The organism is Methanobacterium formicicum DSM 3637, assembly GCF_000302455.1.
Taxonomy (GTDB): Archaea; Methanobacteriota; Methanobacteria; order Methanobacteriales; family Methanobacteriaceae; genus Methanobacterium; species Methanobacterium formicicum_A.
The window spans coordinates 1-57671 of the sequence record NZ_AMPO01000007.1 but is presented as its reverse complement, the minus strand read 5'-3'; the positions used below and the strand labels follow the sequence as shown (position 1 = coordinate 57671).

The 57671-nt window shown below is 39.4% G+C and carries 53 protein-coding genes (1 of these 53 running past the window's edge); 20 read left to right on the top strand and 33 right to left on the bottom strand.

Annotation, left to right across the window (positions count from 1 at the left end; genetic code table 11):
• Positions 1-308, bottom strand: the beginning of a protein-coding gene (gene pdxS, locus A994_RS08395) for a pyridoxal 5'-phosphate synthase lyase subunit PdxS (RefSeq protein ID WP_004031032.1). It extends 574 nt beyond the left edge of the window; only the first 308 of its 882 coding nucleotides appear in the window; it begins with the start codon at positions 306-308; the stop codon falls past the left edge of the window.
• Positions 309-1420: 1112 nt separating this feature from the next.
• Here pdxS and A994_RS08390 point away from each other — a divergent pair.
• Positions 1421-1906: a tetratricopeptide repeat protein gene (locus A994_RS08390; RefSeq protein ID WP_004031031.1), complete on the top strand. Its 486-nt coding sequence runs from the start codon at positions 1421-1423 to the stop codon at positions 1904-1906.
• A 329-nt stretch (positions 1907-2235) separates the two neighbouring features.
• Here A994_RS08390 and A994_RS08385 read toward each other — a convergent pair whose 3' ends face one another.
• From A994_RS08385 to A994_RS08360, 6 genes are all read right to left on the bottom strand, one after another.
• On the bottom strand, positions 2236-3366 hold the full coding sequence (locus A994_RS08385) for a DUF763 domain-containing protein (protein WP_004031030.1): 1131 nt from the start codon (positions 3364-3366) through the stop codon (positions 2236-2238).
• A gap of 408 nt (positions 3367-3774) precedes the next feature.
• On the bottom strand, positions 3775-5526 hold the full coding sequence (locus A994_RS08380) for an MJ1255/VC2487 family glycosyltransferase (RefSeq protein ID WP_004031029.1): 1752 nt from the start codon (positions 5524-5526) through the stop codon (positions 3775-3777).
• 170 nt (positions 5527-5696) lie between these two features.
• On the bottom strand, positions 5697-6722 hold the full coding sequence (locus A994_RS08375) for a hypothetical protein (RefSeq protein ID WP_004031028.1): 1026 nt from the start codon (positions 6720-6722) through the stop codon (positions 5697-5699).
• 152 nt (positions 6723-6874) lie between these two features.
• Entirely contained in the window at positions 6875-7786 is a 912-nt protein-coding gene (nadA, locus tag A994_RS08370) for a quinolinate synthase NadA (protein ID WP_004031027.1), read from the bottom strand.
• A gap of 307 nt (positions 7787-8093) precedes the next feature.
• Entirely contained in the window at positions 8094-8873 is a 780-nt protein-coding gene (gene mtnP, locus A994_RS08365) for an S-methyl-5'-thioadenosine phosphorylase (protein WP_004031026.1), read from the bottom strand.
• An 86-nt stretch (positions 8874-8959) separates the two neighbouring features.
• On the bottom strand, positions 8960-10408 hold the full coding sequence (locus tag A994_RS08360; protein ID WP_048204173.1) for an RtcB family protein: 1449 nt from the start codon (positions 10406-10408) through the stop codon (positions 8960-8962).
• Between the two features lie 369 nt (positions 10409-10777).
• Between A994_RS08360 and A994_RS08355 the strand changes: the two genes are divergently transcribed.
• The 5 genes from A994_RS08355 (at position 10778) to A994_RS08335 (ending at position 16866) form a co-directional block, all read left to right on the top strand.
• Complete coding sequence (locus A994_RS08355) at positions 10778-11137, top strand: hypothetical protein (protein ID WP_004031024.1); 360 nt, start codon at positions 10778-10780, stop codon at positions 11135-11137.
• 153 nt (positions 11138-11290) lie between these two features.
• Positions 11291-12145, top strand: coding sequence for a decaprenyl-phosphate phosphoribosyltransferase (locus tag A994_RS08350; RefSeq protein WP_004031023.1), 855 nt, complete (start codon positions 11291-11293; stop codon positions 12143-12145).
• 207 nt (positions 12146-12352) lie between these two features.
• Positions 12353-13276 (top strand): lysylphosphatidylglycerol synthase transmembrane domain-containing protein, encoded by a 924-nt coding sequence (locus A994_RS08345; RefSeq protein ID WP_004031022.1) that lies wholly within the window; start codon positions 12353-12355, stop codon positions 13274-13276.
• Between the two features lie 213 nt (positions 13277-13489).
• Positions 13490-14617: a DUF362 domain-containing protein gene (locus A994_RS08340; RefSeq protein ID WP_004031021.1), complete on the top strand. Its 1128-nt coding sequence runs from the start codon at positions 13490-13492 to the stop codon at positions 14615-14617.
• 650 nt (positions 14618-15267) lie between these two features.
• A complete protein-coding gene (locus A994_RS08335; RefSeq protein ID WP_237739723.1) occupies positions 15268-16866 on the top strand; it encodes an ArnT family glycosyltransferase in 1599 nt (532 codons plus the stop codon).
• Positions 16867-17021: 155 nt separating this feature from the next.
• Here A994_RS08335 and A994_RS08330 read toward each other — a convergent pair whose 3' ends face one another.
• The 3 genes from A994_RS08330 to A994_RS08320 form a co-directional block, all read right to left on the bottom strand.
• Entirely contained in the window at positions 17022-18074 is a 1053-nt protein-coding gene (locus A994_RS08330; RefSeq protein ID WP_004031019.1) for a DUF2927 domain-containing protein, read from the bottom strand.
• A gap of 146 nt (positions 18075-18220) precedes the next feature.
• The gene (locus tag A994_RS08325; protein ID WP_004031018.1) at positions 18221-18667 is read right to left on the bottom strand and encodes an archease; all 447 of its coding nucleotides are present in this window, start codon (positions 18665-18667) and stop codon (positions 18221-18223) included.
• Positions 18668-18850: 183 nt separating this feature from the next.
• Complete coding sequence (locus A994_RS08320; RefSeq protein ID WP_004031017.1) at positions 18851-21136, bottom strand: CDC48 family AAA ATPase; 2286 nt, start codon at positions 21134-21136, stop codon at positions 18851-18853.
• Between the two features lie 315 nt (positions 21137-21451).
• On the opposite strand from A994_RS08320, the gene A994_RS08315 reads away from it, so the two are divergent.
• Together A994_RS08315 and A994_RS08310 are read left to right on the top strand one after the other, a co-directional pair.
• A complete protein-coding gene (locus tag A994_RS08315) occupies positions 21452-21640 on the top strand; it encodes a hypothetical protein (RefSeq protein ID WP_004031016.1) in 189 nt (62 codons plus the stop codon).
• Positions 21641-21933: 293 nt separating this feature from the next.
• A complete protein-coding gene (locus A994_RS08310; protein ID WP_004031015.1) occupies positions 21934-22641 on the top strand; it encodes a DUF4012 domain-containing protein in 708 nt (235 codons plus the stop codon).
• Between the two features lie 35 nt (positions 22642-22676).
• On the opposite strand, the gene A994_RS08305 is transcribed toward A994_RS08310, so the two are convergent.
• Positions 22677-23837: an ORC1-type DNA replication protein gene (locus A994_RS08305; RefSeq protein WP_004031014.1), complete on the bottom strand. Its 1161-nt coding sequence runs from the start codon at positions 23835-23837 to the stop codon at positions 22677-22679.
• Between the two features lie 82 nt (positions 23838-23919).
• The gene (locus tag A994_RS08300; RefSeq protein WP_004031013.1) at positions 23920-24672 is read right to left on the bottom strand and encodes a 6-hydroxymethylpterin diphosphokinase MptE-like protein; all 753 of its coding nucleotides are present in this window, start codon (positions 24670-24672) and stop codon (positions 23920-23922) included.
• A gap of 69 nt (positions 24673-24741) precedes the next feature.
• Here A994_RS08300 and A994_RS08295 point away from each other — a divergent pair, with 69 nt between their 5' ends.
• Positions 24742-25890, top strand: a complete 1149-nt coding sequence (locus A994_RS08295) for a pyridoxal-phosphate-dependent aminotransferase family protein (RefSeq protein ID WP_004031012.1) — start codon at positions 24742-24744, stop codon at positions 25888-25890.
• A 335-nt stretch (positions 25891-26225) separates the two neighbouring features.
• Here A994_RS08295 and A994_RS08290 read toward each other — a convergent pair whose 3' ends face one another.
• The 3 genes from A994_RS08290 to A994_RS08280 form a co-directional block, all read right to left on the bottom strand.
• A complete protein-coding gene (locus A994_RS08290; RefSeq protein WP_192812710.1) occupies positions 26226-27581 on the bottom strand; it encodes a B12-binding domain-containing radical SAM protein in 1356 nt (451 codons plus the stop codon).
• A 623-nt stretch (positions 27582-28204) separates the two neighbouring features.
• Positions 28205-29557: a B12-binding domain-containing radical SAM protein gene (locus A994_RS08285; protein WP_004031010.1), complete on the bottom strand. Its 1353-nt coding sequence runs from the start codon at positions 29555-29557 to the stop codon at positions 28205-28207.
• A gap of 36 nt (positions 29558-29593) precedes the next feature.
• The gene (locus tag A994_RS08280; protein ID WP_004031009.1) at positions 29594-31345 is read right to left on the bottom strand and encodes a thiamine pyrophosphate-binding protein; all 1752 of its coding nucleotides are present in this window, start codon (positions 31343-31345) and stop codon (positions 29594-29596) included.
• A gap of 107 nt (positions 31346-31452) precedes the next feature.
• Between A994_RS08280 and acs the strand changes: the two genes are divergently transcribed.
• The gene (gene acs, locus A994_RS08275) at positions 31453-33405 is read left to right on the top strand and encodes an acetate--CoA ligase (protein WP_048204171.1); all 1953 of its coding nucleotides are present in this window, start codon (positions 31453-31455) and stop codon (positions 33403-33405) included.
• 82 nt (positions 33406-33487) lie between these two features.
• Here the strand turns inward: acs and A994_RS08270 are convergent, their stop codons facing one another.
• On the bottom strand, positions 33488-33946 hold the full coding sequence (locus tag A994_RS08270; RefSeq protein ID WP_004031007.1) for a dCTP deaminase: 459 nt from the start codon (positions 33944-33946) through the stop codon (positions 33488-33490).
• A 251-nt stretch (positions 33947-34197) separates the two neighbouring features.
• On the opposite strand from A994_RS08270, the gene A994_RS08265 reads away from it, so the two are divergent.
• Positions 34198-34875, top strand: coding sequence for a class I SAM-dependent methyltransferase (locus tag A994_RS08265; protein ID WP_004031006.1), 678 nt, complete (start codon positions 34198-34200; stop codon positions 34873-34875).
• Between the two features lie 83 nt (positions 34876-34958).
• On the opposite strand, the gene ftsY is transcribed toward A994_RS08265, so the two are convergent.
• The 15 genes from ftsY to A994_RS08190 all read right to left on the bottom strand — a co-directional run bounded on the left by ftsY (position 34959) and on the right by A994_RS08190 (position 45940).
• A complete protein-coding gene (ftsY, locus tag A994_RS08260) occupies positions 34959-36401 on the bottom strand; it encodes a signal recognition particle-docking protein FtsY (protein WP_004031005.1) in 1443 nt (480 codons plus the stop codon).
• 119 nt (positions 36402-36520) lie between these two features.
• Positions 36521-36949 carry a prefoldin subunit alpha gene (pfdA, locus tag A994_RS08255; RefSeq protein ID WP_004031004.1) on the bottom strand — a complete coding sequence of 143 codons (429 nt, stop codon included), beginning with the start codon at positions 36947-36949 and terminating at the stop codon, positions 36521-36523.
• Positions 36950-36954: 5 nt separating this feature from the next.
• Positions 36955-37185, bottom strand: coding sequence for a 50S ribosomal protein L18Ae (rpl18a, locus tag A994_RS08250; RefSeq protein ID WP_004031003.1), 231 nt, complete (start codon positions 37183-37185; stop codon positions 36955-36957).
• A complete protein-coding gene (locus tag A994_RS08245; protein ID WP_004031002.1) occupies positions 37182-37856 on the bottom strand; it encodes a translation initiation factor IF-6 in 675 nt (224 codons plus the stop codon). Before A994_RS08245 ends, rpl18a begins: the two co-directional genes overlap by 4 nt.
• Before the next feature lie 10 nt (positions 37857-37866).
• Positions 37867-38112 carry a 50S ribosomal protein L31e gene (locus A994_RS08240; RefSeq protein ID WP_004031001.1) on the bottom strand — a complete coding sequence of 82 codons (246 nt, stop codon included), beginning with the start codon at positions 38110-38112 and terminating at the stop codon, positions 37867-37869.
• 24 nt (positions 38113-38136) lie between these two features.
• Entirely contained in the window at positions 38137-38292 is a 156-nt protein-coding gene (locus tag A994_RS08235; protein WP_004031000.1) for a 50S ribosomal protein L39e, read from the bottom strand.
• Positions 38279-38881: a DUF7411 family protein gene (locus tag A994_RS08230; protein ID WP_004030999.1), complete on the bottom strand. Its 603-nt coding sequence runs from the start codon at positions 38879-38881 to the stop codon at positions 38279-38281. Before A994_RS08230 ends, A994_RS08235 begins: the two co-directional genes overlap by 14 nt.
• Positions 38878-39225, bottom strand: coding sequence for a DNA-binding protein (locus A994_RS08225; RefSeq protein WP_004030998.1), 348 nt, complete (start codon positions 39223-39225; stop codon positions 38878-38880). The genes A994_RS08230 and A994_RS08225 overlap by 4 nt, the downstream gene beginning before the upstream one ends.
• A 70-nt stretch (positions 39226-39295) precedes the next feature.
• Entirely contained in the window at positions 39296-39733 is a 438-nt protein-coding gene (locus tag A994_RS08220; protein ID WP_004030997.1) for a 30S ribosomal protein S19e, read from the bottom strand.
• A gap of 13 nt (positions 39734-39746) precedes the next feature.
• Positions 39747-39980 (bottom strand): YhbY family RNA-binding protein, encoded by a 234-nt coding sequence (locus A994_RS08215; protein WP_004030996.1) that lies wholly within the window; start codon positions 39978-39980, stop codon positions 39747-39749.
• Positions 39973-40344: a ribonuclease P protein component 4 gene (locus A994_RS08210; protein WP_048204170.1), complete on the bottom strand. Its 372-nt coding sequence runs from the start codon at positions 40342-40344 to the stop codon at positions 39973-39975. Before A994_RS08210 ends, A994_RS08215 begins: the two co-directional genes overlap by 8 nt.
• Positions 40345-40537: 193 nt before the next feature.
• Positions 40538-41308, bottom strand: a complete 771-nt coding sequence (locus tag A994_RS08205; protein WP_004030994.1) for an adenylate kinase family protein — start codon at positions 41306-41308, stop codon at positions 40538-40540.
• A gap of 49 nt (positions 41309-41357) precedes the next feature.
• On the bottom strand, positions 41358-42134 hold the full coding sequence (locus A994_RS08200; protein WP_004030993.1) for a sulfide-dependent adenosine diphosphate thiazole synthase: 777 nt from the start codon (positions 42132-42134) through the stop codon (positions 41358-41360).
• Positions 42135-42273: 139 nt separating this feature from the next.
• Complete coding sequence (locus A994_RS08195; protein ID WP_004030992.1) at positions 42274-43368, bottom strand: OBG GTPase family GTP-binding protein; 1095 nt, start codon at positions 43366-43368, stop codon at positions 42274-42276.
• Between the two features lie 163 nt (positions 43369-43531).
• Positions 43532-45940, bottom strand: a complete 2409-nt coding sequence (locus A994_RS08190) for an STT3 domain-containing protein (protein WP_004030991.1) — start codon at positions 45938-45940, stop codon at positions 43532-43534.
• Positions 45941-46449: 509 nt separating this feature from the next.
• Between A994_RS08190 and A994_RS08185 the strand changes: the two genes are divergently transcribed.
• Together A994_RS08185 and A994_RS08180 are read left to right on the top strand one after the other, a co-directional pair.
• Positions 46450-47019 carry a hypothetical protein gene (locus A994_RS08185; RefSeq protein WP_004030990.1) on the top strand — a complete coding sequence of 190 codons (570 nt, stop codon included), beginning with the start codon at positions 46450-46452 and terminating at the stop codon, positions 47017-47019.
• Positions 47020-47090: 71 nt separating this feature from the next.
• Entirely contained in the window at positions 47091-47315 is a 225-nt protein-coding gene (locus tag A994_RS08180; protein WP_004030989.1) for a helix-turn-helix transcriptional regulator, read from the top strand.
• Positions 47316-47463: 148 nt separating this feature from the next.
• On the opposite strand, the gene topA is transcribed toward A994_RS08180, so the two are convergent.
• Positions 47464-49620: a DNA topoisomerase I gene (topA, locus tag A994_RS08175; protein ID WP_004030988.1), complete on the bottom strand. Its 2157-nt coding sequence runs from the start codon at positions 49618-49620 to the stop codon at positions 47464-47466.
• Between the two features lie 469 nt (positions 49621-50089).
• Between topA and A994_RS08170 the strand changes: the two genes are divergently transcribed.
• Both A994_RS08170 and A994_RS08165 read left to right on the top strand, forming a co-directional pair.
• Positions 50090-50617 (top strand): YfcE family phosphodiesterase, encoded by a 528-nt coding sequence (locus A994_RS08170; RefSeq protein WP_004030987.1) that lies wholly within the window; start codon positions 50090-50092, stop codon positions 50615-50617.
• Positions 50618-51238 carry an RlmE family RNA methyltransferase gene (locus tag A994_RS08165; RefSeq protein WP_004030986.1) on the top strand — a complete coding sequence of 207 codons (621 nt, stop codon included), beginning with the start codon at positions 50618-50620 and terminating at the stop codon, positions 51236-51238.
• Between the two features lie 116 nt (positions 51239-51354).
• Here the strand turns inward: A994_RS08165 and A994_RS08160 are convergent, their stop codons facing one another.
• Positions 51355-51789 (bottom strand): hypothetical protein, encoded by a 435-nt coding sequence (locus A994_RS08160; RefSeq protein ID WP_052309309.1) that lies wholly within the window; start codon positions 51787-51789, stop codon positions 51355-51357.
• A gap of 560 nt (positions 51790-52349) precedes the next feature.
• Here A994_RS08160 and mcm point away from each other — a divergent pair.
• The 5 genes from mcm (at position 52350) to A994_RS08135 (ending at position 57449) form a co-directional block, all read left to right on the top strand.
• Complete coding sequence (gene mcm, locus A994_RS08155; protein WP_004030984.1) at positions 52350-54362, top strand: minichromosome maintenance protein MCM; 2013 nt, start codon at positions 52350-52352, stop codon at positions 54360-54362.
• 88 nt (positions 54363-54450) lie between these two features.
• Entirely contained in the window at positions 54451-54858 is a 408-nt protein-coding gene (locus A994_RS08150) for a translation initiation factor IF-2 subunit beta (protein WP_004030983.1), read from the top strand.
• A gap of 76 nt (positions 54859-54934) precedes the next feature.
• Positions 54935-55987 carry a 60S ribosomal export protein NMD3 gene (locus tag A994_RS08145; RefSeq protein WP_004030982.1) on the top strand — a complete coding sequence of 351 codons (1053 nt, stop codon included), beginning with the start codon at positions 54935-54937 and terminating at the stop codon, positions 55985-55987.
• A 108-nt stretch (positions 55988-56095) separates the two neighbouring features.
• Positions 56096-57058 (top strand): tyrosine--tRNA ligase, encoded by a 963-nt coding sequence (locus tag A994_RS08140; RefSeq protein ID WP_004030981.1) that lies wholly within the window; start codon positions 56096-56098, stop codon positions 57056-57058.
• Positions 57059-57242: 184 nt separating this feature from the next.
• Complete coding sequence (locus tag A994_RS08135) at positions 57243-57449, top strand: hypothetical protein (protein ID WP_004030980.1); 207 nt, start codon at positions 57243-57245, stop codon at positions 57447-57449.
• Positions 57450-57671 lie beyond the last annotated feature (222 nt).

Sequence of the window (57671 nt, the reverse complement as noted above, 5' to 3'; positions counted from 1 at the left end):
CTCTCGTCGATCATGTCCACTCCCAGTGATTCTAGGACCTGGGCTTCCACAAAGTGGCCGATTCGTACCTTGGCCATTACCGGGATACTGACTGCATCCATGATCTCGGTAACTTTACTGGGGTCTGCCATCCTGGCAACTCCTCCTGAAGCCCTTATATCCGCTGGTACCTTCTCTAGAGCCATTACAGATACAGCACCTGCTTCTTCGGCAATAGCAGCCTGTTCAGCATTAACTACATCCATAATAACTCCACCCTTAGTCATCTTGGCAAAACCCTTCTTCAGCAATTCTGTTCCATGCAACATGTTATTTCCTCCATTAAGATTATATGATTAATTGAAAACTTTAAAAATCTATTAAAAACGTAGATTTATCAAATAAACATTTTTAACAGTAGTGGTAGATCATTTCAGGAGATCATTTCAGAATTCATAACCTCTTTAAAAAATCCACTTCAATAACTTACAAAAATTTTAGTATATTTCAATCTTTCCCTGGTGGTTATTAAAATTTTGTACCCATTTAATGATAGATAAAAGCCATTGATCTCATGTAAAATCACATTGCCCTGAACTCGTCATCATTACATTGATTCATGTGATGCAAAATATTGTTAGATTAAGAGAAAATATAATATAAGCTATTAAATACTCTAAAAAATCCCATTGTAATCATAAACTCATTTTTAAAGTAGGATACTGCCTAAAATCCTTTAATAAAAAATAATATTTTACAATATCTAAATTATTGGTTTCCCCATAAAATACTTCATTTTCAGATCAATCCACAACTCACCTATTGTATCAGCAATGTAATTTATTGTAATGACATGTATCTAAATAGCAAGTATAAGCATACATGATAATTTTACATTGGAAATTATTTACAAAAAAATTTCCAGAAGATTTGAAAGGATTCTCTCCTAAAAAGCCGTTCGACATCATAAAAATAGTATAAAAAAATATTTCTTAATGAGGGATGGTTAACTACCATTAGTAATACTTTATACTTATTAATTATGAATGATTAGGAGTACAACAATCACCCTAACATCACAATGGCAAAATATAAGAACCAATTAGAAACAAGCTACAAATAATTAATTTTAAGCCCCTTAGAATTATTTAAATCATTTTATAGTATTTTTACGGTTTATTTATGTTTTAAAAGATTATTGAAGCTGATTCAAATACAATAGTTTAATCCAGACCCAAATAATGATAAATAAGTTTTTTTCTTAATTTTACGAACTTATTTCATTTATTAGATAATTTCATTTAAAATGGCTAGAAAACGCTTAAACGATAACATTTATTATTTAAACGAGATTAACACTTTTTCGTTAAACTAAATTTTATCTTTTAAATCCCTTAAAATTATATAGTCAACAGTTCAAATATAGCCAGGAGTTGATTAAATGGCCATCAAAGAAGCAGAAATGTACTACAAACAAGCTATGTCATTTTTAGAACAGGGAAAAGTAGACAAATCATTAAAGTTTTTTGACAGCGCAATAGCAATTGATAAAGAGTATGTTTCCGCCTGGAACGATAAGGGAGTGGCCTTTATGGAACTTGGAAACTATGATGAGGCACTTAAATGTTTTGAAGAAGTTATCAGACTTGAACCAGGCGATAACATGGCATGGTACAACAGGGGATACGTACTCCTGATCCTAGAAGAGTATCAAGAAGCAGTTAACACATTTGACCTGTTTTTAGGTAGATATTCTAAAAAAGATGACTTTTATAAATACGGTTTATACTTACGGGCTCAAGGGTTTTACAACCTTAAAGAGTATGATCAATCTTTAAAATTAATCAAAGAAGCACTTAAAATAGATAAAAAATTCAAAGAAGCCCGAGATCTCATGGCATTAATTGGAAAAGAATCTGAAAAGTGAAAAATCCACCAAACATTTCCATTTTTTTCTTAGATAATTCACAGTATAAATCCAGTACCAAACCATTCATAAATAACAAATAGTGCCAAAAATGGATAATAAATCCAAATACTTCCCCAAACATGGAAGAATCAAATAAAAACTAGTTCCTGGAGGATGTTTTATGCAGAAATATCAAAGGCAACACACTGACTTTGATCATTTACACTTGAAATTGAGGTCTTCCCTGTGATCTGATCATAAGTACCTAAAAAACTGTGGTAATTTTATTGGTCTGGAGAAGTTAATAATAAAACAATATACTAAAACACGACCTTTCATCTGTAGAATTAATTATCAACACTGATCAAATTATTCAAACGTTTTATAGCTTGATAACGGTCTTTCTTTTCCAATCTGGCTTGTTCGAGTGCATCTTGTAAAGTTTGTATGGAATGGTCGTACACTTCCCGGTCCACAGGATAAGGGAACCCGTCTTTACCACCATGGGTAAAACTGTACTTAACTGGATCATCCCAGCTGGGTTTATCCCCATAGACCAGGTCCGAAATCAGGGCAAGTGCACGTATCTTCTTGGGGCCCATCCCATTTAAAGAAATTAATTCTTCATAGCTTTCTGGTTGCAGTTCCCATGCATTTTGAAGGACTTCAAATTCGCGGGGAGACAGATCTGTGTCAAGTACTGGATGGTGACGGGGTAAAGAAAGTTCCGGGCAGAATATATCCAGGTTGGCCTGGCCTGACCCCACATCTATTTTTTTCTGGAAATATTTCTTCAGATGTTCAGGGTTATCCAGAATAAGATCGAGGCTGGTTTGCCGTGAATCAAAACTCATATCCGAGGTCATGTTCAGGGTTTTATCTTCCTTCAAGTCGCAGCAAATGCCATTGTGGGGTTCATTAATGAAATTTTTCACTGAATCAGATAACCAGTGATAACGACGGGCATATTTAGTTGATTCATTCATTCCCTGCTGTACTACTGCCCAATCACCCTTTTCAGTTAAGAAAAATACATGATGATAAAGCTGATAACCGTCCTGTATACATGAATTATCAATTTTTGCAGAAATTTTACTGGAATAAACCAGATCTTCCAGTTTGGCCGTGGACAATGAAAATGTTTCCCCTGCATCCTGGATCTCCTGGGGCGTTCTCCTGGAAGCTCGGCCCTTACCTCCTGCTACAAGTATACCCTGTTCTTCAGGTTTGATAGCTGTTTTCAGAGCACCACAGGTCGTGGTTGTGGTTCCGGAACTGTGCCAGTCAAAACCCAGGACACATGAAAATGCCTGGAACCAGTGAGGGTCTGAAATTCTGGATAAAAATTCATGAGGACCGTACTCATATATTATTGAATCAGTAACTGCTCCAGCCAGTTTCACCATACGCTGGAAAAGCCATCGGGGTGCGCGACCACCGTGAAGGGGTAAATTGGCAACTCCACTTCTTGAACTCATATGATAACCAATTTATCTGAAGAATAAATAGCCCTTATGGGTAGAGCACATGATAAGTATTCCGGGAAAAATACTCAGGATTTAACCAGAATTAATTTAACTTAAAGCATCCATCCTAGAAGGCGAGTTACATTAAAAATAAAGACATCCCATCATCGAATACGATTATGATTTATCAGTTACACTTGGGAATCTGTGAAGGAGTAAAAATAAAAAATAATACTTAAAGTTGGAATAACTAAAAGTTGGAATAAAAAAGAACTCCAGTGAATATTCTATCTAAATCCAGATTTATCCTTAATCAAACTAATTATCATTCCATCCCACTATTATCCTTAATCAATTATTTATCATTATTCCACTATTTATCAGCCAATTTCACGATGTATCCTAATTTATCCCATTTTATTAGGCATATTTATCAATCAGATGGTCCAGTTCATCCAGAATAGATTGGTTGTGATCGTGTTTAAATCCAAGACTGATGTTTTTCCGGTATTTCTCCAAGTGGGAGAGGAAGTTTTCAATATCGTCCCTTTCCAGATCCTCATGAAACTCACCATAACCCAACCGATCAAGATAGAGTGCGTTCAGGGTCTGTTCGAACTGTTTTTTCACTGGAACACTTAAAACTGGTTTTCCCAGATAAAGTGCTTCACTGATAAGGGTGAATCCTCCATTGGAAATCACTGCCCTGGCCTGGGATAGGTCCCTGAAAAAGTCATCCTCATTGAAAGGTTTAAACAGTAGATTATCATCCCTTCCCTCACGGTGAAATCCGTAGACAATGAATTCATCATCAAATTCCTTCAGAATATCCAGTAATCTCCAGTTAGAGTCACTGGTCTGATAAACCAGAACATGTTCCCCATTATGGGGTTCCAAATCCATTATGGCATCACGCAGGACTGGTGGGAAATATTTGGTTTTATTAGGATGTTTAAGGGGCGGATAAAAGTAGCTGGTTATAAGAGAAACAGTTGGAAGCTGGATGAATGACCTAACCACACTTTCAGCAGCTATTCTATCAGTACGGTATTTCTTAGGGACATCTAACTCTGCTTGGGTTAAAACATGCATATTATCCAGGCTGATGAGTGGCACGCGCAGGATCTTAGATAGGAGGTTTGAATAAAATTCAAAATCAGAGATGATGATCTGGGGCTTTACTGCCTTGGCCACACTGTACATCAATCTTAAACTATTTTTCAAATCTCCGGGGAGGTCTTTCATTCCCTTGATGAATGTTTTGGTGTTCTGGACAGTGTTATCCTCATAAACTGTGTTAAATCCACCGATCTCGTATACATTGTCGAAATGAGATGCCAGATAATCATAGGCACGGTCTGATGCAAATATGTGAACTTCATTATTCTTGGTTAAATGATTGAGGAGGACTCTACCCCGGATGGCATGTCCCATTCCTTCCCCACATACTGAGTAGAGTATCCTCTTTTGATCCGGATGCCCGAAGGTGTAATCCAGGTCTTCGGCGGTTATCTGTTTGCCCCGGAACTGGTAGAAAGTGCTTTTAGCATATTTGAAGGCCACATTACGCAGTCCTTCCTCCTGAACCCTGCGGGTGGAAACAAGTAGTTTTGGGCTTCTAAGTACCTTGAACTGGCTTATGGCACCTATGCGTTCGATGTAATCCGTGTCTTCTCCAAAGTCCAGGTCTTCATCAAATCCTTCCACTTCATTGTGTAGTTTTCTGGTGGTGATTATACCATAACAACCTGCCCCATGGGGTTTGATGTTCTCCACCCGTTTCATGAAGAAATTGGCAAAGTCATGGGTTATTTTATTCAAAAAACTATCACTTAAGGGTGCGATCTGGGTTATGGCAATTCCCAGATCTCTTTTTTCAAATTCATCCAGGCATAATTCCAGGTAATCCCTGGTTAAAATCACATCTGAATCCAAAAAGAGAAGATATTCACCACTGGCTGCTTCTGTCCCTCGATTTCGCCCTACGGAAGGAAGACCTCCTTCAACAACTTTACAGCCCCATTCCTGAGCAATAACTCTGGTACTATCTTCGGAACCTGCATCGGCCACTATAACCTCATAATCACTGAAATCCTGCCTTTTTATACTCTCTAAAAGATGGGGGAGATAACTTTCTTCGTTAAAGGTAGGTATGATAATTGAAAGCTTCATTTTCACCTGTATGTTTTTTATTCTTTTGTTTTATGGTACTTTCGGATCCCTAATTTATGGTACTTCAAATTCCTAATTTTATAATATCTTCGAATCCCAAGTTTTATGATACTTCAAATTCCTAATTTTATTGTATTTTCGGATTCCTAGTTTATGGTATCTTCAGATCCCTAAAAGTAGGAATAAAAATTCCATGTCATGAAAAATCCATCGGCACGGCCCTGATATGTTTTGAAAAGGCTTTCCAGGGTGTTTTTGTCACTGACACTGGTGTCTGTCCGTATCACAGTCATGTTTCCTTGCTGCTCCTGGCTTAAAACATTATAACCACTTAAATCAACAGGTTCGAACTGATTTAAGACTGTTATTTCATGGTAAGAGCTGTTAGTTCCGGCCAGTTCCAGTCCCAATCCAGAAAATGCCAGAAGGAATATTAATACAATGGGTAAGACGAATTGACGGAACTGGAATGGGTGAATCTGTAATGGGTTTTCTACAAAGTAGAAAATGAATAAAAGACCCATTCCTATCACTAAAGGTTGGCTGTAGAGTCCTCCATCAACCATTCCAATTAGAGCCAGTGTCAGTGCAAAGGCCATTATGATCCGGTTTAGCTCCTGTCTCCCATTTAAAGATAACAGTCCAGTTATATAAGCCAGTGGTAATGTTATGAATATCAAGTAACCCCAGGGTAACACGTAAGGATATAGGCTGCCCCCGGTGTGAACATGATGGGGGATGAGTCCACTCATAGTATCTGCAAAGTGCCCGAAAACTGATTTGAAGACATGGCTATGCATGGGGCTGGTGGTGGTTGAAGTGGGATTAGTGGAGACGAAAATGGTTAAAGGGGAGACCCCGTATTTCAAACGGATGTAGAACTCGATTAAAATACCTACCAGGCAGGTTAACAGGATTATGAGTATGGTCCATTTGAGGAATTTTTTACCATCTGGACCGTATTCATTGGCTCTCTCCTTTACTGGTGCGAGGAATCTGCTGTTGTTGAGTAATGGGTTTAATATAAGGAAACTGCCTATTGCCATCAGGAACAGAACAGCTTTACCCTCTGATGAACCGGATAAAAGTGGCCAGGTGATCATCAGAACCAGCTGGTCCAGAGGAGAAGTGGCATAAACTATCAGTCCAATGAGTATCAGTATAACTCCAAATAATCCTGCTTTATCTATTTTCACTACATATCACCATGAAAAAATATTCTAAATTCAATAATTTCTAACTTATTTTAATTCTAACTTTCATTGTGTTTTAAAATTCAAAGGAATATAATTCAGGTTGATTAACTGATTTAAAAATTCAGTTAGTTAATAACTAATTAGTTAGAGGTTTAACTGACTTCCAGCATGCGTTCCACTGCACTGCGGGCTTTATCAGCAATATCCTCTGGAACTTTAACTTGGAACTTTTCCTCCATCAGGGAGTTTTTAACCTTATCCAGGGTGTGCCTTTTCATAGTTTCACAGATAGCTTCATCCAGTAAAGGATAAATGAGTTTATCCGGGTTTTCCCTGCGGAGTCTGGTCACCATGTCCACTTCTGTGCCTATGAGGAAACTTTTATTACTAGATGCTGCCACATGGCGAAGCATTCCCCCGGTACTGAGGATTTGATCCGCTGCCTCCTGTACTTCAGCGTCACATTCCGGGTGTACCAGTACTTCTGCATCAGGATAGTTTTCCCTGGAAAAAGTGACATCTCCAGTGTTGAACATTTTATGAACGTAACAGTACCCCACCTCAGGGATAGGGATTATTTCTTTATCCGTCCTTTTTTGAACGAAACTGGCCAGGTTCATATCTGGACCAAAGAGTATTTGATCCTCATCCAGGCTTTCTACAACCTGAGCTGCATTGGCAGATGTGCATAGTATATCAGCTTCGGCCTTAGCTTCAGCCAGTGTATTCACATATAGCACCACTGCTGCTTGAGGGTATCTCTTTTTGTATTTTATTACATCTTCTGCTGGGAGCATGTGAGCCATTGGGCACTCAGCCTGAGGATCTGGAATTAATATCTTCTTGGATGGGTTTAAAATAGCAGCAGTTTCTGCCATGAAGTCCACTCCACAAAAAACAACCAGATCAGCATCTTCTATCTGTGAAGCTTTAATACACAATTCCAGAGAGTCACCTAAAAAATCTGCAATTTCCTGTATCTCTTGAGTTTGATAATTATGAGCCAGTATTATGGCATTTTTCTCTTCTTTAAGTTTAAGAATTTCTTCCTGCTTGTGATTCAACCTAAACTCTCCTTTAAATTAGGTTCATGGATGAAAGCCCTTCTAATTGGTTAGAACTTGTAAAAAAGATGATAAAAAAATTGGGCAAAATGACCTATCTAACATGTGCTTTATATTTTCGGATTAAAAAACCTTTTCCTCAGATTAGACAAATTAACTTAAAACCCTTAATTCTGGATCTTAACCCTTGATCATAACATTCTGGATCCTGACCCTCTGGATCCTAAGAATCTAGATCATAAAACCCTGATCCTAAACCCTCAAAACTATGGTTATTAACCTAAAATTAATCCTATATTTAAATCAGTTAATCTATCTCTGCACCTTCCAGAGCGTTTCTGCAGGGGCAATTTCCATCAGCGGGTATGCTGATTATGGAGTTATAAATGAGCCGGGTTAATTCTTTCTTTTTCTCATCTAAAATTTCAAAGACCTCATCTATGGTAATTTTCTCTGTTGATACTGATGCTGCGAAATTGGATATCATGCATATGGATGCATAGCACATTTCCAGTTCCCTGGCCAGCACTGCCTCTGGAAGGCCAGTCATGCCAACCACTGTTCCACCCATTTGATGGAACATTCGGATCTCTGCTGGGGTCTCAAATCGAGGTCCTTCGGTGCATACATATACCCCGCCCTTAACCAATCTTCCATCTACGCCTCGTCCGGCAGATATTATTGTTTCTGCCATTTGAGGACAGTAAGGTTGGGTTACGTCCACGTGCACTGCACGGTCATCATAAAAGGTGAAAGGTCTTTTACGAGTGAAATCCAGAAAATCGTCAGGTATGAGGAAATCACCAGGTTTAATGGATTCATCAAGAGATCCAACAGCATTGGTTGCAATGATCCGCTCTGCTCCTAACATTTTAAGAGCGTAGATATTGGCCCGGTAATTAATCATGTGGGGTGGGTTGTCATGACCCTCCCGGTGACGGGGCAAGAAGGCAACCTCCTGATCTTCGAATTTTAAAATGGAAACAGGAGGAGATTCCCCAAATGGAGTATTCAAAACCTTTTTCTCCTTCAGTTCTCCCATTTCTACTATCTGGTACACTCCGGTACCACCAATTATTCCCATCATATTTTAAGTCTCCCATTCCTGAAAGGTTATTTCACATTTTAAGAAGAACAGTCCCATATTCCCTAGAAAGCTTTATTTTGAGGAAATTACCCCTTGGCCACTCCCATAGGCACCATTCGACCCACTAACCTGGAAATACCTGCAGTGTGGGCGGTTTGAACTACCTGATCCACATCTTTGTATGCTCCAGGGGCTTCTTCTGCCACTACTGGCATGGAATTGGCTCTCACGTATATTCCTTTACCTTCCAGGATTTTCAGAATATCTTCTCCCCGGTAGTTACGTTTGGCACCGGCCCGGCTCATCTGGCGTCCGGCTCCATGGGCAGTGGACCCAAAAGTTTCATCCATTGCAGTCTGAGTACCGTGTAATACATAGGAAGATGTGCCCATGGTTCCGGGGATAAGTACGGGTTGACCTATCTTACGGTAATCTGAGGGTATCTCTTCTCTTCCCGGTCCGAAAGCACGGGTGGCTCCTTTCCGGTGAACATATAGTTGAGTGTTTCTTCCCTTGATGGTATGGGTTTCTTTCTTGGCAATGTTGTGGGCCACATCGTAGACAATTCCCATGCCCATATCTTCTGCATCCTTATGGAATACCTGTTCAAAGGATTCCCTGACCCAGTGGACGATCATCTGTCTGTTGGTCCAGGCGTAGTTAGCAGCAGCAGCCATTGCTGCAAAATAATCCTGAGCTTCTTCTGATTCAACTGGAGCACAGGCCAGTTGTCGGTCCGGTAAATCTAGTTTATAATGTTTGGCTGCTTTGTCCATGGTTCGCAGGTAATCACTGCAAACCTGATGTCCACATCCCCTGCTTCCAGAATGGATGAGTACGGTTACCTGTCCTGTTTCCAGGCCAAATGTCCTGGCAGCCTCTGCATCGAATATTTCTTCTACTTTCTGGACTTCCAGGAAATGGTTACCGGATCCCAGGCTCCCCAGTTGTGGTATTCCCCTTTTTTTGGCTTTATCACTCACACGGGCAGAGTCTGCATCAACCATGCATCCATTTTCTTCCAGGTACTCTAGGTCTTCTTCCCAGCCGTAACCATTTTCCACAGCCCATCTGGCACCGTTGTCCAGGACATCATCGATTTCACCTTTTTTGAGCCTGATTTTTCCCTTGCTACCCACACCAGATGGTACGTTACGAAACATCACATCAATCAGTTCTTTTATCCGGGGTTGTACCTCTTCATAGGTGAGGTTTGTGCGGAGTAGTCTTACACCACAGTTTATGTCAAAGCCCACACCCCCTGGGCTTATAACTCCTGTTCTGCTGCTGAAAGCCCCTACTCCACCTATGCTGAATCCATAACCAAAGTGGATGTCCGGAAGTCCTATTGAGAATTTTTGTATCCCGGGTAGGCAGGCTACATTGGCCACCTGGTCAATTGCTCCTTTTTCCAGGGTTTTAACTGCCTCATCATCAAGATATATTCGACCAGGTACTTTCATTGCCTTTTTATAATCTCCTGGAACTTCCCAAACACAATCACGTACCTTTTTAAGAGTTTCTTCCATAACCATGATAATCCAATCTCCTGATTTTATTAACTAATTTTAGTAAGCATTTGAAAAACATGAAAATTGATTTTTTAATTTAAGATATTTTACCTATCTCATAGTTATGAGTGCATCTTGTATACCAAGATTTCTATTTTTACCAAGATTTCATGAACCTAAAATTGTAGTTATAAACCTAAAATTTGTAACTTAAAATTGTATTTATAATCTTAAATTTGTAGTTATAAAAATTGTATTATAAACTTAACAAATTATGTAGGGCATTAAAGTAAAGAATACTTAGAACATACAGGTTGTATCTTCATATAAGATAAAAGATGAATAAATTCATTATAATAAACTTAAACAACACAATCCGGGAGATTTATGATTATGGAATCTGAAAATGACGTGAAAATAACAGAAAAAGATGTTATAGAAATTATGGATGTTTTTACTCGTGTTCCACCCTTACTTTTGAAGGTGGTGGTTAAAGGGAACAAAAATGTGGTTAAATCATTTGAATCCCAGATAAAAGAACATTACTCCCATTTAACTCCGGAAGAAGTGGTTAAAATAGAAAAAGTCATGACAACACCAGTACCTGAACTCCAGAGTATCCTAAAAAATGTTTACGCGGAAACTCACCAGAAACAGTTGAAAATTCTTTCATCCCCAGGTGCAGAACCATTTATAACCAGAAATCTTCAGGAACTTAAAAAGGTACTGTCTTCAATGGATATGAATGAATAACACTATTCACCAATAAATTTATAAATAATCCCCCTATACTTGATAAACTGTTATTAAATGCTATTAAACATTTCAAACATCTATTAACTGTTTACCTCCGTTAACATCTCTGGAGTTTATTAAAACATCCAGAAGAACAAAATAGGTGGTTAAATGTTTAAAGACGTATTAATATCAATACGACCTAAACAATGGTATAAAAATCTGGTTATATTCATTGGGATCGTGTTTTCATTAAATCTTTTGAATTTTAATTTATGGATAAACGCTATTTATGCATTTATAGGGTTTTGCTTACTTTCGGGAAGCATATACATAATCAATGACTATCTGGATATTGAAAATGATCGTAACCACCCCGTAAAATGCAAACGTCCCCTGGCATCAGGAAGATTAAAAGCATCACAGGGGCTGTTCTTCTCAGGAATATTCATTATCACAGCATTGATGTTAACATATATGGTTAACATAGGTCTGCTAATAACTTCATTAGCTTCTTTTTGCCTGATGATTATTTACTCGCTGTTCCTTAAGGAAATCTGTTTGGTGGACATTCTAACTATTTCCACTGGTTTTGTACTAAGGGCAGTTGCAGGCTGTGTGGCCATAGGCGTTCTTGTATCTCCCTGGCTAATTCTCTGCACATTCCTTCTGGCCCTGTTTTTAGCTATTGGAAAACGAAGACATGAGCTTGTTTTACTTAAAAACAAAGCAGGGGATCATCGAAAAATACTTTCTGGTTATTCCAGGGAAATGCTGGACCAGATGATGAACATAACCACGTCAGCACTCATCATGTCTTATTCCATCTATGCATTCCTGGCAACTAATATCTACATAATGACCACAATACCCCTGGCATTCTACGGGATTTTTCGTTACTTATTCCTTTTACATAACCAGGATATGGGAGGGGAACCGGAGATGTTATTTAAAGATCGAGGTATGATCTCCTGTATGTTCCTGTGGGTGATAATGGTAGTGGGAGTACTGTATTTCATTAAATGAGGGGAGGAAGATAAGGGATAGATAAATAGGAAATAAAATTAAAAATATGGTTAGAATTAAATCAACGTAAAAGTAGTGGTAAATTTTAACCCATAAATTGAAGGAATGGATTGAATACTCCCCTCGGGATTATTGACATTAGCGAGATTTCCACAATAAGCAGAAATATTCAATAATTAAATTAGGATTAACCACGGTGTTTAAAATATGGAAAAAAACAAGTTCTGGATGATATTGCTCTTTGCAGTTGCAGTGTATTTGGTAATGATTATCTACGCTAACTTGGGGGATCTTTTATCTGCACTGGCGAAGTTTAACTGGGTATTTATACCGGTGATGATCATTCTGGTGACCATAGCCTACTTCATTAGATTCATTAAATGGAATTTATTCCTCAAAAATGTAGATGTTCACCTACCCCTTAAAGAAAACCTTTTTGTGTTTTTCAGCGGACTTTCCATGACCATAACCCCTGCAAAAGCGGGAGAAATATGGAAAGGATGGCTTATAAAGGACATAAATGGTGAAAAACTGAGTAAAACTGTTCCAGTGGTAATTGTGGACCGGTTAACCGACCTGTTAGGTCTTATCATCCTGTCCCTTTCCGGGATCATTTACTATAAAAGTGGAATATACATCCTCCTCATCCTGGTTATAATATTTGCCTGTTTCATTGTGGCTATCAAATCAGAAACCATATCCAACCGTTTGATATCCATATTGGAGAAGAGGGCCAGTAAATATTCCCAGGACATTAAACAGATGCATCAATCATTTAAAAAAAGCATGGAAGTTAAGTATCTCATTGGAATGTCAGCTATAAGTGTTTTAGCCTGGTTTATGGAATGTTTAGCCCTGTTTTTCGTGATCTATGGATTCGGAGAGTCCCTGGGAATAGTGCTTTCCACATTCATATACAGCTTCGCATCACTGGCCGGTGCCGTCAGCATGATCCCCGGAGGTTTAGGAGTTGCAGAAGCAACTTTATCTGGCATTTTAGTGTTCTTTGGATTAAGTTCCAGTGTGGCCATTGGAATCGCCTTGATAATAAGGCTTGGGACACTATGGTACGGGGCCATCCTGGGCTTTGTTGTTTACATTCTGGGAAAATCAAGAGTTATGGGAAAATAAATCTTGAAATAGTAATTTGAATTAAAATTAACATCTAAATAATAATTTAAATAGAATAAATATTCCCAGGATAGTAGAGATAAATGAAAAAAAATGATAAAAACCATTAAAATTACCAATATACAGTGAATAAATAATTAAAAAGTTTTATTAGGGAAAATATGCTTATTATTACAATTAAAAGTTGAGAATAGAAAGCTGGAGGAAAAATTAATGTCGATTGTATCCATTTCAAGAACATCACCAGAAACCGTGGTCTCAGATTATCAGAAACTGATGAATCTAGCGCAATACAAAAAAACAGTATCTCCTGATGTTAAAACCATACTTAAACTGAACCTTTCATGGACACTATTTTATCCTTCCTGTTCTACGCCACCCTGGGAGCTGGAGGGGGTTTTAAAAACTTTGCAGGATGATGATTTCCAAGATGTGGTTGCTGTTGAAAACCAGACTGTGGTAACCCATCCCTGGAAGGGTGCCTATTATAACAAATGGTTACCACTCCTTAAAAAATATCAAAGGGAATTTCAGCCCCTGACCGATGTGAAATGGACAGTTTATGAACCAAAATCAGAGATGATGGTTATGGACGAGATATTCGGTCAGGTACTGGTTCCGGAAATGTTCTACGGGAACAATGTAATACACTTCCCAACGGTAAAAACCCACGGCCACACCACCACCACTGGATCAATGAAAAATGCTTTCGGGGGTTTGATTCCCAAATACAGGCACCACGCCCATAAAAAGATCCATGAGGTCCTGGTTGATTTACTCGCCATCCAACAAGAGATCCACCCCGGAATTTTCACAGTAATGGATGGATCAGTGTGTGGTAATGGTGCAGGACCTCGTACCATGGACCCGGTTATTGGCAATCTTATACTGGCCAGTGGAGATTCAGTTGCAGTGGATGCTCTTGCTGCTAAAATAATGGGATTTGACCCACTTAAAATTGATTACATTAAGATGGCCCATGATAAAGGCTTGGGAATGGGAGATGTGGATCAGCTGGAAATTGTGGGCATGGATGAACAGGAAATCAAAAACCTCAACCTCAAATTCCAGGTTAGTAAAAGTCCGGTCATAAAATGGGATCAACGGCTGCGTAAGAAAACCATGAACATAAAATGGTTGCATCACCTGCTTTTCAACTCCCCCATTTTCAAAACATTCATCTTTGCCTCAGGATTTTATCATGACCGCCTATGGTACCCCACAACAGGTAAAAAAAATATAAATGAATTCAAGAAAACAGAATGGGGACATATGTTTGATGAATATGAATACGGGGAGTTCCCTGAATTTAAAGAAGTGAAAGAATGGAATCCGTATTAATCTAAACTAAACAAGATTAATTTTAATGAATTTCAAGCAATAAAATTCTTTTTTTTGAATAAATTCTCTTTTTTCATTATTTTTCTACATTTTTTAAATATTTAAATGGGTTTTTAAAGGGTTTTTAAAGGGTTTTTAAAGGGTTTTTAAAGGGTTTTTAATGGGTTTTTAATGGGTTTTTAATGGGTTTTTAAATGGTCACTGGACAATCACTTCAAGTATCATGTAACTTCATTAACCTGTTTTTAAAGGTTTTAATGACATTTACGCCGAATACAGGTGAAAACAAGGCGAGAATTGGTGAAAAGTGGTGAGATTTGGGAAAACTCTTATCAAACATCTTCTGGAAATAATAGACTGTCCTCGGAGGGACAGTTAATAGATGTTTTGTGGTGATGAGTTTTAACTCACCTAACTCATTCACCCCTTTAAAAAATAAAATACACTCATTTATTATGAAAATTTCTTTTTAACCATGTGATAAAATGTGGGGGAGGATTTAAAAACAGTAATGAAAAAGTAGGCAGTATTAAATGAATATAAAAAACTTTTTAATGATTAAACTATCAAAATTTTCTGTTGATAAAAAATTAGACATTTTAATTCCATTATTTCTTGCTATCCTTATTTTGGTTACGAGAATACCATTTATGAGTAAATTTTTATATGAATGGGATTCAGTTAACTACGCACTGGGTTTTAATGAATATAACATCACACAGGAACAGCCCCACTCTCCAGGCTACATTTTTTACACTGCCCTGGGAAAAGGCGTTAATTATGTCTTTAATGACCCTAACATGACTATGATATGTTTAGCAATTTTTTTTACCATCTTTACCACAATTTTAATCTATTTTATGGTAAAGGAACTTTTCGGGAGAAAATTGAGTATAGTTACGGGGATATTATTCGTTTTCAATCCACTCATATGGTTCTATGGGAATATTGCCAGCATTTACATATTTGAGGCCTTTTTTAGCGTTTTAATAGCTTATACTTCTTATAAATTCTTTAAAGGAGATGAAAAATTTCTTTATATCTCAGCCATTGCACTGGGTTTAGCTGGTGGTTTCAGGATAGACATAGTAGAATTTCTCATCCCCCTGTGGATATTCTGTATATGGTACAAAAGACCTTCCTACAAAAAGATTTTAACCGGATTAATCCTGTTTGGTTCATCACTCCTCCTATGGATAATTCCAACTGCCATATCAGCTGGCGGTATCGAGCAGTACCTGACTATTTTGAAAAGCACTTCTGAGGCTGCAAGCTGTACATCCTTACTATTTGGCGCTACCATTAAAGAGCAACTCTTAAATTCAGGGGCCTGCGTGATGTGGTTACTCCTAGGATTAAGCATCATGGGAACTCTGGCGGTTTTATCCTTTTTAGTTTATCCCAGAAAAGAATTAATATCCAAATTTATTTTTTACCTTAAAAAACCTGTAACATTCTTCTTCCTACTGTGGGTTGGACCCGCCTTGATTTTCTATCTGGTGATCTACGTGGTAAAACCCGGATACATACTCACCTGCATTCCACCCATTATGATCATTCTGGCCTGGATTATAAACCGGGTTGCAAATATTATAAACGTTGAATTTCCAAGAATATCTGCTAAAAAAGCTTTAACTTTGATACTGACAATTTATGTTCTTTTAAATGCCATTTATTTCATTTATCCCTTTGAGATTAACAACGGTGAGATCTGGGAAACATCCCTGAATGATATGAGTACCTCCCAGAAGGTCATGTTTGGTTTGGATGTGGGTTTCATTTATAACACTGCTAAAATCAATGCCAATGATGAAAACACCCAGTTACATGTAGAGAACATACTTAACATCTCTAACTATGATCCTTCCAGCACCATAATTGTTGTCCGGGATATAACCCGCGAAGATGAGGGTTTTAACTGGAGAAAGGCCATGTACTACCTTCCCAGTTATGATATTTACTATCTGTTTGATGGGGAAAACTCAGAAAATACTAAGAGTGTTGTATCCTGGCATGGTAAGGGTCAACACTTCACTAAATCTGAGGGTGACACCCTGAATATAACTATAAATGACTCAACCAGGAGAATAGTCTGGATAATGAGCAATGAAACCTCATTTTATCAGGAAGTCAATGCCAAATTTGGAGTACACACTATCAATCTCCCCAATGGCCTGAATATATACTACTCAGATGTGGGGGTTCAATCTAATACAACCATCAGCGATTTTACCTTTAAAACAGGCTAGAAAGACTAGAATAGTAATAATTAATGACAAAAAATAGGAACAGGAGAGGATTTGAATTTAAATGAAATCTAAAAGGTTAATCTAAAGGAAAAATAAAAAAGTTAATCTAAAATGTAATCTAAAAAGGTAAATCTAAACTAATCTGAAAAAATAACCTAAAAAAAGCTTTTTCTAGAATTATTTAGAATGTTTTCCACCTGACTGCGAGACATGTCTGGAAGTATGTCCTTACGGTAAAGGATTCTGATCATAGTTTTATCCACATCTGAAAATTCAGTAAGGTCTGGTCCATTAATACACAATACACTATTTTGGTTTTGGTTATGGTGCAATCCAAGACCATGTGCCAGTTCATGGACTATAACATGAGAACGTCGCTCCTGACTCAATCCGTCGATTCCAATGAAGACCCGGGCTTTGTATATTTCACCGGCTGAGTTACCACCATATATATCATTGGTGCTTACCTTCCACAGAGCAAAACCATCCACTTCTGAAGGGTTGACTGAGTACCTGCTGAATTCAGAATGGGGGATAAAGTAAATCTCCATATCTGGTTCAAATTGATTATTATCGTCAATTTTAAGTTGAAAATCTTTGACATTAGTATTTATATCATTAATGGCTTTATTGAGGGTGTTTAAATCTTCAGGGGTAGGTGAACCCATAACCTTTATTCTAACCACGTTGATGTTCCATTTACCAACCCGATCATAGGTGTTACCATAATCATTGGGGCTGAATTCACTCTCCATAAACGTGGCAATATCATTATCACTGTATTTTTCATAGACATTGAAATTGAATGCACCATAACTATTACTTTTATAAGTGATTAAACCCATAGATACTACCAATATAATCATTACTGCCATTATAATGCTTATTTTAAATAGATTAGAACCTTTAAATTGCTTAAAATGTAATGGTCTTTTTAAATTCATTTCGACGGGCGAATCAGCACTATAATTATCCAGAACACACTTATCAGAATCATCAGCAGGATAAATATTTTCAGAACTATCACAATCAGCTGTATCCTCTGTTAATTGATTATTAAATGATCCTGTGTTCAGTGAGTTTATATTCAGTGTTTTTGAATATTTTAAATCACCACCACACTCGCACTTATCCAGAAAGTCATCAGGAGATTCTCCTTCTTGAAGTTCATAATATCCCCCGCATTTTTCACAAACCAGATAAGACATAAAATCACTGATCCCGCTTCAAATAGAAATTTCAAAGGTTACCTCAAGAATTAGCCCAAAGGATTACCCAAAGGATTACCTTGAATAGTAATCACTTTACGGGTTAGTAAAACATTACCATAATGTTACTAAAACATCTATGAATATCAGGTATCCAAAATCACCTGTAAAGTGCATTTATCTTCTTCTTTATTGATCTCCATCAAATGGAAGGTGACTGCTTTAACCTCATCCCTTACTTCATGAGATGCCCTGTTGAATTCTTCACCCCATATCTCTCCATGGAGACTAAATGTTTCAGGGTCTTTTTGTTTGGTGGTAACAGCAAACCTGGAGAATACCAGCCCCTCATAGTCATGGAGGAATAATAATTCACTAAGCCAGTCATATAAAAGTGCTTTTTCATCCTCTGCTTCAATGAGAATTTCTCGTTTGACTGCGGGTTTTATCTGGGATGTGTCAGTCATGACCTCGAATGTGGCCAGGGCTGCGTTCTGGAATGCTTCATCCATATCCTTGCCACAAGCTCGAAACCCCACATCAGCAGTTACATCAAAAAATTCAAATTTATTTACGGTATCTTTTTTATCCACTAATCCAACCTCTTTAATCTGATTACTCTTTAAATTAACCTAACTCCCTAAACAAATTAACTCTTTAAATTAGCCTTAAATCCCTAAACTAACCATCTAAACTAAACCTAACTCCCCAAACAATTAACCTTAAACAACCTAACTTCTTCACTAAAAATTAAAGAAAAAGTGGCTGGTTTATATTTAGGCCACTTCTCTTGGAAATTCTTCTAGTACTTTTTTAGGTTCCAATCCCCTACCCAGTTCTCTGGCTATTTGCTCATAATATTCTCTGGTTTTAGGTGTGGTTGATGGGTTTATTTTCTTTAAAGCAGCTTTAAAGTGCCGATAAGATACTTTTTGAATATCCATATCTTCATGGAGAGCTATCATACCTGCTTTGCGACATAAAACTTCTATATCTGCCCCTGTGTATCCTTCAGTTTTTTTGGCTAGTTCTTTAATTTTTACATCATCATCCAGTGCCATGTGCTCAACATGGACCTTTAAAATATCTTTTCGTGCATTTTCATCTGGAGGAGGTACCAGTACCACTTCATCAAACCTTCCAGGGCGCAGTAGGGCAGGGTCCATAAGATCTGGTCGGTTAGTTGCCCCTATAACCACCACTCCCCTGAGTTCTTCCAGACCATCCATTTCAGAGAGGATGGTGTTGACCATGCGTTCGGTGACCCTTGGTTCTCCAGCTGCTGAACCCCTTACAGGTGCTATGGCATCTACTTCATCAAAGAAAATTATACAGGGAGATGCCTGTTTGGCTTTTTTGAATATTTCCGCAATTTTACGTTCTGATTCACCAAACCATTTACTGAGTATTTCAGATCCCTTTACTGATATGAAATTGGCCTTGGATTCTGTAGCCACTGCCTTGGTGAGTAGTGTTTTTCCAGTTCCAGGAGGACCAAACAGGAGAATTCCCTTTGATGGTTGTATTCCTATGCGCTGAAAAGAGGATATATTACTTAAGGGCCACTCCACCACTTCTTTCAAACTTTCTTTGAGTTCTTGCAGTCCCCCAATATCTCTCCAGTGGACGTTGGGAACTTCGATGAACACTTCACGGAGTGCAGAGGGACTGATGGATTTCATGGAATCTATGAAATCATTGCTGGTGACAAATAATTTATCCAGGATTTCAGGAGCTATACGCTGTTCTTGCAGATCTATATCTGGTAAAACTCTTCTTAAGGCATTCATTGCTGCTTCTCTGCAGAGTGCGGCCAGATCTGCACCTACAAATCCATGTGTGGTTTCTGCCAGTTTATCAATGTTCACATCATCAGATAAAGGCATAGCACGGGTGTGTATCTCCAGGATCTCCATTCGCCCCTCCCGATCAGGAACACGCAACTCTATTTCCCTGTCAAAACGTCCCGGCCTACGTAAAGCCTGGTCCAGTGCATCAGGCCGGTTGGTGGCTCCGATAACAATTACCTTTCCCCTTTCTTTCAAACCATCCATAAGTGCCAGGATCTGAGCTACCACCCTCCGTTCAACTTCACCAGTTACTTCTTCCCGTTTAGGAGCTATGGCATCGATTTCATCAATGAATATCACGGTGGGAGCATTTTCTGCTGCTTCTTCAAATATTTCACGTATCTTCTTTTCAGCCTCTCCCACGAACTTACTCATGACTTCTGGCCCGTTGATGGCCACAAAATTGGATCCACTCTCACTGGCAACAGCTTTTGCTAATAGTGTTTTTCCAGTACCTGGTGCACCATGTAAAAGTACCCCTTTTGGCGGATCGATACCCAGACGGTCAAATATTTCAGGGTGGCGGAGGGGGAGTTCTATCATTTCCCTGACTTTTGATATTTCTTTTTTAAGTCCACCCACATCATCATAGGTTACATCCGGGATTTTTTTCTCCGTGACTTCCACTGCTTCTGGTCTAACTTCCACCTGAGTAGAATCATTAATGCGCACCAGTCCTGCAGGGTTAGTTGATACCACGGTGAATTTGATTTCACCCAGAGAAAATGGTGTGGTGGCTTCGAAGAATTCCCTGAATATGTCCTCAGAACCAGGGAATTCGCGTAATGTTTCCTTGGTTCTTCGGGGGGATACTAACGCTAACACATCTCCCCTGGTGACTGCTCTTCCCATGAGGTTTCTTTTGATGATGTCTCCTGAGGCCATTATACGCATTCCCTTAGCTGCTGGGGCAATGACAACTTTATTGGCCATTCTAGGCTGTGCTTTGCGAAGGGTGATCATTTCTCCAATGGATGTTCCTGCATTGGAGCGGGTTAGTCCATCCATACGTACGATTTCCAGTCCCACATCTGCAGGGTAAGAATTTCCAGCAATGGCTCCTGTGGTTCTTTTACCAATTATTTCCACAATATCACCAGGAGATGCTCCGAGTTTGGTCATTAACTCATGGTCTATTCGTACCATTCCTTTACCAACATCCTGTTGAAGTGCTTCTGCAACTCTCAGCTCTATTTCACCACTATCCGGCAATTTAATACCTCCAAATAGTTAAAACGATTTAATTAATTTTCAACTTGCTTAATAAATTCAATACTTTTCATGTGAGGTTTAATCTATGTAGGGGATGATTTAAATTTTTTATTGATCCTTCCATTTTTTTATTGATTCTTCTATAATAATCCCCCGAAAATGTTAAAGGGGGAGTAACAGTTGTTTCCCACCTAAATCAAAGATCGGCCTGATTTTCACTCAAACATACAAATCAAAATAATTACTTCTCATGTGCTCTTTATCTCTTCCCTTAAATAGGTTACAGGCCCCATTTCTTAATACAGGAGGCATAATATGCAAAAAAATTACAAAAACAATTCAATTCCAGATTTAAGAAGAACCCCACAATACAGGGATGAAATAGACCTTCGATACCTGAGTATGCGTTACCTGGTCCCCATGGTAATCATGCTCACCGTGCTCATGATCAGTGTGATGATGGTAGCAGCAACTCCTAACTCCAACTTCCCTGCCACTATTTAAAGCAAAAGTTCATTTTTTGACTTTCAGTGAGCATATAATCCTATTTAACGGATTTCACCAACTTTTATCTGCCATAAATAGTTGGGGAATCACCAACATAATTTTAAACCCTCTTATTCCTCAAATCTTTTTAATTATCTTAATTACCTAGCAACATACTCATTCTAATAAAAATTTATTAAAGTATTAAATAAAATTAAATCAATATTTAAATAAAAGATTTTGAAAGAGATTAAAGATTTGAAAGAGATTAAAGATTTGAAATAGATTAATGATAATTAAGTGGTTAAAAAATGTCCAAGAAATTAATTGCCCTGATCATACTAATAATTGCTGCGTGCTGTGCAGCAGTAATTGTATCCCATTACTATTCCCAGGGAAAGGAAAAATTTGAAGGTAATTACAGTGTACTACTTCTATGTGTAGACACATCCGAACAAAGACCGGGTCTTGGTGCAATTGATATGGCATTTGTGGTGAATGTTAACCAGGGAAAAGTGATTAATATGACTCCAATTTACCCTGGAGGTATGGCACATCCCACTTTAACCCCCACTGCAGACATGCAACGTTATGGTATAACTAAATATTACCTGCACGATTCTTTATGGAATTCCAATGTGGAATCTGGGGCAAAAATAGCTCAGGAAACCGTTGAGTACAACACCGGCCTAAAAACCGATCTAGTGGTCATTGTGACTCCAGAGTCCCTGGATGCCATTATAAAGGCCATTGGCCCCATATACGTGGAGGGCCAGGGAAATGTAACTGGTAATGCTGTAAACTTTTTAAGGGATGAACAGAGTGCAGGTGGCATGTCTCGAGGTAGTGCTGTAAAATCTCTTATGGATGGTATTAAAGATGCCGCGGAAAATAAAAGCAACCGAAAGGCACTAATTGAAACTGTGTCCATTCAGTACTCTCAGGGCCATATTTACGTGTTTCCTTCTGATGTTTTCCAGCAATTCGTGGCTTACGAAGGAATAAACAATCTATTTTAAAAGAATGATTGAAAAATTTGTTTAAAAAAAATAAATCAATCCAAAACTTTTTCTATTTCCTCAGAATCGAAACGAAGTATTACCAATCGGGAATTACCTCTAACTCCCTTTCCAGTGAATCTAGTATCAATTAACCTCACAAATTCCAGTTTCTTAAGTGCCCGGTCAAATGAAGCATAACTAATTGAATTTCTTTTGGAATCTGATTCTTTTCCTTCAGGAGGAACTTCTCCTTTAAGGAGATTAAAAAGACCTCCTGCTGTCATATCATCATCCACCTTAATTATTAACCTTAAAAGGTTTTTTTCATCCCCTGACAATTTGTTTATAGTGTCCTGAAGATGGTGGGAGTCAAAGTCCTGCATTGCCTGTTCCAGATGCTGTTTTTGTATGGTTCTGGAGGCATCGGCTTCTGCAAAATTTCCACTGGTGCGCAGAAGATCTATTCCCACCCTCAGATCCCCGGTAGAAAGGGTGGCCTCGGTGATTTCATCCAGTAGATCATCAGATAAAACTGAAGGATAAAAACCAACCTTAACCCGGTCATTTAGTATATCCTTGATCTCCTGGAAGGTGTAAGGGTCAAATACTATTTCCTGGGGGATGAAAACAGAACCTACATTTTTATCCAGCATGTAACGGAATTCTATGTCAGATATTATGGCAAATACTCCAGTTCTAACCCCTGGAAACACTTCATGAGCCCGTAATATATCATAAAGTATTTGATTGGCGTTTTTACTGTAAAAAAGATGATTGATGTCATCCAGTGCAACGACCAGTGATTTTCCTTCGTTGGCCAGTTTTTTCATTATCTCCCCGTAGATACGTGAAAAGGGGACACCAGTTTCCGGAGGGATGTGACCGAAGATGTGCTGGTATATCTGGGAAAAAATATTAAAACGGGTGTTATAAAGCTGGCAGTTAACATAGGCACAGACCAGCTTCTCGGACCGTCCCTCCACCATTTCAAATATTTTGTGGATGGCTGTGGTTTTACCGGTGGCCGGAGACCCTAAAACCACACTGTTAACCGGTTTACCCCCTTTTAATGCAGGTCTAAGACATAAAGCCAGAGCTTCCATTTGTGATTCACGATGCAAATAATTTTCAGGAATGTAATCTGGATTAAAAGCAGTTATATTCTTGAAAAGAGTTTCCTCCCCCATTAAAATATCTTCTACACGACTTGGCATGATTTAACTCCTATATGAATGTTTTTAATAAATATTCCCCAATAAACAATGACTTTTAGTTAATTAACAAATAATACACAGATTAAATCCTGTTTAAATACTCATAATTCACATTCAACACACCTTTAACTTGTTCCCCACTGGAAATATTCAAAAACTCAGTATCAGAATTATTAGCAGCCCATTCCACCAGTTTTTTGGCCCATTTAAGTTTTTTCACCTTCACCTGGTCTGCAGGACCATCCTCCTGATCAGGTCGTGAGTAATGGGTGACTGTTTTCCCAAAATCCATACCAGATAAAACTATGAACCTTGCTCCCAGAGCTATGGCCAGGAAAACACAACGATCTCCATCTGTGAAACCTCCAAAGTTGTAAACATTGGCAAGTGGTCGACTCTGGGTGGTTCCTAAAACATTTACCAGTTGTGGTGTGTATTTTTCTACCTGTTCCCTGTTGTTACCATGGGCATGGACCACCAGCAGCGAACCTTTCTGGTTGGCATTTATTATATCATTCATTCGCCCATCCAGGTCCGTGACAATGATATCTGGCATTATGTCTTCCTCTAAAAGAGCTGTGGTTGCCCCATCCGCAGCTATGAGGGTGAATTCATCCAGATCCACATGTTTCAAATCAGCCAGGTTGGGCTTTAGAGAAGGACCTGCTCCGAAAACAATGACTTTATCCTTAATATCAATGTCTTGTGGCGTTATGACTCCATAATCATCTATTATATTGTTCAATGTTTCTGCAGAGAGTTCATCATCCTCTTTTTTGAAGCCGAGGTCTTCCAGGATGAGTTGGTACCATTGCATCCATAGGGTCAGTTCCATATATAAGGTATATCATCAGTATATACATAATAAAGTTTGGAGGATATTTTTAAATTGGAGTTGAACAAGATGGATGAAACTTTACTGATGATTCCCGGACCCACCCGTGTGGCACCCAGGGTCCTGAAGGCCATGTCAGAAAACATTGTTAACCACAGAAGCGCCCTTTTCGGTGAAATACTCACTGAAACTAACCAGATGATGTCTGAAGTATTTCAGACTGAAAATCAATCTTACCTTATCACTGGCTCCGGAACCGCAGCCATGGAGGCCGCCCTGGCCAACACCATCAGCAAGGGCGACCGTGTTTTAAACATTGTTGGGGGCAAATTCGGACAGAGATTCATGCAGATCACCGAAACCCACAAAGGTATTCCAGTGCAATTGGAAGTGGAATGGGGACACGGTGTGAACCCTGATGATGTGCGTTACATCCTGGAAGAGGAAGAAGATATTAAAGCAGTGACTATAGTGCATAACGAAACATCCACCGGTGTGGCCAATCCCATAGATGAAGTGGGTAAAATAATGCAGGACTACGATGCCCTGTACATTGTGGACACCGTATCATCCCTAGGTGGGGATGATGTGTTCGTGGATGGATATGGAATTGATATCTGTGTCACTGGATCCCAGAAGTGCCTGGCTGCACCTCCAGGTATTGCTGCAGTAACCTTCAGTGATGATGCATGGGATGTGGTGGATAAAACTGATAATCAGACTTACTACCTTAACATGAAAAAGTACAGGAAGAGTGGAGCAGCAACACCCCCTGAAACACCTTACACTCCTGCAGTATCACTGATCTATGCCATGCAGGAAGCTCTAAAGGTGATCATGGAGGAAGGTCTGGAAAACAGAGTTAAAAGACATAAACTCGCAGCTGAGGCCACCAGAAATGGTGTTACTGCCCTGGGACTCGAATTATTCGCCCAGAAAGAAGTTGCCAGTACCACTGTAACCTCAATCAAGATGCCAGAAGGAATAACCGACAAGGAACTTCGTGGCACCATGAGAGAACGCTACCGGATTGAACTGGCCGGAGGCCAGGACCACCTTAAAGGTAACGTATTCCGTATTGGTCACATGGGTAACATAACCCACCGTGAGATAATCAGCACCATTGCTGCCCTGGAAATGACCATGCAGGGACTGGGACTTGATGTTGAAATTGGAGAGGGTGTGGCTGCCGTGGCAGACACTTACCTGGCACATTAATTCATAAAAAAACGATTGAAAACAAACATCAATCCTTACTTTATTTTTTTTATTTTTCTTTAAATCTTATTCTACCAAATCAGCTTATTCTACTAACTCAACTTATCCTACTAACCCCGCTTATTCTACTAACTCAGCATATTTTTGCAATATTTTACCAAAATAAATTAATATACCTGAAAATATACCTGAAAAAGGTTATTTTTAGTTAAAAATGATGTTTTACTAAATAATATTTATTCTAATGAGATTTACTAAAAACAAAATTTAAAAACTATTTAAAAAAAGATTGAAAATGGATTAAATAAAGAATAGAAGTTAAAAAGAACTAAAAGTTAAATAACTTCTCTTATAACCCCAGCAACAGTCTTGATGAGTATTGGTCCATCCATCCATGCCTGTCTGAGTAAGTAACCCGGCCGGAGATAGAAGTTCCTGAAGGCCTTGTACTGCAACTTACGGAGTTCTTCCAGGGAACAATCCACAGTATCCAGGACCGGTGAGATCAGGGTGTATTTGGACCAGTCCTTCACTTTTATAAGGTTCTTTTCAAAAGCTTCTTTGTAAAATTTAGTCCCGGGGTAGGGTGTGGCCAGGCTGAAAACTGCGTAGGAGGGGTTCAGTTCCCTTACAAAGCTAACTGTCCTTTTTATGCTTTCTTTGGTGTCTCCGGGCATTCCCAGAACCACGGATGCTATGGTTCGGATTTTATGCTTTTTGGATAACTGGAAAGCATGGCGTACCTTTTCAACGGTTATGTTCTTATTGGTAGAATCTAACATCTGCTGATCAGCAGATTCCACTCCCATAAAGAGGGTTATGCAACCTGCTTCCCTCATCTTCTCCAGTAAATCATCAGATAATGTATCCACACGGGCTGTGCATCCCCAGAATACTTCAAGTTCTCTTTTGTGTATCTCATCACAGATTGCCTCCACCATGCGGTGATTCAGGGTGAAAGTATCATCCATGAAGGCAATGATCCCCACGTCGTGATCACGTACCAGGTGGTCCATCTCATCCACCACATTTTCTGGTGAGCGCAGTCGTAATTTAGGCCCGTGCAGGGCGGCAGATGCACAGAAGGAACATTGCATTGGACAACCACGGCTGGTGATCATGGTAGCCATGCCAGTTTTCATGTTAAGCATCTTGTAATGATCCATGGGAAGTAGATGCCTGGCCGGGAAGGGTAATGAATCCATATCAGTTATAAGGGGTCTTGGAGGGTTCACCTGACCTTCCAGTGCTATTCCTCTGACTTGGGATAAGTCTCCTCCTTTTTCCAGGGTCTGTACCAGTTCCAGCATGGTGTATTCCCCTTCACCCATTACCACCACATCCACATAATCAGTTTTCAAGACCTCCTGGTAGTTGAAGGTGGGATGGTATCCTCCCATAACCACTGTGGTCTCAGGGGAGATCTTTTTCACTACCTGAGCAGTTTTATTGGCCTGCTGGATGGTTGGTGTGAGGGCAGTGATGGCCACCACACTGGGGACACGTTCTTTTAACGATTCTTCCAGATCATCCCATGTCATTTCCAGGGCCGAAGCATCAATGATATTCACATCATAACCATTTTCTTCTAAAACCGCTGCCATGTAAGATATTCCCAGTGGTGGAGCCACTACTCCAATAAATTTATATTTGGAATTGGTTTGAGGTGGATTTATGAATGTAACTTTCATTTTATCATTTTCAGAATTTTTTTGGTTTTTCATCAACTCATCATACTCCAATTATTTTATTTAATTGAATTATATTCCAAGATTATGGGTAACAATATGGTAATTACTACTCTAATTAAGGCAATTGCACATTGATAAGGTAACTACTACTTCAATTAATGCAATTACACATTTGATAGGATAATTACTGCTTTGAGGGCAATAACTAATGTACCCCGTGATAAAATCCTTAAATTAAAATCTTCGCAACAGGAGGATCTTAAAAGGAAGAGAATAATTGATCTCTTCTTGAAAATATCCTCCCCTTAACGGGAATTTAATTAAGAGGACAGGTGAAGGTTAAAAACAATAGCTTTTTAATGAGTAAAATGTCAAATTACACTCTCTAATAAATTAAGAGTGATTTATTCAATTTAAAAATTTGGCTTATTCCAGATAGAACATGCCTAAATATGGTAACAATATTTGAAAAGGGTGTAATGGTTAAAAATATTAAAATTGGAATATAATTATCTAAACTTATGATTCACCGAACTTCTATATAAATATTACAGCTAATTTAAATTATGGCTAATTTAAACTTCCATGAATTATGATAATAAGTTTAAACTTTAATTATTTGTTTAAACTTCTTTTATCATAGCTGCCACTGTCTTCAGTAGAATAGGGCCGTCCATACGAACTTGTTTCATGAGATAAATTGGCCGTAGGTAAAACTGCCTGAAGGCTTTCTTTTGCATAGTTTTAAGCTCATCTAATGAGCAATCAACAGTTTCCAGGACAGGGGAAAGTAAGGTGTACTTGGACCAGTCCTTAACCTTGATCAGGTTATCCTGTACTGCTTCCTGGTAAAACCTGGTTCCAGGGTAGGGTGTTGCCAGGGAAAATAGGGCATAAGAGGGGTTTAGTTCTCTGACGAATTTAATGGTCCTTTCTATACTTTCTTTGGTGTCTCCAGGCATTCCCAGGACCACTGAGGCTATTGTTCGGATATCGTTTTCACGGGATAGTTTAAATGCCTGGCGTATCTTTTCAATGGTCAACTGTTTATTAACTCGGTCCAGTTGTTGCTGATCAGCAGATTCCACTCCCAGGAACATGGTTATACAACCAGAATCACTCATTTTACGGAGTAATTTTTCAGACAAGGTATCTGCTCTGGCTGTGCATCCCCAGTAAACATCAATATCCCGTCTCATGATCTCATCACAGATTTCTTCCACCACACTGGGTCTCAGAGTGAAAGTATCATCCATGAAGGCTATCATGCCAGAATCATGGTCATTGATGAGGTGTTCCATTTCATCCACCACGTTTTTCGGAGATCTCATTCTTAGTTTGCGTCCGTGTAAGGCAGCAGAGGCACAGAACGAGCACTGCATAGGACATCCCCTGCCTGATATCAGGGTTGCGGTGTGCAATTTCATATTCAGGATCTTATAAGAATCCATTGGCAGAAGATGTCTTGCAGGGAAAGGCAGTTCATCCAGATCCTCAATAAGAGGCCTTGGAGGGTTCACTCCACCTTCATATGCAATTCCCAGTACATTTTTAAGATCTCCACCTTTATCCAGGGTTTCCACCAGGTCCAGGAGGGTGTACTCCCCTTCACCCATGACCACAATATCAACGTAATCCTTCTCCAGCATCTCCTGGTGGTTGAAGGTGGGGTGGTATCCTCCCATAACCACTGTAGCCTGGGGACATGTTTTTTTGGCCAGTTCCGCTGTTTGCAGTGCTTTATCAATAGTGGGGGTTAAGGCAGTGATTGCCACAAGATCGGGAGATATTGTTTTAATTTCCGTCTCCAGAGTTTCCCAGCTCATTTCAAGGGCTGCTGCATCAATTATCTTCACATCAATATCATTTTCCTCCAATACTGCAGCCATATAAGCAATGCCTAACGGAGGTGCAACTAATCCTATAAATTTATACTTGGAATTGAAATAAGGAGGGTTAATAAGTAATACATTCATCTTATCACCTGAAAAAGTAAGATATTCAAGAATTCATTAAGGGAGGGGAATGTCTTCATTTTCATCAACTATTATCTCTATAAGTACTGGTTTATTAAGTTTTACTGCCTCCTGTACAGTAGCTAAAACATCACATGGAGAATCGACCTTAATGGCCTTTATATGGTATGCGTTGGCCAGTTTCACGAAATCTGGATTATCCAGTTCCACCTGGAACGATCCATCATAATATAACTCCTGCCACTGGCGGATGATACCTAAAGACTGGTTGTTCAAAAGACAGATAGTAATAGGCAGATCCATCTCAGCTATGGTTGCCAGTTCCTGACTGTTCATCTGGAACCCTCCGTCTCCCACCACTACCACCACATTCTTGGAGGGTCTTGCCAGACTTACACCCACTGCTGCCGGGACCCCATATCCCATAGGCCCGAATCCACCGGAAAAAATTAGTGAAGATGGTTCCATGACTTTCATGAGCAGGTTAACCCATGTAGTGTGGCTTCCAGCATCGTTAACTAAGATAGAATCATCCATCCCCCCCAATATCTCCTTGATGGCTCTTTGTGGTTTTATGGGAGTTTCTTCAAAGTCTGTGAATACCCCATGATCTTTATCATAGCTTTGGAGTTCTTTTAACCATTTATCGGTGCTTTCAGGAGTTATTTTTTTGATTTCATCCAAGAACTCTTTAACATCTCCCCTGATGTTAACATCTCCCCTTAAAACTGATTCATCCATGTTCACCTGAATAACTGGTCCTTTGCCCAGTCCTTTCCGGGTTCTTTCGGATAATCTGCACCCCATTGCCAGGATAAGGTCTGCGTTTTCCCCGGCGAAGTTGGCAGCTTCTGTTCCTCGCAGGCCAATGAGCCCTAAACAAAGGGGATGATCCTCACTTAGGACTCCTCTAGCAGGGTAAGTAGTCACTACTGGTACATGGTGTTTTTCTGCAAAATTCTGAAGATCTGAAGTTGCATGAGACCAGAGCACTCCTGCTCCAGCTAAGATCAATGGTTTTTGAGATTTTTCAATCAGTTTTTTGACCTGCTTTATTTCATTTTCGCCATTTACCGATTTAATCCCATCATTTTCCGAATTACCATCAATAATAGACTTAATGGAATCAGTTTCAGAGTTAATACCATTAGTTTCAGGTTTTAAGTCCATCTCCTGCTCCAGTAGAACCGGATCAATTCCTTCCTGGAGAATGTCTTTCGGAAAATTGAGATGAATTGGACCAGTTTTTCCCATTTTTAGGGTTGAAATTGCCTTCAGGAGAAGTTTAACTCCATCTTCAGGGTCATCTACTAGATGGCTCTGGAGGGTGATGGGACGAAAAACAGCGTTGATATCTACGTCCTGAAATACATTTTCACCCTTAAATTTGGATGAAACATCACCAGTGATAACCAGTAATGGAACTGAGTCTTTGTATGCTGTGGCTACACCCATTACCATGTTTAATGCCCCAGGTCCCGCAGTTGCCACACAAACTCCTAGTTTGGATGATGCTCTTGCATATCCATCAGCAGCATGTGCAGCTCCCTGCTCATGACGCATTAAAACATGTTTTATAGAAGAACCTTGAATTGCCTGGTAAAAAGGGAGAATCTGCTCCCCTGGATAACCAAATATGTATTTAATATCTTCTTTTTCCAGTATCTTAACCAGTGCATCTGCCAATTTAATCTGGGCCGCAGTTTGCATGATTAAACTATGGCGCTTCTTAGTATAATTAATGATGGGCTTAAGATCGTACCAGTGAATGGTGTACAAATCATTCATTTATGAATTAACCTATGAAAAAAATTTATGACACTGAAAACATAATTGATAAAAGATAACAGTTTAGATAAATCAAACTGAATAAGGGGTTTACAGGAGGGGTTAATATTTCCAGTGAATTAGATGCCCTGCTTCATGAGAACAGACTATTCCCACCAGGAAAAGATTTAATAAAAAATAGCAACATCCAGAGATGGATGAAACGTTACGGGATTAAGGATTATGATGAACTACTCAAGCGGGCCCTTGATGATCCGGACTGGTTCTGGGACGAGCTTGCCAGGGAGCTGGAATGGTTTCAACCATATCAGAATGTCTTAAAGTGGGATGTCCCCCATGCAGAGTGGTTCTGTGGTGGTAAATTTAACATTACCCATAATGCCCTGGACCGACATGTGCAATCCTGGCGTAAAAATAAGGTGGCCTACATATGGGAAGGTGAATTAGGTCAGGTAAAGAAGATGACCTATCAGGAACTTTACAGAAGAGTTAACCAGATGGCCAATGCCCTGAGAGGTCTGGGTGTTGGTCGAGGGGATCGTGTAGCAATTTACCTGCCAATGATACTGGAGTTACCCATTGCCATGCTGGCCTGTGCCAAGATCGGAGCAGTGCACAGCGTGGTTTTCTCAGGGTTCTGGGCCAAAGCATTCAAAGAGCGAGCTAACGATGCCAAAGTTAAGGTTGCAATAACTGTAGATGGATTTTACCGCAGAGGAAAGGTTATACCCCTCAAGGAAAATGTGGATAAGGTTTTAGATGATATTCCTTCCCTGGAAAAATTAATTGTGGTGCGCCATGCTGACTGCCAGGTTCAGATGAAAAATGGTCGAGATTTATGGTGGGATGAAATCATCAAAAACCAGGAAAGGGAATGCCCCACCGAGGTAATGAATTCAGAAGACCCCCTATTTATTTTATACACCTCCGGGACCACTGGAAAACCCAAAGGAGTTGTCCATGTTCATGGAGGTTATGCTGTTGGTATTTACACTACTCTCAAGATGGTATTTGACCTTAAAGATGAGGACATATGGTGGTGTGCCGCAGATATTGGCTGGATAACCGGCCACAGCTACATTGTCTACGCACCCCTTCTTATGGGTGCTACTTCGGTGATGTATGAGGGTGCTCCTGATTATCCTGAACCAGACCGCCTGTGGCAGATCATCGAGGAATACGGGGTGAGCGTGTTCTACACTGCCCCCACCACCATCCGAATGTTCATGAAACACGGGGAAAAATGGCCCCAGAAACATGACCTCTCCTCTTTAAGACTTTTAGGGAGCGTGGGTGAACCCATAAACCCTGAAGCATGGATGTGGTACCATAAACACATTGGTAACCGTCAGTGCCCTATTATGGACACATGGTGGCAGACGGAAACCGGAATGCATCTTATAACACCATTACCCATCACATCGCTTAAGCCAGGCTCAGCAGTTAAACCATTCCCCACAGTGGAAGCAGATGTGGTGGATGATGATGGAAAATCAGTAACCGAAGGTGGAGGCCATCTGGTGATTAAAACTCCGTGGCCAGCAATGTTCCGTACACTGTATAAGGATCCAGAACGTTACGTGGATGCTTACTGGAGCCGATTCCCCGACATGTACCTCAGTGGGGATGTGGCCCGTGTTGATGAAGAGGGCTATTTCTGGATACAGGGTAGGGAAGATGATGTTTTGAATGTTGCCGGTCACCGTATAAGTACTGCCGAGGTTGAATCTGCACTGGTAAGCTATGATGCTGTGGCTGAAGCTGCAGTGGTGGGAAAACCAGACCCGGTTAAGGGAGAGGAAATATGCAGTTTCATCACCTTAAAAGAAGGGTTTAAACCAAGTCCGCGTATGAAACACCTCCTCAGGGAACATGTACGTGAGGAGATCGGTCCGGTGGCCAGTCCAGCCTGTGTTAACTTCGTGGACGACTTGCCCAAGACCCGTTCTGGGAAGATCATGCGCCGGGTGATTAAGGCCAAGGTTAAAGGAGACGATGTGGGTGATATAAGTACACTGGCAAATCCTGAGGCTGTGGATGAGCTGGATAACGCATTATAAATAAAATTGTAAAAAGAGGAAAAGGGTAATTTTGAAATGTTTAAATTTATTTTACCCTATTGATGCAAAATAAATGCAAAAATTATTCTTCTTTTTCCTGGTAACTCCCATTGTACTCTCCAGAACCTTCAACTGGGAAAACAACTCCCTGGGCAATTCTTTCACCACGTTTAAGTGTGAAGGGGAAGTCTCCCTGGTTCACTAGTAGAAACTGGAGTGTGCCGTAAAAACCAGGGTCACCCACTGCAGTATGGATGCTTATGAAAGAACGCAGGAGCGTAGACCGGGGCAGGTAAAGCATGGAATATCCTTTGGGAATTTTTATCTTCCCCTCGATAGTTACACTGTAAGCAGTCCTGGGCTGAAGTGTGTAAAGTGGAGGTTCCAGTTTTTCAAGTTCAGGAAGGTTCTTCTCGTTGTCAATTAAAGATCCTGGTCCTTTTTGCTGGTAAACCTGGTCCACCCTAAGGTCTATGCCGGAAGGTTGCACCAGTTCCGCAAATTCGGGAAATAATTTTATGAGTTCTTTTTCGCCTAACATGGATTATTCTCCTCTAATCGTGCCAATAAGTTTTATTTAAGGTATTTTCAGAGTAATATGAAAACATTCATAGTATAGAAAAACATTTAGAGCCCAACCTTAAAAAAGGTGACCTCTAAAGATGTGAATCTCATTAGGATATCTTATTTAGCTAAACTTATTATCATTATCCAGATTAAAATTAAAGGGTGGGAAAGTAAAATTGATAGTAACAGAAATAGATTTTCAGTAAAACCATCACAGGTTATAACATGAAAAACGTTAAAGACCACTTTGAAGAAGAAGCAGAAGAATTTGACGAACTTATAAGAACATTAATTCCATTTTATGAGAAAATGATTAATTCACTGGTACTATCACTTCCATTTCATGGGAAAGAAAAAATTAAAATTCTGGATTTAGGATGTGGCACAGGAACCATATCCCAAGAGGTGAAAAAAAGGTTTCCCAATGCCAGTATCACCTGTGTAGATCTGGCAGAGAATATGATTAAAATGACAAAGACTAAACTCTCTATTTATCCTGATGTGGAGTTTGTAAGAGCTGATTTCCGTGACCTTGACTTTAAAGGGGAATATGATGCAGTTATATCCTCCCTGGCACTACACCACCTTCAGCCAGAAGAACAAAAATCATTCTACTGTAGAGTAAATAAGTTCCTTAAGGAAGGAGGAGTGTTTTACAATGCAGATAACATTCTTGGATCCACAACTCACCTTAACCAGGTTTATATGGATAAGTGGGTGGAGTTCATGTTAAATAGTCACACTCAAGAAGATATTGACACGATTTGGTTACCAAGATACAGGGAAGAAGATTTCCCTTCACCCCTGCGTAGTCATATCCAATGGTTGGAAGAGGCAGGGTTCCGTGATGTGGATGTGGTGTGGAAATGTTACATGTTCGGAGTATATGGCGGTAAAAAATAATCCTGGTGGTAAAAAATAATCCTAAAAAAGAGGAAATACGCTTAATTTTAATTTAATTATTTCATGTTGGATTAATTTAAGTATTAATCCCCTAAAACCTGTTCCACCATCCAGTCAGGGTGGAACTCCATAATATCCCCGTAACCCTGGCCAACACCTAAAAACAGTATGGGTTTGTTTATCACATGCCCAATTGACAGTGCTGCACCGCCTTTAGCATCTGCATCAGCCTTGGTGAGTATAATTCCGTCAACTCCCACTGCATCATCAAATTTACGGGCCTGCTCCACTGCATCGTTACCAGTGAGGGCATCACCCACAAATATGGCTAGATCAGGTTTTACCACCCGTTGGATCTTTTTCATTTCATCCATGAGGTTAATATTGGTCTGCATTCTTCCAGCGGTGTCTATGAGGACCAGTTCTTTCTTTTTGGCCTTTGCGTGCTCTACTGCATCATAGGCCACTGCTGCAGGATCTGCACCTTTCTGGTGGCGGATGATCTTAACACCCACTTTTTCAGCATGGTGAGATATCTGTTCAATGGCTCCTGCACGGAAAGTGTCAGAAGCAGCAATAACTGGAGAATAACCTTCTTTAACGTAATGATCTGCAATTTTAGAGATGGTTGTGGTTTTACCAGTTCCATTAACTCCTACAAACATTATTTTGAGAGGTTCACCTGTTTTTTTGGCATTTTGAACCAGTTCCTCCAAGTTGGGACCATCAACTACCAGTATGTCGGATATTGCCTTTTTAAGTGCTTCTCGTGTGAATTTGGCCACGTCACTTCGTCTTTTGATCTTGCGACCCACCAGATCTTCCTTGACTGATTTGACGATTTGTTCAGCCACTTCCATTGCAACATCACCCTCTAAGAGGGCTAATTCCAGTTCAAAAAGAACATCATCAACATCTTTTTCAGATATGGTTTTATGGGTGGCGAAGGTGAATAAACCAGAAGGTTCATCTTCTTCCTTTCCAGATTTGCCCTTATCTTTTTCAGAATCAGTTGACTTTTCAGAATCAGTTGCACCTATCACAGAATCAGTTGTAGACCCAGAAACATCGGTTGCAGTAGAAGAATCAGCAGTTTTTAACTTAGAATTAATTCCATCTTTGCTAATTTCATCTTCACTCGTTTTCTTGGAATCTTCATCTTTAGAATCAGATTTTCTGCGGAAAAACGAAAAACGAGATTTTTTTTCTCCATCCTCTCCTTTGGGAGACTTCTCATCTGATTCGTCTTTACCTGAAGTTTTATCTGCTTTATCTTTAACTTTTTGATCTTTCCCTGAAGAGATAGTTTTAGTTTTAAGTTCTTTTTTAGCGCCTGTATCTCCAGGTGTTTCACTGGAAGAAGTTTCAGTTTTTTCAATCGCCTTATCTTCAGTTAACTTAACTCCAGTTAAAGCAGCTTTTGCCTTTTCTTCTTTTTCTTTAGCTGCTTCTTCCTCTTCAGAGGATACTTGATCAGAGATCTTTCCAATGGTTCCGGAAAACTTCTTTTTCAGAGATTCAAACAAAAGATTCACTCCTTAAGGTGATGCTACTGTTAAAGATTAAATTTGGGGAGTAGGAATTTTAAATAAATTTGTAAGCTTTATATGAAATTTGAAATTAGAAAGAAAAATTAGGGTAAAACTTACCCTTGTGTGTTACCTTCAATCTTTTGGATGAGCGCCTCAGCTTCAGGGCTTTTCTGTGTGATGATCTGGCTGATCTTAGTCAGATCAGACATCATCTTCTGCATGATGTTATCCAGCTCTTTTTTCTGCTGTTCAATGCTCATCTTAGCATCATCGATAGTTTTCTTAACCGCAGCACCGGATCCGAGACCAACAATCACTTCTTCAGTGTTCTTGATTTCAGCGATTAAAAATGAACCCGCACCAATTGGTACCAGGGTTTCAGGTGACTTTTCCCCTTTAATAGCTTCCAGAGTTTCCTGGGCTATGGTCATGTCTGATATAGTGGCATTAAGGGTTTCCACTTGCTGGTTCAGCATGTCAGCCTGTGCCTTGTAGGCGTTGAGTTCGTTTATAATCTCCTCTAGCCTTTGTCGGTCTTCCATGTTGTTCACTCCGAAATCAGTGCTTTGATCAGGGTATCCTGAACTTCTTCAGCGGAAATTTCCTCTATCTTTTCTATGTGTATTTGATTGCGCACAATGTGATGTTTGCTACCAAATTCAGAGTATATCTTTTCTTTAATGTCGTTTTCACCAGTTGCTTTCAGTTCCTTGGTGAAAGGTTTAAATCTGTCGCCCATGACGAACTTACCTTGAACTCTAAATATTTTTGTCTTCATAATAATTCCTCAAGAAAACCTAATGATTCTTCTATTCTTGCCATTTCAGGACCAGTAGTCTTTTCGCCCACCAGCACTCCATTGGAGTTGGCAACTGCACCTGCGCCCACCAGTTTTGTTCCCTGGTTCACGGTCCCCACATCTACAGGAACCTTCATGGTTTTTTCCAGGAAATCTAATTCATCTGATGTTGCTTGTGGGTGAACCATCACGCCTTTGTTGGTGGCAACAGCTACTGAACCGGTGATCTTGAAATTAGCTATACTGCCTCGGACCACTTCCACATCCAGGGTCTCACAGACCACATCCACTGCTTCATCAGATAGTAGTGGATTTACCAGTGCTCCGTGATCGTTGGCCAGGATGATGTTACCCACTGCAGTGAGTCGGTCGGGTATCCTCTCCACCTCTAACCCAAATTCCTTAATGGCATTTACTTCGGTGTTAAAGGCATACTTGGATACCAGGAACCCCCTGGAGTTTCCTACTGCCAGGGCACCGGCAAGGCTACTTCCACTGATGGGGGTTTTTATTACAGGAACCTGAAGGGCTTCTTCAACCACTCCCACCATTTTTTCTCCCAGGTTAGGTGGTGCTAGAGCCACTTTATCAGTGGCTGCGATTGAAACACCCAGGTTGGGATTGCCTGCCAGATTAACTCTCCTAATCATAGGAGATCACCTACTGTGCCAGGGTGACCAGTACGGAACCATCTTCATCTTTGGTTGCCTTAACCTTGATCTTAGGGGGTATTTTCTGAATTCCCCTTTCCCATATTTTTTCATTTACCGATTCGTCCATTTTGACATCGTCGGATTTCATGTGTTTCTGGATGAACTCCCTTACTACACGGGTTGCTTTAGGTGACCTTTTGGTACGGGGAGCTGTTTTGGCATCCCTAAGGGGTATAACGTAAACTCTTTCCATCTCTGTTCACTCCTATATTCAGATTTATATCTTTAGACTACTTCTTCTCCAGTGTCTCATTTTAGGGTGAGTCCTGACCTTACGGTTGGTCTTCATCATAACCCATAGAGGCACACGCCTGTTCTGCTTGCCTGCTTTTGCCAATCTTAATTTTTTGGCTAATGGTCTATTTCTGCTCATCTTCTCTCCATCCTATTACTCTTGATTGTATGTGTGGGGGAAATAACTTACAAGCTGTATCTTCGCCTTCATCTCTGGTTATGAGATATCTTATTTCAATCTCATAATCTGAGTTATTTTCCATACTGGTGGGTTCTTTCACCACGCTGAAAAATTGTTGTGACAGATGATTTATGGTCTTATGACCCCATCCTGCAAGGTTCAAGTACTGAACATTATTAGAATCTTCAAAACTTTGTATTTCCGCTGAATTTAGTTTAGGCACCCGATCATCTCTTCTGGTGCCATCGGCCACTAAGGAATAGTTTTCTGCAGCCAATCTCAGGACTTCCCGGTGCAGGTGGTTAATTCCATTATTGGGAAAACCATCCTTCAGTATCATGTTCACCGCTCCTTCCAGGAGGGAGGATTTTGCATCCAGGATCCTGTGTTTGAATCCTAAACATGATGCAGAGTTTGCTGCTGATTTCCAAGAAGGGAAAACACCAAAATTGGCTGTTAAAAGTTCCACCTCGTATCCTAAGCGTTTTAGTATGACTGCCATTAATGAGCTGTCTTTACCTCCACTGTAGAGTACTGCGGCTTTCATTTCCAGGTGATATTAATTTCTCTTTTTTGACCAGCTAGCTTACGGAGTAATTCTTTAAGCTGCTCATCAGTGATTTTTGACGATACCCTGCCCATTTGAGCAAGTTGGATAAGCTGAAGTTCGATTTGATCCACGAACTCGGGTTTGGTGAGGCGGAGGTTAGCCAGGCGACTGCGCGCTTCAGGGGTGAGTATCTGCATCATAGCTTGTCTCTTCTGAGCTTCCAACTCCCTACGCATCTGTTCCTGAGATTGGGCATCTGGAGCTTGCTGTTGAGCCTGTTGATTTGCCTGCTGTTGCAGTTCTTGCATTCTCCTACGCCTAATTTCCTCAATATCGCTCATCTAATACCTCCCTATCCGATTAAAGTATGCCAATAATTTTTATTCAACTTAATTATTCAATTTTATTCAATTAATATTTTGCCAGTTCTGGAATATCCTTTTTTAACTCGAAGGATGCTTTATCCATGAAAGATCTTCCAGCAGGAGTAATCACACGACCATCTTCTCGTTTTTCAACAAAACCTGCTTCTTCTAACTGGTGAAGGGCAGTTCGAGTTACAGAACCACTGCCTCGTTGGAATTTTTCAGGACTGGTACCTCTGTCCTTTTTACCACCGTAGTAGGTTCTAAGACTGTTTATTCCCACTGGACCATCTATGTAAACCCTGCGAAGTATGGATGCACATCGTACGTACCACCAATCGGGGTTTTCTGGTCTTCTTTCTTTGTGAACCCCTGTTTTAACGAATGGAGTCCATTCTGGGGGGGTTATCTTTTTGTTTTCACTTAAGTCCTTGGCGACTTCACTAATGAGCGAGTCAGCAGGTACATCGTAAATTGTAGTCATATTATCCTCCTAATTATCTCTTTTTTTTGAAGATTACTGCAACGTTACCTCTAAAATCAATGAGTTTAGCATTTGATTTTTCGATGATGTGGGTAATATAGTTTTCTTTCTCTGGGGATATACCCTTGGAAAATCTGAGCTTCACCACTTCTCTTTCTTTAAGCTGGCGATTTATTTCATCCATAACACCAGGATTAACACCTGATTTTCCTATGTTTAAGGTGATGGTTGAAAGGGATCTATGCATCAGTTCCTTCTTGGAATGTGCGGGATTCAATTTTATTCCTCCGTTTTGCCTTTTTTTCTTTTATATAAGGCCTTCTCATGATTTCTCCACATTCCATGCACTTTATGTTTACCATTGAGTCTTTCAGGCGAACCTGAGAGTTAAAACCAGGTTTCAGGAAGTGATTACAGTTCCTGCAGAACCTTCCCCTCCATGAGGATGGCATTTTCAGGTTATATTTGGTGGCTATTTTTCGAGACATTTCCACGTATCTATTGGAACGTTCTGGGTGAAGGGCAAATTCCTCTTCAGCACGTTGGAAAAGGATTTCCATACGTTCTGAAGCTATTTTTATCATCCATCGCGGTCTTCTTCCCCTTCTCAAAGTATATGCCCCTTGTGAAACATTAGAAATGCTAGAATACGGAGATCTTAAGTTTTCAGAGAGTGTGAATTTTAGGGGTTGATTCCCAAAAACCTGAAACTGTACTTAAGAATAATGTATTAGTTTATCTTTTTACCCCTTAAAAAGCTTTCCCTGTAAGAGGTAATCCTATTTTTTGAGACTTTCAAGAGCATTATCCTCCCAGATATCCTGAAAAATCAATATTGCCCACAGGGAATGATTTTTTAGCATCAATAATATCTAAAATAACATCAATTACTTCTTTAGGGGTTATCGTGGTGGTTTCAACTTCGTGTACTTTCTCTTGATGTATTTGATGGGCTTCCCATGTGCAAATATCCAGGGCCTCTGCTTCCAGGTTTTCACGGATTTTAGTTTCCTTCCATCCTCTTTTCCGGAGTCTTTCTGAGAGAGTAGTAGGTTCAGTCCTAAAAACAACCACCAGATCAGCCTGAGGAAAATAATGTGAGAGGTGGCCTTCAATTATTATACAGGAATTTTTAGTGGGATTTATAGAGAAATCTTTACTGGAATCATTACGGGAATCCTTAGTGGAAGATTTAATAGAATCCTTAGTGGAAGATTTAATAGAATCCTTAGTGGAAGCTTTAATGGAAGATTTAATAGAATCCTTAGTGGAAGCTTTAATGGAAGATTTAATAGAATCCTTAGTGGAAGCTTTAATGGAAGATTTAGTGGAATCCTTGAGGGAATCTTTTTTAAGATCAACTGCATTTTGCAAACCAACAACCTTGAAAAGCTCTCCCTCTAAAGCATCCATGTCCACGATCTTGTAGTCTTTTTCTGGGTCTAAACCTGTGTATAGATGTTTTTCATCAACCAGGTGGTTGATATCCACCAGCGGGCAGCCTAACTTTTCTGCCAGCAAATGGGAAATGGTAGTTTTACCGGTTCCAGGGGTTCCAGTAAGGAGTATAATCATTTTAAACACATTGTCAGTAAATTGTTCATTGAGTAACTATTATAGTTACTCATTTCAGTTTTTCAATCAAGATTTCCGCTACTTTTTCCCCAGATAATAGCATACCACCAAATATAGGACCCATACGGGGTGAACCATGCACTGCATTGGCTGCCATACCTGTGACATACATTCCCGGATAGACTTCAGTAACGTTATCCATTATCCTCTGCTCAGCAACATCAGCCCACATGGATTTTTCTCCCATTATTTTACCGGTTTCAGTTTTAAGAGGTGCTTCCATTTTTCTCTCCAGGACCTTTACCACTTCACAGGGGTGTCCTGTGGCATCTATCACTGCCCGGGCTCCGATGGTGATGGGATCCACATGTAGTCCTGCCATTTCCACAGGGCTCCAGTTGATTACCAGTCCTTCCACACCTTTCTCCTTGATCATCACGTCTTCGATTTCCATGAGGTTGAAGACTTTGAGTCCGGCCTGACATGCTTTGGAACAGATGGTGGAAGCTGATTCTACTGAATCTGCCAGATAGTATCCTTCCTGATATTCCTGGCTGCGGATGCCCATTTCATCAAGAATACGTTTTCCTTCTTCCTGGACCACGATCTTGTTGAACATCATACCGCCACCCCACATTCCACCACCCATACTGAGCTTTTTCTCAAATAGGGCTACTTTAAATCCTGCTTTAGCCAGGTAATATCCTGCGGTGAGACCTGAAGGTCCTCCTCCACCAATGGCAACATCCATTTCCATGTAATCTAAAAGTTCTTCCATGTATCCAGCTACTATTCCCTTAGAGACTATGATATCATCCAGTTTCATTTTTTTCCACCTCATAACTTGTGATTAATAAAATGATAAATACGGTATGTTCTAAATTAAATTATTTCACGATTATTAAGACTATTTCCTAATTATAAAACTATTTCCCATTATAAAGACTATTTCATGATTATTAAGACTATTTCTTGATAATTAAACGTAAAACATCCTTATCTTCCATCACATGATCCAGTCCAACCTTTTGACCCGGAAATTTCACGGAACTGCCCCATACTTTCGCATGACGGAAGTTTTTAAGGAATTCTCTGTGTAGCTTACCAGCCACGTCCTCCACAGTGGATCCCTTCCTCACAATTAAGGGATCTTCCAGATCAGCTTTCTTACCCTGAGGCTTAAGATAAATCCGGATAAGTTTTAAATGGTCAAAAATTTCTTCTTTAAGCTCATCCATCATCATTCCCTTATCTGCAGCTATGTAAAGTGCATTCTGCATGTTTTGCTGAAGATCATTCAGGTAAGATGGATTTACCAGGTCTATTTTGTTCACTACCAGTAAGAGCGGGACGTATACAATGCTATTATCCAGGGAATCTATGAAACGATCAATTGTAACATCTTCCCTAATCAGTACATCTGCACTGTGCACCCCGTACTCATTGAGTATGGAGCGGATTGTTCCCTCGTCCATGTGGGTGAGGGGTACGGTGGATGCTACTTTAACTCCACCTATTTTTCTTCGTTTCACATTAACATCAGGGGCAGTTTGGTTAGGTCTGATTCCAATGTTAATCAGTTCATCCATGATCAGTTCCTGATGGTGCGGGTTGAAAACATCCAGAACCATTACTATAAGATCTGCATTACGAGCTACGGAGAGGATCTCTCTTCCCCTACCCTTTCCCTTGGAAGCACCGGCGATTATACCTGGAATGTCAAATATCTGTATTTGAGCTCCACGGTACTCCATAACTCCGGGGATGACATCCAGGGTCGTGAACTCATAAGCTCCTATTTTGGACTGTGCATTGGTGAGCTGGTTGAGTATAGTTGATTTTCCCACTGAAGGAAAACCTACCAGAACCACAGTAGAATCTCCACTCTTTTTAAGGGTGAATCCTCTTCCTTTAGTGCCTGATGAGCCTCTTTTAATTGATTCTTCCCTTAACTTCGAGATTTTTGCCTTTAGTTTCCCAATATGGTGGGATGTGGCCTTGTTGTAGGGAGTTTTGGTGATCTCCTCTTCGATCTTGCGGATCTTGTCTTCGATGTCCATAAAGCTCACTTTAAAATAAGAGTATAAACTGTCAATATTTTAAAAATTTATTATATCTACTGTTGTATTGCAATCCTCTTAAAAACTTGCATTAATTCTAGTATTGAATTTTCCACTTAAAAAAGTTTTAATTAAAATAGAGAAGGTGGGGGAATGGGGTTAGTTAACTCACATTCCACACCATAACTTCGGATATTCCTTCAGCAGGTTCCTTATGGGCCAGTTTAAAGTGGGTTAATCCAGCTCCCTGCATGAAGAACAATCGGGTGAACATGGAGTCTTCCAGGTCCTTACTCATCGCCACTGTAATCAGGTTGGTATCCTGTTTAACCACCAGTATGGAAAATGAACTCTGGTTGTTAACAACAGTGTCCGATACTTTTGTACCATCAGTAACTATTATTATGCGATGAGGTGGAGCGATCTTGTTTTTACTCACCTGCAGACCGCCAGTAACATTGGTACCATTGATTACGACGGTTACATTATTTTCACCCTGAATGGTAGCTGCGTTGTTTTCACTGGTGGAATTAGCCTGGGCCAGTGAATAGATGGAGTTGGTGGAATTTTTACTGGTGAAGTTCCAGTTTCCAAAGTAGGACCACCAGCCAGCTTTACCAACCATGTCCAGACTGGTGACAAATAGATCCTGTGTAACATTATCCGGATGAGTGTACTGTAAGACATTCTGTGCCTGTTGGGTGGTCATTCCATACTGAGAGGTCAGTATGTTCTGGGCTGACGTTTTATCAACAACCAGGATTTTATCCATAATTTCAACAGTTTTACCGGTGTTATTAGTGAAGTTTTCCACAGCCATATAACCATTATCACCACTGGAAGCTAACATCTTGAGTATACCTGCAGAAAGGGCTTCGTTATTGGTGGATAAGGCTTTACCAACCCAATATGCACGTGCATTGTTCTGAGAACCTCCATCAAATGTGACTCCCCTATCTGCCTTCACAGCAAACAGGTGCCCATAATCCCACCAGGATGTCATTACTGCATTGGAAGGAGTGTTATTTTTTACCCAGGTAAGTGTATTTACCATTGCATCATCAGTTCCAGGCACTACAGAGTTGGAAACTGCATTGGCAGAAGTTACTGGACCGTAACAGACCAGGACCAGTACTAAAGCAATTGCTATATACTGGTATGCTGGTTTTTCTATCTGATTTTTCAGGTAATCAGCAAGGAATCCCACGAAAATTCCTGCACAGAGTGCTATAGGGAGCGAAAATGCTTCCACGAATCTTACACCTTTCGTAAACGCGAAAGCCGTGAGTATTAACCATGCTGAGAAAAGGATGGCATAATATAGATAATTAGCCCTTTTTTCAGGAGGTATCATCCCTCCAAATCCTTTTTGTTCAGATTTAGTTTCCTTGGGTTCTTCACTTTTTGTGGATTTTCTTGCCCTTCTAGGCTTTCTATCCTTTTTAGGAGGTTTCTTTTTTCCTTGGGCTTTAGCTTTTTTCCCTTTGTCGTTTTTGATCCTCAGGTTCCAGAAGATCACCAGTAGTCCCAGTATTCCAAAGGCGAATGGGAATATTCCACCCACATCTGCCACCACTGTGGATGCACTTGGGATCTGCAGTTCACCTACAGATATGAATACATTGGGATAGGCTGTGCCCTGGGTAGCTGATTGAAGTTGAAGTACGCTTAAAGGTTCGGTTAGCTGGGAGAAGAATAAATTTCCCCAGAATATGAACATCAGTACTGAACTTAAAACCACGAATATGAGTAATGGAAGTAGAACTGGTTGTTCAAGTAACCATTGTTTCTTGCTGGAATATCCTTTCCATGATTTGAAGGTATCCATCTTAAATAGGTACTTTGAGACGAACATGTACACTAAGGCAACACCAATCACCAGATAGAATATATACCACCATCCGGACCATGCTAGGGCAAATAATAGCATTGAAATAGCTGAATAAGCCGCATAAAGCATTTTTTTCCGGTTTTTGGTTGTGGTGATACTTACACTGAAGAACCATATCACCAGAAGTGGTAGGAGCATACCAAACATGTCTGTGTCAAAGAAACCAGCAAAGGTGTGGGAGAAGTAGAATGTTGAAACTCCTACTAGCACTGCTGCAGCAATACCCCCATATTCATTGCTTATACTCTTGATAAAGAAATAAGCAGGTATGACACAGAGTGAGGCTATGATTGCTGATGTCCAGAAACTGACCACCAGTAATGGGAAGTCCCCGAATAGATTCGCTAACTTGTAGAAGAACGCCGTGACCCATATAAGCAGTGGAGGGTATTCAGCGGATCTTCCTGGAGGGAAATAGGAATGCAAATCCCAATCTGTACCATTTACAATAGCATCCCCAAGATAACCGTGATTTATGAAATTATTAGTTAAACGGTAGTTATAGTATGAATCCATTTCACTGAAATAAGGAAGACCGTTGTCTTCCTGGAAATAAGTTTTCATCTGGTCTGGTACTCCAGGGATGCCAGATGCCTCCGCCCGAAGGAGGAATACTAAAGAAAATATAAGGAGGACTATTATGATTGGTTTTAGTTTGGTTAAGATGTTCTTTGTATCCATATTATTTATTCCCCGTTACCTGACTATGTAACTCCTGATTGATTTGTAAACGTGTTTATCATATTATCTTATATTGGGCTCTTTTTACTATTTAAAGTATAAGTTTTGAATGATTTTGGTATTACACCCCTATAAATCCCGGACAGTTTTAAGTATTAATGATACTCCCATCACCCCCACAAGCATGATTTGTATTTTACAACATGTCGCTTATTGCTTTTGGATTTTTTACAGGATCATAGTTAGTTTTAAGGATTTTAAAGAGCTTTAAGCGTTTTAATGATTATTATTCTTCAGCCAGTTAATGATCAGTTGTATCTTATTGAATTTTGAATTAATGAGCTTGATATAATTACTAACCCAAAGATTTTAATAGTATCATGTTAGATCAATCAAACATAATGTTATAAAAATCTAACATTATGTTTTAAATAAATAACATAATGTTGTAAATAAACAACATCCATGAATGGAATATTGTGTATATAAACGAAATGAAGGTGAAAAGAATGAAAATAGAATTCAATTGTTTCTGGGGACTACTTGGTATTTTAGGATTTTTGGGATATATATTTGAAAATCAGATTTATTACGTGTTTTTTGCATTTTTCCTCCTATTACTGGTGCCAATTTTCAATAAAATAGGCAAAAAGGAAGAAAATAAAGGTAAACATCCTGATCTTAATGAAAGTAAAAATTATAACCTGCAAAATATAAGTATATGGCTTGGATCTGCTGCTTTAATGTTTTCCGGGTTAATCATGATGGTTACCAAAACCATGAGTGATTTACTGGTTGTTATCATTCTTTTGGGTGCAACTGCTTATTTAACCAATTTTTTCATCTACGTCGGAATGGATGAAAAAGCCCAAGATGAACGTTTAAGAAAGATAGGAACATTCGCCACAACCTATTCATGGTACATAACCCTAATGTTCATCTCTTTCCTTGTAATAAATATGTACTGGGCGCAGAATATACATAATCCCATTGAATTAATGGGTGTTACCATCTTTGTCATGACCTCCACCATGTTAATCGTCAATACGATTTTAAACCGTAAAGGAGACATAGATTAAGCCGTGATGGCGACTAAATCAAGGAGTGAATGAGACGTAGATTAATTCAGATTAATGCCAGGCGATGTGGAATGAAAACCAAAATAAAAGAATATAGAGCTCGCCATAACCTTACTCAAGCCCAATTGGCGGAAAAAGTAGGTGTTAGAAGAGAAACTATCGTCTTTCTTGAAAAAGGCAAATACAATCCCTCTCTAAAACTAGCTCATGATATAGCTGTAGTTTTAGAAGCTAAAATTGACGATATTTTCATTTTTGATGATGAACCCCTTGAAAATGAAGAACATTCATCTTAATGGATTAATAACTAAATTAAATCATTAAACTGAATATCTATTACTATTGAAAGATTTAAGGAGAATTGATAAATTAGTAGGAAAAATTGGGATAAAAAGAATAAAAAAAGGGTTAAAAAAGAATGGAGAAATGGGGATAAAAAAAATCTTACGTTTTTTCAGAAGTTTGCCCTGTTTGTTCCTGTTTTTCTTCCAGTGAACGGGTGTATCTGCATCGTGGAAAACCACTGCATCCCACAAATTCACCGTATCTTCCCCTTCTTTTTATTAGTTCTTTTCCACAATCTGGACAGATACCAACCACCTCATTCTTTAGAGGTTCTTCACCTTCACGCCCGCATTTAGGATCCATACAGGCCCTCTGCCTGGGTTTTCCAAAGGATATCATTGGCAGTCCACATTCTTCACATTTTGTTTTAAGAACTGTGGCACCCCTAGGCATGGAGTAGGTTGATTTACAATCTGGGTAAGAAGTACAACCCACAAAGCTACCTCCTTTAGGGGAGTTAATCATGATGAGGTTGCCTCCACACTTGCATTTGCCCACGATCATACTTTCCCGGTAGGCTGCGTAGAGTTCCTGTCCAATTTTCATCTTGTTTACGTCAATATCATCCAGTATGGAATTTACTTCCTCTTTAGCTTCGGTTATTATCTCATCTTTTTTAACTTCAGCCTGCATTATGCCCTCAAGCTTGGTTTCAAATTCTCGGGTTAGCTCTTCACTGGTTATCTTCTGGGAATATTTTTTCAATGTGTCAATGAGATGTTCACCCAGCTGGTTTACTGATATCTTTTTACCTTCAACATATTTCCGGTCATAGAGGATAGATATTATATTAGCACGGGTGGATTTGGTTCCAAGTCCTCTTTTTTCCAGTTCCCTAATAAGTGAAGCCTGGTTGTACCTGGCAGGAGGTTTGGTCTCTTTTTCTTCAGAGTATGCTTCGGCATTCAGCCGATCCCCCTCTTTGAGTAGTGGGAATTCATCATTTTCCACTTTGCGGTAGGGGTAGTGTTCTCTCCAGCCCATTTTTGCCATTCTCTTCCTGCTGAAGGCAAATTCCTGACCTCCAATATCCAGTTGGGTTTTCATGGTTTCCAGGAGACCATTTTCACCGAAAACGCTGATGAAACGGTATACAATAAGCTCGTAAAGTTTCTGATAATCCCGTCCCAGTCCTTTCGGTACCAGGCCAGTGGGGTGAATGGCAGGGTGAGCTTCATCGGTTTTTTTACCTTCATGGGGTTTAATAGGTTCAGGGAGTTTTTCAATCTGTTTCCTGAACGCTGCATTCTTTTTCAGCTGCCCCAATATCTTTTTATAACCAATGCTAGGTGGTAATTTCTGGGATGAAGTACGTGGATAGGAGGTGTAACCCTCAGAATACAAATTCTGGGCAATGGACTGAGTTTTCTTGGGACTGAATCCGAATACCCCGTAGGCCTCGGACTGCAGGGAACCCAGATCAAATGGTACTGGAGGTAACTGTGGGGTTTCTTTAACGTTTATTTTACTTACTACCGCATCTTGCCCCTCACAATCAGAGAGTATCTCCTCCTGAACTTTTTTATCGAAGATCTTTCCCTTTTTATGATCAGCAATTATGTCCCCTTCAATTTTGGCCTTGATGAGCCAGTAAGGCTCCGGGATGAAGCTCTGAATTTCTTTTTCCCTTTCAACCAGAATAGCTAGTGTTGGGGTTTGCACTCTCCCTGCAGATAGTTGTATGTAACGACTGGTGGCTTTCATCACTGAATCAGTAAGGTGCTTGGATATGTTCACCCCAAAAATGAAATCCAGAACGTGTCTTGCTTCTCCACTGTCAACCTGGTTGAAATCCAGGTCAATGGGTTCATTGTATGCTTTCAACAGGTCCTCTTTGGTGAGGGTGGAGAATTTCATACGCACAGCATTATCAATACTTTTTTCACCACAGGCGTACTTCAATGCATTAAAACCAATTAATGTCCCTTCAATATCGTAATCACAGGCATGAATAAATCGGTCTGCGTTTTTAGAGAATTTTTTAATGGCATCTATATAGTTCTTAACGTACTTTTTGCTTTTATCCTTCTCATATAGTGGGACCCATCCCACCTCAAACATGCGTCCTTTCTCCTTTTTCAGGGGAGATAAAGAGTATAAATGACCTACAGCAGAGAGTACTGTAGTTTTCTTCCCACCTTCATCTATTTCATAGTAAGGTACCTTTTTATAACTCTTTTTTACCGCTTTACCTGGTATGGCTGCGGCTATCTTCTCTGATGCCTTTGGTTTTTCGCATACTATAACTTCGTGCATGAAAATCACTTAAATAATAATTGTTAAACGATTGATAATAATTATAATTGCACACTTGGCAGTGCTACATCACTATCTAAATATAATGGATGAATCTAGATTATAATAATATGGTTGGTTATGGTATAATATTATAATATATACTAATTTTGTAAAATTCAAATTTTGCCATGATCATTATTTATACTCATCGGATTCCATCACGAAAATAAGCAGGTTAAAAAGCAGATTTAATATTGAAAAGATTAAGTAAGTGAACTAGAATAGATGAGGAAAATAATTAAAAAATAAATAAAATAAGAAATAAGATATTACAATCAGTAGATTGATATTGCAATTAGTAGATTCTTAATAAATTTCCACGAGGAAATAAAATCCCATCACAAAATAATCACATATCATAGGTTCACCTATACTAATTTTATAGTTTTACCTTAATCATAAGAAAATCAGTTGGAAGGAGATTGAAATGTTAATAGGCGTTATTTCTGACACTCATATTCCTGAAAGAACAGACCATATCCCAGAGATAGTTTTTGAAATTTTTAAAGATATGAATCTGATATTACATGCAGGAGATCTGGTTTCACTCCAGATTAAAGATCAGCTGGAGAAGATAGCACCCACCATCTGTGTTCAGGGAAATATGGATCGTTACATGGGTTTAGATCTCCCAAAAAGGAAAAATTTGGATCTTGAAGGGATAAAGATTGGTTTAGCTCATGGTGAGGTTTATCCAAGGGGAGACACTCAACAGTTACGTTATATTGGTTTGGAAATGGGGGTTGAAGTTCTTATAACCGGTCACACCCACTGGTCATTCATAAAAGAGTTACCAGATATGCTGTTACTCAACCCGGGAAGTCCAACTGTGCCCCGACTATCAGATCCTTCAGTGATGATCATAGAATTGGATGACGGTAAATTAGATGCCAATATAGTTAAAATTGGGGATCCCACCTGTAAAGCACTTAATTTTAGAGGAGAAAGAGAATAAATGACTCAATGGAATAAAGAAAGGAAGAATGAAGAATATTATAAGAAGGCTAAACAACAGGATTATCGTTCCAGGGCTTCTTTTAAACTACTGCAATTAAATCGTAAATATAAAATAATTAAGAAAGGGGATTCTGTGGTTGATCTGGGGGCTGCTCCTGGTGGATGGTCCCAGGTAGCCTTAGAAGCTACCGGTGAAGATGGTTTAGTGGTTGCTGTTGATCTTAACCGGATTAAATCGTTTCCTGAAGAAAATTTCTGGAGTATCAAGGGAGACTTCACCCATGAAGAAACCTTAGATGAAATTAGGCGTACTCTGCAGGGTAAAGCCCAGGTGATCATATCCGATGCTGCCCCTAAACTATCCGGGATTAAAGACCTGGATCAGCTCAGATCCATAGATCTGGCACGAACTGTGCTTCAAATAAGTGATAGTATCCTGAAATATAAAGGTAACATGATTATGAAGGTTTTCCAGGGTGAAGGATATCCTGAACTCCTGAAAGAGGTTAAACAAAATTTTCAAACCGTCAGGACCACCAAACCTCCGTCTTCCCGGAAAAAAAGTGGGGAAATGTATGTAGTTGGTAGAGGTTATAGGAGAGCAGGAAAGCAGAATTAACTTTTTTTCTCAAATCAAAATATAATTAAAATAATAGTGAAAAGCAGAATAAATGAATTATGACAGGGATGGGAAAATTAATTCTCATTGTTGGTCCCTGTTCCAATTTAATCCATTCACATCTCTGATTTTAGGTTAGCTAAAGCAGAGTTCGCTGTTTGCATTTGTTGTTGGGCTGTTTGAATCCTTGAATTTACCTCAGCAGAGGGTTTACCCACTGAAATGGCACTTGAAACATCATTAATAGCAGATTGAGCTTTAACCAGTTCCAGCTCTGCATTATTATAATCTGTTTTTAATTGATTATTACTGGTAGCTTGCACCTGAACCCTTACACCATCATACTGAGCCTTTAAACTTGCATACTGAGATTGAAGTGTTGCTAATTGTTCATTAGCATTCCCAGAACTAGCATCTGCAGATATGAACGATGAAAGTGATTGGAATCCCAGGTAAGCCAGTATGACCACTGTGGCCACTATCATCAACACCCCCATAACTGAAATAGTCATGGATGTAGCTTTGAACATTCTTAACCTTGATCTCTTCATGGATTGCACCTATTGGATTCTAACCTTGTTATAAATTATTATATTCATGTTAAATTAATCTATGGAAAGTATATCTCTTTTAACATATCTCCACTTAAAAAAACTTAATAAATCCCTAAACTAATGAATTCTTAAACTTAATAAATTTTTAATATAAACAATTTTAATAATTTAAAATTCTTATTAAATTAATATGTTTCTTATCTTTGTACCCTTATCAAAGTTATTATAATAATCTAAAGCAGCTATAATATTCTGTGATATACATTACTGTATAAAAATTTTACCAAAAATAAATTATCTAGATAACTACTTTATAAAATTATATTAGCCAAACCACCCCAGAAATTATTAATAATATATAATTTAATATTACTAATTAATAGTTATTTAAATATAGTTAATCCCAAAAAACAGGAATTTAATGTTGTTGCAATAAATTATAGTAATTTTTAATCGATTTTTATGGTTTTTAAGTACGTTAAAGCCCATATTAGCTTTTAGGATAATTTTGGTTTCATGAGAATTTTTTTATAATAGAAGATATTATAGGTTAGACAATGGAAACTTCAGCCGAAACTACAACTGACAAAACTAAAAATCCTGTGGCCAAGTTCGAGGAATTCTTTAGTACCAAATATAAAGACACTGTTTATGAAGCTCTGGAGAAATACCCAGAGGATAGATCAGTGCTAGTGGATTATGTGGAACTAGAAATGTTCGACCCAGATCTAGCAGATCTGCTAATTGAAAAACCAGAAGAAGTGATTAAAGCTGCTTCCAAGGCTGTGCAGAACATTGACCCCCTCAGGAAAAACGCTGAATTACATATTCGCTTCGAAAACGTGCGTAACAACATCCCTCTGCGTTATTTGAGGAGTAAATACATTGGTAAATTCGTGGCTGTAGATGGAATCGTGCGTAAAACTGATGAAATCCGCCCTCGAATCCAAAAGGCTATTTTCGAGTGCCGTAGCTGTATGCGGCTCCATGAAGTACAGCAAAAAAGTAACATAGTCACTGAACCTGCACTCTGCCAGGAATGTGGAGGCCGATCATTCAGAATACTCCAGGAAGAATCAGAATTCTTAGACACTCAGAACACCAAGGTCCAAGAACCCCTGGAAAACCTCTCTGGAGGTGAACAACCCCGCCAGATTAACGTTATACTGGAAGATGACCTGGTGGACACTGTAACCCCTGGAGATGTGATAAGAATCACAGGAACCATGAAAACAGTCCGTGATGAAAAAACAAAACGTTTTCACAATTACATTTATGGTAACTACATCAGTGCCCTGGAACAGGAGTTTGAAGAGTTACATATCGAACCGGAAGACGAGGAAAAAATCAAAGAACTGGCTGCCAATCCGGATGTTTACAATAAAATTATTAATTCCACCGCACCATCTATTAAAGGATACAGGGATGTTAAAGAGGCAATAGCCCTCCAGTTATTCGGTGGTTCAGCTAAAGAATTGGATGATAAAACCAGAATCAGGGGAGACATTCACATCCTCATTGTAGGGGATCCGGGTATAGGTAAATCCCAGATGCTTAAATACGTTTCTAAACTGGCACCGAGGGGTATTTACACCAGTGGTAAAGGAACCAGTGGGGTCGGTCTGACTGCTGCAGCTGTAAGAGACGAATTTGGTGGTTGGTCCTTAGAAGCAGGTGCACTGGTTCTGGGAGATAAAGGTAATGTTTGTGTTGACGAACTGGACAAGATGCGTCCTGAAGATCGTTCCGCCATTCACGAAGCTCTGGAACAGCAAACCATCAGTATAGCCAAAGCAGGGATCATGGCCACATTAAACTCACGTTGTTCAGTTTTAGCAGCAGCAAACCCCAAGTTCGGACGTTTCGATCGTTACAAATCAATAGCAGAACAAATTAATCTTCCTTCAACAATTTTATCGCGATTTGATCTCATATTTGTGGTTGAAGATAAGCCAGATGTTGAAAGAGACAGTGCACTGGCCAGCCACATTCTTAACACCCACCGGGATACTGCAGTACCTTATGATATCGATCCAGAACTTCTCAGAAAATATATTGCGTATGCCCGGAGAGAAGTCCACCCACACCTGACCAATGAAGCTATGGATGTACTTCGAGAGTTTTACGTGGGTATGCGTGGCGGATCCGCAGAAGAAGACTCACCAGTTCCCATAACAGCCAGACAACTGGAAGCACTGGTTCGATTAGCCGAAGCAAGCTCTAAAATTAGGTTAGGTAGTGAAGTAACACGTGAAGATGCAAAGCGTGCTGTCACCCTTCAGGAAAATTGTCTGAAAAACGTAGGCTACGATCCAGAGACAGGTAAAGTGGATATTGACAAGGTTGAAGGGCGTACACCTAAATCTGATCGGGATAAAATCAGAGTGGTTCAGGAAATTATCAAAGAACTGGAAGAAGAGTACGGCGGACGGGCACCCACCAACATACTTATAACTGAAATGAGAGATAGATATAATATGAGCGAGGAAAAGGTAGAAGACCTTATCCGCCAGTTGAAACGTAAAGGAATCATTTACGAACCCCAGCAAGGCTACTTAAAAGTTGCCTGAACTGGGATTATCTTAAATTTTCTTTATTAAAATCAAATTCAGTTTAAAACAGTTTTATACGAATTTTAGTTTGAAGGAGGTATTAAATATGAGCGATTATGAAGAATTACTGGACCGAGCCATTGAGCAATTACCACCACAGGCACTGGAAACCAAAAGGTTCTCAGTACCCAAGGCTTACTCAATAATCCAGGGAAACCGGACCATCATTCAGAACTTCGGAGAAATAGCCGATGCCATGAACCGTGACCCTCAGCACATCCTTAAATTCCTGTTAAGGGAACTGGGTACTGCAGGAAACCTGGAAGGAAACAGGGCTATTATGCAGGGAAAATTCACCCATTACCTGATTAACGACCGGATGGATGACTACGTGCAACGTTTCATCATGTGCCACGAGTGCAACCGGCCAGATACAAGAATAATAAGGGAAGACCGCATCTTCCTCCTTAAATGTGAGGCATGCGGAGCCAAAGCACCCCTAAAAACCCTTTAAATTCCCTTTTTTTATTCTATTACTTTTTTGAAATTGGAAAAAATTTTTATTAATAAAAATTACAAGATTAGATACTATGTTCTGTATTAAATGCGGTAAAGAAGACCAAGAACTGTTTAAGGGCCTATGTTATTCCTGTTTTGCTGCTGGAAATAAATTAATCACCATTCCCCCTGAATTGGAGGTGGAATCCTGTGCCCACTGTTCATCAATCCACGTGGGTGATAAATGGATTGAAACAGACCTTTCAGAGGAAGAGTTAGTTGCACAGACCATAGCCCAGGAGTCTGTACCTGATGAAGATGCAGAGGATGTGGTTCTGGAAATAGATCTCATTAATCAGAAGGGTTCCATTCTGGAAATGCTGGTAACTGCCAGGGGTAATGTTTTGGGGATACCCATAGAACGGGAATTTAAGATAAATGTTAAAATCAACCGTAATGCCTGTCCAGAATGCAGTAAGTACGCTTCAGGATACTATGAAGCAGTCTTGCAGCTAAGGGCAGATGAAAGATCCCTGGAAGATGAGGAAATCCAGAAAGCTGATGGGATTATAAAAAATCTCCTTGAAAAATTATCCCGCATCAATCGAATGGCTTACCTATCACAGAGAGTTGGGATCAAAGAAGGAATTGATTACTACTTTGGATCCTACAAGGCTGCCCGGAAGATTTCAAATGCCTTAAAAGAGCAGATGGGCGGAATTATGGGAGAATCACCCCGACTCATGGGTAGGGATAAATCCGCAGGAAAAGATCTTTATAGAATATGGATATCTCTTCGCCTACCCCTATTCCTGAAGGGAGACTTTCTGGCCCATGACGATCATGTGGGTCAGGTAATTGATGTGAACGGTAGAAAGATCGTTATCATGGATCTGGAGACACTGGAAAATGTATCCATATCCTGGCGTGAATATTCTAACCTGGAAAAGGTGGCTGGCAGGGAAGATGTGAAGATCACCACAGTTACTTCCAAAACACCCACTGAAATACAGTTACTCCACCCTGAAACGTATCAACCAGTGGATATGAACATGATGAGCCAACTGACCAGGATAAATATAGGGGAAGAGGTAGAAGTAATTGAAATTAGGGGAAAACTCTACATTATCCCACCAAAAGAGTAGGATATAACATTATGGATACCCAGATTAATTATTAATTCAAATCCTTATTAAAATTCAAATTTAGATAAAATTTAATTAAAATCTGTGATAATACTGATGGTGACTACAATGGATACAGATTCAACAATGAAGACTATAGAACAAGGTGCACTGGAAGTGGTAACTCCAGAAGAACTCAAAGAGAAACTGGAAAAAGATCCAAAAACTGCTTACATTGGATACGAACCATCCGGGAAGGTGCACCTGGGACATGCCATCACCGTGAAGAAGATGATTGACCTGCAGAAGGCGGGTTTTAAGATAAAAATTCTCCTGGCAGACCTTCATGCTTACCTTAATGGCAAAGGAAGTTTAGAAGAAATCAAAGAGATTTCTGAATACAATAAACAGTGCTTTCGGGCGTTAGGACTTTCTGAAGACACTGAATTTATTTTAGGTAGTAGTTTTCAGACAGAGGAAGATTACACCATGAAAGTTTACCAGTTGGCTATCTCCACTACTTTGACCCGTGCCAGGAGGAGTATGGCCCAGATAAGCCGGGATGCTGAGGATCACCAGGTTGCTGAGGTTATCTACCCCCTGATGCAGGTAGTTGATATGCTGTTTTTAGGGGTGGATCTGGCAGTAGGTGGTATGGAGCAGAGGAAAATCCATATGCTGGCAAGGGATAACCTACCCAAATTGGGATTCCAGTCTCCAGTATGTATTCACACCCCACTACTGCATGGTACCGATGGCTCGGATAAAATGTCCTCCAGTAAAGAAAACTTCATAGCCATTGATGATGAACCTGAGGTAATTAATAAAAAGATAAAAAAGAGTTACTGTCCCGCAGGTGAAGTTGAGGGAAATCCAGTCCTGGAAATAGCACATCACTTCATATTCAGTGAAAAAGATACCTTGCTTATAACGAGGCCAGATAAGTTTGGGGGAAACCTGGAATTGACCCAGGAAGAACTGATACAGATGTATGGAGATGGCAAATTACATCCCCTTGATCTGAAAAATGGAGTTGCTGAAAGCCTGACGGAGATTCTGGAACCAGTAAGAGATTTTCTTAAGAATTCGTAGTATTGGGATTCATATTATTCTTAAGAAGTTTATAAATTATAAAAAATCTTAAACTTTTAAGGGTAATGGTAAACTTTAACTAAAAATATTAAAGTTCTAAAAAGATCAATATAAATTGAAAAGATAATTTTAATAAAATTTTGATTTTTAACACTTAAAATTGTGATTTGCTTGAGGTGATACCATGGATGAAGATATGATGTATGAAATGAGAATTCCTCCAGGAGTTACTGAAGGAATGGTAGCAGAAGTAGTAGGCAAATTTGATCTGGAACTTAAAAACACTGACGACGGCCCATTACTCTGTGGGAAGAAAGAAAACCTGGAAAACGCCCAGGATCACATTGTAAAAGCACTTAACGAGCGCATAAAAAAACTGGAAAAAGATTGATAGTTATATTAATCTTATCTCTTTTTTGGTTATATTTTTTAATTTAACGTTTTATTTTTAGAAACTAATTACATGTCCAGGGCTTCATTTGCTGAACTTCATTTAGTTCCGGCTTTTACTCCAAACATTTAACTATTAATTTGTTTAACGTTATTTAACTTATATTCAACTTAGTTACTTGTTATTCAACTCGTTATTATCCAAACTCAATAACTATCCAAA

Coding starts and splice junctions, on each gene's coding strand:
- A994_RS08390 (WP_004031031.1), top strand. CDS start 1,421: ATGGCCATCAAAGAAGCAGAAATGTACTACAAACAAGCTATGTCATTT.
- A994_RS08385 (WP_004031030.1), bottom strand. CDS start 3,366: ATGAGTTCAAGAAGTGGAGTTGCCAATTTACCCCTTCACGGTGGTCGC.
- A994_RS08380 (WP_004031029.1), bottom strand. CDS start 5,526: ATGAAGCTTTCAATTATCATACCTACCTTTAACGAAGAAAGTTATCTC.
- mtnP (WP_004031026.1), bottom strand. CDS start 8,873: ATGATGGGAATAATTGGTGGTACCGGAGTGTACCAGATAGTAGAAATG.
- A994_RS08360 (WP_048204173.1), bottom strand. CDS start 10,408: ATGGTTATGGAAGAAACTCTTAAAAAGGTACGTGATTGTGTTTGGGAA.
- A994_RS08355 (WP_004031024.1), top strand. CDS start 10,778: ATGGAATCTGAAAATGACGTGAAAATAACAGAAAAAGATGTTATAGAA.
- A994_RS08350 (WP_004031023.1), top strand. CDS start 11,291: ATGTTTAAAGACGTATTAATATCAATACGACCTAAACAATGGTATAAA.
- A994_RS08345 (WP_004031022.1), top strand. CDS start 12,353: ATGGAAAAAAACAAGTTCTGGATGATATTGCTCTTTGCAGTTGCAGTG.
- A994_RS08340 (WP_004031021.1), top strand. CDS start 13,490: ATGTCGATTGTATCCATTTCAAGAACATCACCAGAAACCGTGGTCTCA.
- A994_RS08335 (WP_237739723.1), top strand. CDS start 15,268: ATGAGTAAATTTTTATATGAATGGGATTCAGTTAACTACGCACTGGGT.
- A994_RS08330 (WP_004031019.1), bottom strand. CDS start 18,074: ATGTCTTATCTGGTTTGTGAAAAATGCGGGGGATATTATGAACTTCAA.
- A994_RS08315 (WP_004031016.1), top strand. CDS start 21,452: ATGCAAAAAAATTACAAAAACAATTCAATTCCAGATTTAAGAAGAACC.
- A994_RS08310 (WP_004031015.1), top strand. CDS start 21,934: ATGTCCAAGAAATTAATTGCCCTGATCATACTAATAATTGCTGCGTGC.
- A994_RS08305 (WP_004031014.1), bottom strand. CDS start 23,837: ATGCCAAGTCGTGTAGAAGATATTTTAATGGGGGAGGAAACTCTTTTC.
- A994_RS08300 (WP_004031013.1), bottom strand. CDS start 24,672: ATGGAACTGACCCTATGGATGCAATGGTACCAACTCATCCTGGAAGAC.
- A994_RS08295 (WP_004031012.1), top strand. CDS start 24,742: ATGGATGAAACTTTACTGATGATTCCCGGACCCACCCGTGTGGCACCC.
- A994_RS08290 (WP_192812710.1), bottom strand. CDS start 27,581: ATGAAAGTTACATTCATAAATCCACCTCAAACCAATTCCAAATATAAA.
- A994_RS08285 (WP_004031010.1), bottom strand. CDS start 29,557: ATGAATGTATTACTTATTAACCCTCCTTATTTCAATTCCAAGTATAAA.
- A994_RS08280 (WP_004031009.1), bottom strand. CDS start 31,345: ATGAATGATTTGTACACCATTCACTGGTACGATCTTAAGCCCATCATT.
- A994_RS08270 (WP_004031007.1), bottom strand. CDS start 33,946: ATGTTAGGCGAAAAAGAACTCATAAAATTATTTCCCGAATTTGCGGAA.
- A994_RS08265 (WP_004031006.1), top strand. CDS start 34,198: ATGAAAAACGTTAAAGACCACTTTGAAGAAGAAGCAGAAGAATTTGAC.
- pfdA (WP_004031004.1), bottom strand. CDS start 36,949: ATGGAAGACCGACAAAGGCTAGAGGAGATTATAAACGAACTCAACGCC.
- rpl18a (WP_004031003.1), bottom strand. CDS start 37,185: ATGAAGACAAAAATATTTAGAGTTCAAGGTAAGTTCGTCATGGGCGAC.
- A994_RS08245 (WP_004031002.1), bottom strand. CDS start 37,856: ATGATTAGGAGAGTTAATCTGGCAGGCAATCCCAACCTGGGTGTTTCA.
- A994_RS08240 (WP_004031001.1), bottom strand. CDS start 38,112: ATGGAAAGAGTTTACGTTATACCCCTTAGGGATGCCAAAACAGCTCCC.
- A994_RS08235 (WP_004031000.1), bottom strand. CDS start 38,292: ATGAGCAGAAATAGACCATTAGCCAAAAAATTAAGATTGGCAAAAGCA.
- A994_RS08230 (WP_004030999.1), bottom strand. CDS start 38,881: ATGAAAGCCGCAGTACTCTACAGTGGAGGTAAAGACAGCTCATTAATG.
- A994_RS08225 (WP_004030998.1), bottom strand. CDS start 39,225: ATGAGCGATATTGAGGAAATTAGGCGTAGGAGAATGCAAGAACTGCAA.
- A994_RS08220 (WP_004030997.1), bottom strand. CDS start 39,733: ATGACTACAATTTACGATGTACCTGCTGACTCGCTCATTAGTGAAGTC.
- A994_RS08215 (WP_004030996.1), bottom strand. CDS start 39,980: ATGCATAGATCCCTTTCAACCATCACCTTAAACATAGGAAAATCAGGT.
- A994_RS08205 (WP_004030994.1), bottom strand. CDS start 41,308: ATGATTATACTCCTTACTGGAACCCCTGGAACCGGTAAAACTACCATT.
- A994_RS08200 (WP_004030993.1), bottom strand. CDS start 42,134: ATGAAACTGGATGATATCATAGTCTCTAAGGGAATAGTAGCTGGATAC.
- A994_RS08195 (WP_004030992.1), bottom strand. CDS start 43,368: ATGGACATCGAAGACAAGATCCGCAAGATCGAAGAGGAGATCACCAAA.
- A994_RS08190 (WP_004030991.1), bottom strand. CDS start 45,940: ATGGATACAAAGAACATCTTAACCAAACTAAAACCAATCATAATAGTC.
- A994_RS08185 (WP_004030990.1), top strand. CDS start 46,450: ATGAAAATAGAATTCAATTGTTTCTGGGGACTACTTGGTATTTTAGGA.
- A994_RS08180 (WP_004030989.1), top strand. CDS start 47,091: ATGAAAACCAAAATAAAAGAATATAGAGCTCGCCATAACCTTACTCAA.
- topA (WP_004030988.1), bottom strand. CDS start 49,620: ATGCACGAAGTTATAGTATGCGAAAAACCAAAGGCATCAGAGAAGATA.
- A994_RS08170 (WP_004030987.1), top strand. CDS start 50,090: ATGTTAATAGGCGTTATTTCTGACACTCATATTCCTGAAAGAACAGAC.
- A994_RS08165 (WP_004030986.1), top strand. CDS start 50,618: ATGACTCAATGGAATAAAGAAAGGAAGAATGAAGAATATTATAAGAAG.
- A994_RS08160 (WP_052309309.1), bottom strand. CDS start 51,789: ATGAAGAGATCAAGGTTAAGAATGTTCAAAGCTACATCCATGACTATT.
- mcm (WP_004030984.1), top strand. CDS start 52,350: ATGGAAACTTCAGCCGAAACTACAACTGACAAAACTAAAAATCCTGTG.
- A994_RS08150 (WP_004030983.1), top strand. CDS start 54,451: ATGAGCGATTATGAAGAATTACTGGACCGAGCCATTGAGCAATTACCA.
- A994_RS08145 (WP_004030982.1), top strand. CDS start 54,935: ATGTTCTGTATTAAATGCGGTAAAGAAGACCAAGAACTGTTTAAGGGC.
- A994_RS08140 (WP_004030981.1), top strand. CDS start 56,096: ATGGATACAGATTCAACAATGAAGACTATAGAACAAGGTGCACTGGAA.
- A994_RS08135 (WP_004030980.1), top strand. CDS start 57,243: ATGGATGAAGATATGATGTATGAAATGAGAATTCCTCCAGGAGTTACT.